The following is a 52,451-nucleotide window of genomic DNA, read 5'->3' as shown; positions in this document are numbered from 1 at the left end:
AAGATGCTGGTCATCCTCAATGCGCGCGTGCGCGATGAAAGAGCCGCCATGCAGCCCGCCTGAGCGCATTTGACGGCCATGCGCAAACGCAAAAAAGCGTGCCGGCCAGCGGCCGGCACCTACCGATGAACGCGCCTGAAGGAAACCGCTCAAAGGTCGCGGGTTGAGGTCCTGATCAACACAGTTGCTACACGGACGTACTTGCGGCGTGTCCCGCGACGGTGGGCGGGCAAGGGCCCTTGCAGCCAGGCAGCAGATCAGCCGTCCGCACGCCCCTGGCGACTGCTCGCTAAGTGTTGTTAGCCACTCTAAAAAACGGCTTCAGTCGCGATCAGGCAATCGATAAAGCCCATCGCGGCTGAAGCCGCTCCTACGGTGAATGCAATTTGTTGTGTGGCCCGTTCGATTACGCCTTCGCTGCGGCCAGGTCTTCGACCCAGAAGCGGCCGTCGGGGTAGCTGAACTCTGCGATGGAGGCGGGGTGCATTTCGGCCGAGAAGCCGACGGCCTGCGGGGCCAGATAGCGGCCGTGCTGGATGCGCACCGGGTCGAGGAAATGCTGGTGCAGATGGTCGACAAATTCGATGGCGCGGTCTTCCATCTTGCCGGTGATGGCGACGAAGTCGGCCATGGCCAGGTGTTGCACCAGTTCGCACAGGCCGACGCCGCCGGCGTGCGGGAACACGCGGATGTTGAACTTGGCGGCCAGCAGCAGGATGGCGAGGTTTTCGTTGACGCCGCCGACGCGCGCGGCGTCGATCTGGATCAGGTCCACCGCACCGGCCTGCAGCAGTTGCTTGAACACCACCCGGTTCTGGGTGTGTTCGCCGGTGGAAACCGGCACCGGGGTGATGCCCTGGCGGATCGCGGCGTGGCCGAGCACATCGTCCGGGCTGGTGGGTTCCTCGATCCAGGCGATGTCGAATTCGGCCAGCTGGCGCATCCAGTCGATCGCCGGGCCCACATCCCAACGCTGATTGGCGTCCACCGCCATGGCGATGTCCGGGCCGATTGCCTCACGCGCCAGGCGGCAACGGCGGATGTCGTCCTGCACGTTGGCGCCGACCTTGAGCTTGATGGTGCGGAAGCCGTCGGCCACCGCTTCCTTGGCTAGGCGCACCAGCTTTTCGTCCGAGTAGCCGAGCCAGCCGGGCGAGGTGGTGTAGGCGGGATAGCCCTGTTCGATCAGCGTGGCGATGCGTTGCGCGCGCTGCGGTTGTGCCTCGCGCAGGATCGCCAGCGCTTCGTCGCGAGTGAGCGCATCGGTGAGGTAGCGGAAGTCGATGGTGTCGACCAACTGCTCCGGCGTGAGTTCGGCGATGTAACGCCATAGCGGCTTTTTCGCCGCGCGTGCGGCCAGATCCCAGGCGGCATTGATCACCGCGCCGATCGCCATATGCATCACACCCTTTTCCGGGCCCAGCCAGCGCAGCTGCGAATCGTTGGTAAGCAGGCGCGCAAACGCGCCCAGATCGGCGATGACCTCTTCCACGCGCAGGCCGACCACATGTTCGGCCAGTGCAGCTACGGCGGCGGTCTGCACATCGTTGCCGCGGCCGATGGTGAACACCAGACCGTAACCGGCCAGGTCGTCCGGTGCATCGGTGCGCAGCACGACATACGCGGCCGAGTAATCCGGATCCGGATTCATCGCATCCGACCCATCGAGCTCGCGCGAGGTGGGAAAGCGGACGTCGTGGGTATCGAGGGCGATGATGGTGCTCATGGAGGTCCTGGGCGATGGAAGGCGGGAATAAAAACGCGCGAAATAAAACTGAAACGGGGAACGGAAACGGAGAAGGGCGCCAGAGCCCCTCTCCCTCCGGGAGAGGGGTTGGGGTGAGGGTACGGACGCGCAGCGCCTACGTTGTCGAAGCACTACAGTCACTCAAGCGTTTGCAATACAGACCAACGAATCACTGCACAACCAACGAAGCATCGATATCAACGCGCTACAGCGCTTAGACATTCAACACTCCGCCACACCGCAGAAAAATTACGCATGACACATCAAGGCGAGCGCCGACATGTCACTTCTAACAACTGGCGACCTAGCGACGAATTGTTCGGATACGTCGCTACGTACCCTCACCCCAACCCCCGCTCCGCGCCCCGGCCCGCGCTTGCGGCGCGGGCGCACCAACGCACGCGCGCCAGTGGCGCGCAAGCCGTGCCTTGGTGCCCCGAGGGAAGAGGGGCTTTAGGTTGCGTCGTGCGGAGGCATTACCACCTGCGTTGAGCGCAACTTGGCACGCAATGCGACCAAAATCCTGAAAAGGGAGAGGGGCTTTAGGCAGCATCACGCGGATGCGCCACCACCGGCTGGCGCTGACGACCCAGGCCTTCGATCTCCAGCTCCATCAGGTCGCCCGGCTTCAGATACACCGGTGGTTTCTGGCCCAGCCCCACGCCCGGCGGGGTGCCGGTGCTGATCACATCGCCCGGCATCAGCGTCATGTAGCGGCTGATGTGGCTGACCAGTTCGGCCACGCCGAACACCATCGTGCGGGTGCTGCCGTTCTGGTAGCGGTGGCCGTTGACCTCCAGCCACATCGACAGGTTCTGCGGGTCGGCGATTTCATCGCGGGTGACCAGCCACGGGCCGATCGGGCCGAAGGTATCGGCGCTCTTGCCCTTGACCCACTGGCCGCCGTGTTCGAGCTGGAATTCGCGCTCGGACAGATCGTTGATCACCGCGTAGCCCGCGACGTGGTTCAGCGCTTCGTCCACCGAGACATCGCGCGCCACATCGCCGATCACCACGCCCAGTTCCACTTCCCAGTCGCTCTTGACCGAGCCGCGCGGGATGATCACGGTGTCGTTGGGGCCGCTCACCGCGGTGGTGGCCTTCATGAACAGGATCGGCATCTTGGGCACGTCCATGCCCGATTCGGCGGCATGGTCGGCGTAATTCAAACCGATGCAGATGAACTTGCCGATCTGCCCGACTGCAGCGCCGTAGCGCACGTCGCCTTCGACCAGCGGCAGCGTGGACACATCCAGCGCGCGCAGTTTGTCCAGGCCGGCATTGCTGATGTGCTCGCCGGCCACATCATCGATCACGCCGCTCAAATCGCGGATGCGGCCTTCGTTATCGATCAAGCCGGGATGTTCCTGGCCGGGGGCGCCAACGCGTACGAGTTTCATGCAGTCTTCCTTTGCAGGTGAGGAATGGAGCGGCTAGCAAACCTAGCGCGCGTGCATCGGGTGGGTAAGGGCGGCGTGCTCAAATCAAGGCGGACGAGCGATACAGATCGCATCTGGCACTGGCCGCGCCCACATTGCGGTGGGTGGCACCGTGATGCGTTGTCGCGCTCAGTTGGACCAACCACCATCGATGATGTGGGTCTGGCCGGTGGTGAACGAGGACTCGTCCGAGGCCAGATACACCACCAGCTGCGCGATCTCGCGCGGGTCGCCCAGGCGGCCCATCGGCTGGCGGTCGGTGAAGCTCTTCCACACCGCCTGTTCGTCGCCGCCCAGCGCTTGCACGCGCTGGCCCAGCGACGGCGTCTTGATGGTGCCCGGGCAGATCGCGTTGCAACGCACGCCCTGCGCCACGTAATCGGCAGCGATCGCCTTGCTCAGGCCGATCACGGCGGCCTTGGTCACGCCGTAGACGAAGCGGTTCGGCACGCCCTTGATGCTGGAGGCGACCGAGGACATGTTGATGATGCTGCCGCGGCCGCGTTCGAGCATGCCTGGCAGTACCGCCTTGCAGGTGTAGTACATCGCATCGACGTTGATCGAAAACGAGCGGCGCCAGGCCGGCTCGTCGCAATCGAGAATGCTGCCCTGGTGCACGAAGCCGGCGCAGTTGAACAACACATCGAACGGGCCGTGCGCCGCGACCAGTGCGGCAATCGCCGAGGCATCGGTGACATCGAGCAGCTGGGTGGTGATGGCCTCCGATTCGGCGGCCAACGCCTGCAAGGCCGCGGCATCGATATCGGTGGCGATCACCTGCGCACCGGCGCGTGCACAGGCCAGCGCGCTTTCGCGGCCGATGCCGGCGCCGGCGGCGGTGATCAGGCAGCGCTTGCCATGCAGGCGGTCGTTGGGAGTTGTAGAGATCGAGACAGTCATACCGAAGAGATTCCGTGGGTGGGGGCCGCCGGCCGTGGCAGACGATAGAACGTGCGTGCGTTGTCGCCGAACACCGCTTTGGCATGGCCGTCGGCGTGTTTGGCGACCAGGTGCTGTGCGATCTCGAACCACTGCGTGTAATCGGCGCGCTGGGTCAGCACCGGCCAGTCGCTGCCCCATAGCAGGCGTTGCGCGCCGAAGCGTGCGAACAGATGGCCGACATACGGCTCCAGCGCCTCCACGCCGGCGCCGCGCGCTGCTTCGGTGAGCAGCCCGGAGAGCTTGCAGTGCACAGTGGGATGCTGCGCCAACGCGGCCATGCCGGCCGCCCAGGCAACGAATTCGCCCGCAGCGATCTGCGGCTTGCCGCCGTGATCGACGACCACGCGCAGGTCCGGATGGCGCTTCAGGCGCGTTTGCAGCGCCGGCACATGCACGCTGCGGATCAAGGCGTCGAAGGCCAGATCGTGCGCGAGCAGTGCGTCGAAGGCGGCATCCAGTTCGGGCTGGGCCAGCCATTGCACGTCGGCGATGTCCTGCACCATCGGGCGCAGGCCCTTGAGCACACCGCCGCCGTCGCGCACCAGCGCCTCGATGCGCGCGGCGGCATCGGGCGCTGCGAAATCGACCCAACCGACCACGCCGGCAATACGCGCATCGGCGCGCGCCAGCTCGAACAGGTAACGGGTTTCGGCCTCGGTTGCGGCAGCCTGCACCACCACCACGCTCTCAATATCGGCAGCGTCCAGCGCTTGGCCGATATCGGCTGGGCCGAAGTCGCGATACAGCGGCGCCAGCTCGGGCGTGAGCCAGTGGTAATCGCCACGGGCCAGTTGCCAGAAATGCAGGTGCGCGTCGATGCGGCTCATGGCGTGGGCATATCCGCAGCGAGCAGGCCGTCATCGCGCAGGCGTTGCCATAGCGCAGGCGGAATCGGTGTCTGCAGGCGCGTGGCGGCCGATTGCACCTCGGCCACGGTGCGCATGCCGGCCACCACGGTGGTGACTGCCGGATGCGCCAGCGGGAACTGCAGCGCCACCGCACCGATATCCACATCGAACGCCGCGCAGGCCGCGTACAGGCGCTGCGCGTGCTGCAAGGTGGCGGTATCGACCGGGGCGTAGTTGTAGGTCGCGCCGGGGCCGCGCGCGTCGCTGAGCAGGCCAGAGCTGTACGGGCCGGCCGACAGGATCGCCACGTTGCGCTGCTGTGCCTGATCGAGCAGCGCGCGCGCGCCATGCTGTTCCAGCAGCGTATAGCGGCCGGCCAGCATCACGCAGTCGAGCGGGAAGCGTGGCAACACCTCCAGTGCCACCTCCTGCTCGTTGACGCCCAGCCCGATCGCCCCGCAGGCACCCGCCGCCTTCAGCGCCGCCATCGCCGGCAAGGCCTCCTCCAAGGCCTGGCGCAGCACGGTGGCATGGTTGTCGCCGTGGGTCAGCGAGCCGATGTCGTGCAGCAGCAGCACGTCGATGTAATCGGTGCCCAGGCGCTCCAGGCTGGAGGCGAACGCGCGCCGCACGCCGTCGCCGCTGTAGTCGAACGCGGCGCGGCGGCCGGCCACTGCGAAGCCGTCGCGCCCTGCAGCAGCCTGCGCATCGTCGTAAATGCAGCGCCCGACCTTGGTCGACAGCGTGTAGGCATCGCGGGGTACACCGGCAAGGCCCCGGCCCAGGCGCGCTTCGCTCAGCCCGTAGCCGTAGTAAGGCGCTGTGTCGAAATGGCGGATGCCGGCCTCGAACGCGCCTGCCACTGCAGCCAGTGCGTCGCCCTCGTCGACTTCGGTGTACAGATTGCCGATCGGCGCGGCGCCAAAGCCCAGCGCCGAGAGCTGCACGTCGGTGCTGCCTAACCGCTTCCGCACAACGCTCACGCGCAACGCTCCGCAGGGTTTGCGATGGTCAGGCAGGCGCATACGGAATCTGGAAAGCAGCAGCTGGGCATCGCGACGTCCACCAGCCGGCCGGTGCCGGACTGTTCGCATATGAATATCGCAATCATAAGTGAACAGATCACGCTGCAGTGCAGCATAACGGCGGGCGTTGGTTCAGCGCGTCGGTCCTGCCCCAAAGCCCAAGTTAGCCTGGCACAACCGCGGTCTGCAGCACGCAGCAATGCTGGCAAGCAAACGGCGGGGCCCGGGGGACCCCGCCGTGAACCTAGAGTGGCCAACCACACGTAGCGAGCACCGGCCGTGACCGCCGGGCCGCTGCTCAGTGGTTTTGATCGCCGCTCTTAACCGCAGCAGTAGCAGACGTTGCCTTGTCCCAAATCGCCGCCAAACTCCGGACACTCCGCCTTGCAGGCCCATGCACTACACGATTCGGTTTTCGGCTGTGCGTTATCGACTGCCATCACCTGGAATGCACCGAAACCGGTACTGGCCAGAAACGTCGCTGCCATCAACGCACTCCGCAAAGTTACCCAACGCTTCTTCATGCATTACTCCTTCACCGTTGCAAAAGCCGCTGGCGCGTCCGTGCGGCGCAATGCGGCAGCCAGGTCCTGCACCCGCTCCGTGGTATCGAAGACGCCCAGATGGGAATGGCGCACGCGCCCCTGCCCATCGATGGCCATCAGTAGTGGCACGTTGCGTGCACGAAACAACATCAGCGCGCGACGATCGGTCAACGTGACCACCGGAAAATCGAAGCCATGCACATGCGCATAGCGCGCGGCCTGCGCCGCATCGCACTGGCACACGCCAAGCAATTGTGGCCGGCCCGGCAAATTGGCCTGTAATTGCCGCGCCGTACGCAGCACAGTGGGTGCCGAGCGCTGGCAGTACGGACACGTGGTGGTAAAAAAGAACAGCACCTGCGCTTGGCCCTGCGGCGCGCCAAGCAGATGACGTTGGCCCTGCGTATCGGTCACTTCGATGCGTGGCACGTACATGCCGTCATACGGTGTGCTGACGCGGGTCTGCAACCACTGTTGTTGCGCACGCAGTTGTTTGTTCTGCCACGCCAGTGCTGCGATCAATGCACACGCCACCAGCAAGCCGATCCAGAGCCAGGGAACACGTCGTGTCATGCCATCTCCGCAAAGCGTCCTTGGAGTCCGAGACTTGCCCGGGTATCAGCTGATGGTCAATGGTGATATCGACAACTGAGATGGCGCGCGGTGCACGGGTGTGGATGAGATCACGCCAGGACGCTTGGGCTTGCTAGAAATGCAGCTGGGTGTGTGCCGCGTTTGCGCAGCGTGGGTATAGCGTGTCGATCGTTATTGCGCTCTGCGGATGGATGTATGCGTTGTCGATGTGCGAGTCGGCGCGCACGTGCGTTACTCGGGACGACGCACGAACAGCAGGTTGAGATCGCGCATCGGCACGAAGTTGGTTTGCTTGAACTGGAAGGTCAGCGAGTCGATCTTTTTCAGCGCGCCGTCGAAGCACAGGCTGAGCATGTCGCTCGCCGCCTGCTTGCGGATGGTCAGCTGAAAATCCTTGATCGGGCCGTTCCAGTTCTTGCCGGTGGTCAGCACATAGCGCAGGTTGGCCCAGCCCAGGCCGTGCTCACCTTCGCGGCGTTGCATGCTGGTCCTGGTCGCGGGCTCAATACAGGTGTCTTTCGCATACGACTCCAGCAGGAACGCGCTGCTCTGCGGCACGCCGGTGGACACGCTGGGCGCGTAGGCATGCCGGATCTGCACGCTGCGCCGCGCGGGAAACAGTTGCTGCCAGACGAAATACTCGCTGAGCGTGAAGCGTGGCTGCTGGTCGGAGTCGATCCAGCGTGCTGGCAATGGCGTGCGTCCTTTTGGCGCGGCGCCCGATTCGGTGAAGGTCGCAACATCGTCCGCACTCCAGCCGCTCGCCGCGAACGCCTTGGAGATGTCGCTGCCATCGTCCAGCAGTACGACGAGTTTGCGCGTGGTGGCGATCGGTTTGCCGTCCACCCACAGTTTGAAATCGGTCAGCTCGCTGTGGTCGGCCATGCCGAAATACATCGGCGGCATCGGGAAGGCGATCGGCACAGTCAATGCACGCTCGCTGTTGTTGGTGAACACGTAGTCCACCTGCACGCGCTCCTCGCTGAGCAGCAAGGCTTCCTTGTCCATGCTGATATCCGGCTGATGCAACAGGCGGATGGTGCCGTTGTCGTCGCCGAAGCTGCTGTCGTTGGCCTGCGCACTGCCGCAGCCGAGCACAGCCAGCATGAGTGCCAGCACAAGCGGGCTGCGCGATAAAGAAAATGTCTGCATGGATCCCCTGGAGACCGGCGCGCACCGACGCGCCGCAGGCGTACAGCATGCCATGCGCTTGAAAGTGCTGGCAGAGTGAGCGTATGCGCAGCATCCGGTGCTGGCGTCTACCAGGGCGAGGCCTGGCACCGGACCAGTCGCGGTGTGCCGCACGCATCGCACGCTGCGATGCAGCGCACTGCGTTGCAGACGCAATGCAGTGCACGCATCAGCCGGAACGGGCGCCGTGGTCATAAGGTAGATTGCTCCTCCCCATGCCGAACCCGCACGCGCAATGCCTTCCCATATTTTCCTGCTGGCTGCGGCTGCATGCCTGTTGCTGTCATGTCCAACCGCGTTCGCTGCTGCGCCGGGTCACCCTGAAGGTGCAGGCCTCGTCCCTAGTTGCACAGCCGATGCCTACAGCTGCCCGCCCTGGATGCCGTCGCAGCGTGAGATGCGCACGGTCATCGCCGATTATTTCTGCGATGCCGCAGACCGCGGCCTGATCAGGCCAAAAGTGAGCCGCGTCGTGCGTGCGGAGACCTTGCAGGTGACCTGCGCTGCACTTGGTCAGCAACCGGGGTCCAATTTCGTGTGCGGAGGCGAGATGCAGTTCATCGGCCCGGACGGCCGTGTCGATTTCATCACCTTCAGCCCGACCATGCATCGCCAGGACGATGGGCGCTACGCCCTCTACGAAGGCAGCGACGAACACGACAACGAGGTGTGGCACGTGCCCGCGCCGCAACGCACGTCAAAGGTCTGCACCGGCCGATCTTTGCGCTGATTGCGGTGTGAGGATGCACCGAAACGTGGTGACTGATTGCCGCAGCAGTGTGTCGGCCGCGCTCAGTCTTCCTCGGGCGGCGGCAGCACGATGCCGTCGGCATCTATGGCAAGCTTGCCGGCCATCAGCACCGCCTGGGTGCGGTTGGTGACGCCGAGCTTGCGCAGGATCGCGGTGACATGCGCTTTGATGGTGGCTTCGGACACGCCGAAGTCGTAGGCGATCTGCTTGTTGAGGCGCCCGGCGCCGAGCATCTGCAGCACGCGGAATTGTTGCGGGGTGAGATCGCGCAGGCGCTGGCCCACTTCACGTTCTTCGCTGCAGGTGGGCGGCAGGTTCTGCGCTTCGGCCGGGATCCAGCGCTCGCCGTCCAGCACCGTGGCCAACGCGCGCCCGATGGTGTCCGAGTCGGCGGATTTGGGAATGAAACCGAACGCGCCATGGTCGATGGCGCGACGCATCACGGTGGGCTCCTCGCGTGCGGACACCACCACCACCGGCAACTGCGGATGCAGCGAACGCATGTGCACCAAGGCACTGAACCCCTGCGCGCCCGGCATGTTGAGATCCATCAACAACAGATCGGCATCCGGTTGCGCATCGGCCAGGGTGTACAACGCATCCACCGTGTCGGCCTCGAACAACAGCACCCCCGGCATCACACGTTGCACCGCCCCGCGCAAGGCCTCACGGAACAGGGGATGGTCGTCAGCGATCAGCAGGGTGGTCATGGAAGTGCCGGGAATCGGGAGTGGGGAATCGGGAATCGGGAATCGCAAAGGCAACAGCGAAGAACAGCAAGGCAAGCAACAGCAACAAAGCGACGACAGGGTGGCAACGGCGAAGTCAGTCTGACGGGTTGGAAGGATCAAAAATCCGGAGTGGAGAGGGATGGACCGGGGACCGCTTTTTTTTTACGAATCCCCAGTCTGCCTACTTACTTCTCACTCCTCAGGGAACCGCCCTAACGATTCCCCACTCCCGATTCTCTATTCCCGACGCGCGTCAGCGCGTCAACCGTTCGCTCACCAACGAATCCACCACCGAGGGATCGGCCAGGGTCGAGGTGTCGCCGAGTTGGTCCGGTGCGTTCTCGGCGATCTTGCGCAGGATGCGGCGCATGATCTTGCCCGAGCGGGTCTTCGGCAGGCCCGGTGCCCATTGCAGGTGATCCGGCGAGGCGATCGGGCCGATCTCCTTGCGCACCCAGGTGATCAACTCCTTGTGCAGTTCTTCGCTCGGGGTCTCGCCAGCGATCAAGGTGACATAGGCATAAATGCCCTGGCCCTTGACGTCATGCGGGAAGCCGACCACGGCCGCCTCGGCGACCTTGGGGTGCGAGACCAGTGCGCTTTCCACTTCGGCGGTGCCGATGCGGTGGCCGGACACGTTGATCACATCGTCCACGCGGCCGGTGATCCAGTAATAGCCATCGGCATCGCGGCGGCAGCCGTCGCCGGTGAAGTAGCTGCCCGGATAGGTGCGGAAGTAGGTGTCGATGAAACGCTGATGATCGCCATAGACCGAGCGCATCTGGCCCGGCCACGAATCCAGCAGCACCAGATTGCCTTCGGTGGCGCCTTCCAGAATCTTGCCTTCGGCATCGACCAGCGCCGGCTGCACGCCAAAGAACGGCAGGGTCGCCGAGCCCGGCTTGAGATCGACCGCGCCGGCCAGCGGCGAGATCAGGATGCCGCCGGTTTCGGTCTGCCACCAGGTGTCCACGATCGGGCAACGGCTGTCGCCGACCACCTCGTAGTACCAGCGCCAGGCTTCCGGATTGATCGGCTCGCCAACGCTGCCGAGCAGACGCAGGCTCTTGCGCGAGGTCTTCTTCACCGGCGCTTCGCCATCGCGCATCAGTGCGCGGATCGCGGTGGGCGCGGTGTAGAAAATGGTGACCTGATGCTTGTCGATCACATCCCAGAAGCGCGAGACGTTCGGGTAGTTGGGCACGCCTTCGAACATCACCGCAGTGGCGCCGTTGGCGAGCGGGCCGTAGACGATGTAGCTGTGGCCGGTGACCCAGCCCACATCGGCGGTGCACCAGTAGATGTCGTCCTCGCGCAGGTCGAACACCACTTCGTGCGTATAGCTGGCAAACAACAGATAGCCAGCCGTGGTGTGCAGCACGCCCTTGGGCTTGCCGGTGGAACCGGAGGTGTAGAGGATGAACAACGGGTCTTCCGCGTTCATGCGCTCGGGTTCGCACTCGGCCGGCTGGCCGTCGACCACATCATGGAACCAGCGATCGCGCGGTGCCTGCATCTCGACCGCACCACCGGTGTGTCGCACCACCAGCACCGTTTCCACCGTGTTGGTGCCGGGCAGTTTCAATGCGGCATCGACATTGGCCTTGAGCGGAATCTTCTTGCCGCCACGCAAGCCTTCGTCGGCGGTGATGATCAGCTTGCTCTGGCAATCGATCACGCGGTCGGCGATCGAGTTGGCGGCAAACCCGCCGAACACCACCGAGTGCACCGCACCGATGCGCGCGCAGGCGAGCATGGCCACGGCCGCATCGGGAATCATCGGCATGTAGATGGTGACGCGATCGCCCTTGTTGACGCCGAGATTGCGCAGCGCATTGCCGAGCTTGCACACGCGCTCGTACAACTGGCGATAGGTGACCGGATACGACTCGGCGTCCGGGCTGTCGGGTTCGAACAACAGCGCGGTCTTGTCGCCGCGCGTGGCCAGCTGGCGATCCAGGCAGTTGACGCTGGCATTGAGCTCGCCATCGCCGAACCAGCGAATATGGAAGTCGTCCAGCGCGTAGCTGACGTCCTTTACCTGGGTGGGTTGCTTGAACCACTCCAGCCGCTGCGCGGCCTTGCCCCAGAACTGCTCGGGGTGTTCGATCGATTCGCGGTACAGCGTTGCGTACTGCTCGCGCGTAATGCGCGCATCAGCGGCGAACGCGGGATCGACGGGATAAACATCAGCCATGGCACCCTCACTTGCGATGAACTTGTCGGAAGAGAGCGCGACAGCCGCCCTCGGTAGACAATCAGTGTGCCGTATCCATTCTGTCCCGGCGTTCAACCGGGCCTTAGACCTTGGTCTTAACCGCCAGAGCGCTTGATCCCAAATCCGTTGCCGGTTCTAGTGCGACGATCGGTCACCCTGTGGAATGCTGCGTTGCAGCTACGACCAAAGGCGAATAGGCTCGCAAGTGCGGACTGCCTCACGCTCCGCACAGCATCGCCATCAAGCGCGAGGCCTTCATTGGGGAGAGGGGTCTATGAAACACCGTACTGCACCATTGGTGCGCCATCCGTTGGCGGCTGCGTTGTTTGTGGCGAGCATTCTGCCGGGCGTTGCCTTCGCGCAAACGGCCAAGGAAAAGGCACTGGAAACGCGCATTGCCGAGCTCGAGCGTCAGGTACAAATGCTGGTGTCTGCACAGCAGCAACAGCAGGGCCAGATTGCCCAGACCCAGACGCAGGTGACCGAGGTGCGCACCTTGCAGGCGCAGACGCCGGCCGCACCTGTGGTGCCTGCCGGCAAGAAGCCGATCCAGCTGAGCAGCATCACGCCGAACGCGTTGCCGGGGACAACGTTTCGTTTTGGCGGTTTCATCAAGGCCGACTTCATGACCACCCGCACCAGCGACGGCGCATTGCCCGAAGGCGCGGTAGGGCGGTACCTGTATATCCCGACGCAGACACCGGTCGGCGGCCAGGCCTCCAGCACCGACACCGATTTCCATGCCAAGTTCTCGCGCTTCAACCTGGGCGTGGACACCGTCACCGATAACGGCGACAAGCTCACCGGCTTCATCGAACTGGATTTCTTCGGCAACGCGCTGGCCAACCAGGTCAACAATCTGTACGGCGGCACCTTGCGGCACGCCTACATGAGCTGGAACAACTGGCTGGCCGGCCAGACCTGGTCCAACTTCATCGATTCCACGATCCTGCCCGAGGCCGCCGACATCGTCGGGCCGACCGACGGTGCGCTGTTCAGCCGTCAGACCCAGATTCGCTACACCCGCGGTGCCTTCAGCGTGTCTGCAGAAAATCCCGAGACGCTGACTACGCCCTACCAGGGCGGCAACACCATCCTGGCCTCGGACCATGGCGCGATGCCGGACCTGACCGCGCGCTACAACTGGAAGGGCACCTGGGGCACGTTCGGGCTGTCGGCGATCGCGCGTCAGTACCGCACGCGCAGCGCGCTGACCAACGACACCGACTTCGGCGGCGCCATCGCCGGCGGTGGCCGCTGGATCATCAATTCCAATAACGATCTGCGTTACCAGCTCAGCTACGGCGAAGGCCTGGGGCGCTATCTGGGTCTGGGCAACGGCTCGGACGTGGAGATCGACATGGACGGCAATATCCAGACCGTCAGCACCGTGGCTGGTTGGGTGGCGTGGCGCCACGACTACAACGCCAAGCTGCGCAGCACCATCATGTATTCGCGTGTGGACTATGACCACGACATCGCCAATACAGGCGGTCTGGCCAGCAAATCGCAGCAGAGCATCCGCGCCAACGTCTTCTATTCGCCGCTGCCCAAGGTGGATGTGGGTGCAGAGCTGATGTATGGCCGTCGCGAAGCCGAAAACGGCGACAGCGGCGACATCTCGCGTCTGCAGTTCACCACCAAGTACAGCTTCTAAGGTTTTGTCACTGGCCGCTGGCCCCACTGCGGTGGGGCAGGCATCGCCATCGTCGTTTTTACCCGCGCTTTATCAGGAGACAGACCATGACCGTCTCGAATGACGCATTGATCGCCAAGATCGATGCCAATCCGAAGTACCACGCGCTCAAGCGCCAGCGGAATGCGCTGGGCTGGACACTCACCGTGCTGATGTTGCTGGCCTATTACGGCTACATCGGCCTGATCGCCTTCGACAAGGCGTTTTTGGCCAAGCCGATCGGCGATGGGGTGACCTCGATCGGCATTCCGATCGCGATCGGGGTGATGGTGTTCACCATCGCCATCACCGCCATCTACGTGCGTCGCGCCAACAACACCTACGACCAGCTGACTGCGCAGATCCTGGAGGAAGCCCGCAAATGAGCAAGTATTCGCGCCTTCTCCTGATTCTGGCCGGCCTGTTGCCGGCCGGCATCGCGCTGGCCGCCGGCGGTGACGTCGGCCAGGTCGACAAGCAGCCCACCAATTGGGTGGCGATCGGCATGTTCGGCTTCTTTGTGCTGGGCACGCTGTGGATCACCAAGTGGGCATCCAAGAAGACCAAGTCGGCTTCGGACTTCTACACCGCCGGCGGTGGCATCACCGGGTTCCAGAACGGCCTGGCGATTGCCGGCGACTACATGTCGGCGGCCTCGTTTTTGGGTATCACCGCGGCGGTGATGACCAACGGCTACGACGGCCTGATCTATGCGATCGGCTTTCTGGTCGGTTGGCCGATCCTGACCTTCCTGATGGCCGAACGGCTGCGCAACCTCGGCAAGTACACCTTCGCCGACGTGGCTGGCTATCGCTTCGCGCCGACCGCGATCCGCAGCTTCGCCGCATCGGGCACGCTGGTGGTGGTGCTGTTCTATCTGATCGCACAGATGGTCGGCGCCGGTGCGTTGATCAAGCTGCTGTTCGGCCTGGATTACTGGATTGCAGTGACTCTGGTCGGCCTGCTGATGATGGTCTACGTGCTGTTCGGCGGCATGACCGCCACCACCTGGGTGCAGATCATCAAGGCGGTGTTGCTGCTGACCGGCGTGACCTTCATGGCCGTGGCGATCATGTGGCACTTCAACTTCAGCTTCGAGGCGTTGTTTGCCGAGGGCGTGCGGGTCAAGACGGCGATTGCGGCCAACGGTGGTGCATCGCCGGAGGACGCAGCAAAAGCGGGCCTGTCGATCATGGGGCCGGGCGGTTTCGTCAAAGACCCGATTTCGGCGATCTCGTTCGGTATGGCGCTGATGTTCGGCACCGCCGGCCTGCCGCACATCCTGATGCGCTTCTTCACCGTTCCCGATGCCAAGCAGGCACGCAAGTCGGTGCTGTGGGCGACCACCTGGATCGGCTACTTCTACATCCTGATCTTCATCATCGGCTTCGGTGCGATCGCACTGGTGCTGACCAACCCGCAGTACGCCGATGTCGTCACCGGCACCATCCACGGCGGCAAGGGTGCGGCCAACATGGCGGCGGTGCTGGTCGGCAATGCGGTCGGCGGCAACGTGTTCATGGGCTTCATCTCGGCGGTGGCCTTCGCCACCATCCTTGCGGTGGTCGCAGGCCTGACCCTGTCCGGTGCCTCGGCGGTGTCGCATGACCTGTATGCCACGGTGATCAAGAAGGGCAACCCGGCGCCGGGTTCGGAGCTCAAGGTCTCGCGCATCACCACGGTGATCCTGGGCGCGATCGCGGTGCTGCTGGGCATCGTGTTCGAGAAGCAGAACGTGGCCTTCATGGTGTCGCTGGCCTTCGCCATCGCCGCCTCGGCCAACTTCCCGGTGCTGATCCTGTCCTTGTTGTGGAAGAACTGCACCACCCGCGGCGCGGTGATCGGCGGCTTCCTGGGCCTGATCTCCTCGCTGGTGCTGACGGTGCTGTCGCCGTCGGTGTGGGTGGACACGCTGGGTAACGCGGCCGGGTCGGCGCCGTTCCCGTACGCCTCGCCGGCACTGTTCTCGGTGACGATCGGCTTTGTCAGCATCTGGCTGTTCTCGATCCTGGATCGCAGCCCGCAGGCGGCCAACGAACGTTCCGCGTTCAAGGCGCAGCAGATCCGTGCTGAAACCGGTTTGGGTGCCACCGGTCCGTCGGGTCACTGACGTATCGGCCCATCGCTGGATGTATCGCAGAACGCCGGCCTTGTGCCGGCGTTCTGCGTTTTGGGTGGCGCGCGCTGCGAGGTCCCACCAACGCTGTTGCCTGGGCATGCGGGTTTACATCAGTCATTGGATCCGACAGGTGCCGATCACGTTGGTGGGGCTTGTCGCCTCACGCATCGTGATGCGCGCCTGCCAGTTCAAGCATCGCTTCGCATAGCCGCCCCTCACTGCGCATGCGCGACAGATCGCCATGCCGCAGAAATAATTAATTCATGGTAAGTGACTAAATTGGCGGGCAAGCCGAACACTGATCACGCACGGCTTGGCCTCACTCCCGGTATCGACCGGCTGGCGAGTGCGCTGCAAGCGAGTTCGCCGATTGCGTCGACCCGTCGGCTCTCGTCCATCCCTTGCCCTTCCTGCACCTACGAACCGGGACACAGAGACCATGCCTACCACCCTCGTTCCACATCCCCTGGCCCGTGCCTGCCGCCTGCTCGGCGCGCTGGCCGTGCTGGTGGCCATGCCGCAACTTGCTGCTGCATCCTGCGGCAATACCGCCAACAAGATGGCGGAGATCCTCAACGACAAGTTCACCGCCGATACCCTGGTGCTGGCCCACCGCGGCCTGTGGGGCAAATACTCGGGCGATCCATCGATTCCGGAAAACTCCAGCCGCGCCGTGCTCAATGCCGACGTGCAGTGCATGGATGGCGTGGAGCTGGACGTCAAGGTGACCCAGGACGGCATGCCGGTGCTGAGCCACGACTTCAATCTTGGACGCACCACCGACGTGTACACCTTCGTAGGGGGCGCCAAGTACAACCCGAGCACCAACCTGGGCGCCAATCCGCTCGTCAGCAGCCTGTCGTTGGCCAACATCAAGCGACTGCACCTGCTCACGCCGGACCGTGGCACCGTCACCGGGTGGGAGATGTACAGCCTGGACGAGCTGTTTGCGTATTGGAAGCGCAACAACATGCAGCTGCCGCTGATCTTCGACGTCAAGACCGCCGATGGCGTGCGCGCGGTACACACCGCCGCCTTGAAGGCATTTCCCAATCATCCCGAGCAGGTCGTGGCGATGAAGGTCAACGCCACGTTGTTCCCGCACCCGGCCGCGTTTGCCGGTAACGCGAAGTATGTGCATGCCATTCCGGTCTACACCACCAACATGTTGTCGAAGATCGACGTGCCGGCCAGTCGTGTCGAATGGCAACGCTATGCCCACACGCTGGAAATCAACGTCAAGCAGGACGATGGCCTGTTGCAAGGCCAGAAGAACGCCGCACGCGCCGAGGGCAAGCGCATTGCCATCTTCCAGGCCATTCCCGATGGCCCGGGTGCCGGCGAGTTCATCAGCAACAACGGTTCGTGCTGCTACCGATTGTCGCAACTGTATTCCTCGTATCAGGGGAAATCCGATACCGCAGACCATCGCGGCGATATCGGTTTTCTGATGTCACAGCGGTTCGGGCTGATTACCACCGACGATCCGAAGTCGACCATGCGCACGCTGAAGATCAACGGGCGGCGCATTTCGCATTACGCACCGTAACGTCTTGACGGCATCCGGTGCGGTCGAGGTTGTCGCACCGGATGACCGGAAATAGTCAATCGCCGCTGTTTCTGAGGGAGATCTCATGTCCAAGTTATTCAACGTTTGTGTGGGTCCTGCACGCGCGACGCGCTACGTGTTGCTGCTGCTCGGTGCCTGCATGACCACGCAGGCTGCCATTGCGTCGCCGACAGACGCAGATAGGAGGGAGGACGCTGTGCCAGCGGAACAGGCACGAAGCGAAAATGCGAACAGCGCCGCTGCTTCGATCGAACGCGCGATCCTGGCCGAACGCGCAAGGAGCCAAGGCCTTGCCGATGATCCGCAAACGGCGGCCCTTCTGCGCGAGGCTGCCGACACTGTGCTCGCGCAGGCCGAGCGCGATCACCTGCTGCAGAGCGTGACGGTGTCGCAGGCCGATATCGCAAAGCGCATTGCCGAGCGGCCGGGCGACTTCGACGAATTTCGACTCAGCCATGTCTTCATCGCCGAACAACCCGAGTCGGCGCCGCGGCGCAGTCATCCGTTGAGCCAGGCGCAGGCCCTGGAGCGTGCGCAGATGTTGCGCCGTCGCATCGAGCGTGGAGGCGATTTCGCCCGACTGGCCGCCGAGGAGTCCGACGATGGCGCCACTGCCGCCGACGGGGGACAGCTGTCGTCGATGTTCGGCCTTTACCTGGACACGCCGTTCGAGGTGCCGGTGCGTGCGCTGGCGGTGGGCGACGTGTCCGGCCCCGTGCGCGGCCCTGGCGGGTATCACCTGATCCGTCTAGAGGAAAAGCACACCGCCACGCTCGACACCGTGGGCGGGATGATCGAAGCGCAGCTGCGCGAAGAACTGCGCGATCGCGCCGTCGCCCAGCTGGTGCAGGAACGCGCTGCGGAAGCAGCGGCGTTGGCGTCCTCGGACCAGAGCCAGCGCAGCGCCGATGCTGACGCGCAGCGGATCCGGCAATGAGAGGGAACGGCACGCTGTCCCGATGGCTGATCCTCGTGCCGCACGCGCTCGCCTTGTCAGCCTGTGGCACCGGATCGCCGCAGGCCTTCCAGACCGAAGCGAAGACGCAAGCCGGTGGTGTAGAGACGACGCGCAGTGCCGCCGCTGCCGCGTCGGGCGAGCTTGCTGCGGCGTCTTATGCGCGCGCGCAGACCTATAGCCGCTGCGCCATGCTTGCCGAGGCGCCGCCGTTCGCAACGTCCGTCGGCGATGCGGATCAGGCAGAGCCTGGTGCGCGCGCCGTGGTGTCGCAACGCGCACGCGACCATGCTGCCCAGCTGAAGGCTTGCCAGCACATCGGCGAAGGCGAATACGCGCAGGTGGAACAACTTCTGCGTCAGGCCGCCGCCGGCGGCAATGCCGACGCGCAGCTCGAATTACTGCGTCGACGCGCACGTCTGGTACTGGAGCGCCAACCCGCCGTCGCCGCAGACGGCAGACCGCAACCGCTTTCCCCTTCCGATCGTGCCGACGCCGAGCAAGTGCTGGCCGACCTGGAGGCGATGGCGATGCAGGGCAACCGGGCGGCGATGCCGTTGCTGGATCAGTTCGTGTCCTCGCCGCTGCTGGCGACCGCCGAGCCGCTGTACGGCGACGCCTGGCGACTGGTGTCCCAGCAGCCGTTCGGACATCCGTTGCCGGCTGCAGCGCCGTTGCGCGGTGAGGAGATGTTCGAGGAGATGGATGTCGCCACAGAGCAGCAGGTGGTGATGCTTGCACGGGAGCTGCATGCAAGCTGCTGCGCTCGCTGACGCGCCGGGCAGGCTGCCGTCACGCCAGCGGCAAGGCGACTGACGCACGGCGTGCACGGCAGGCGACGTCGCTGCCGGCGGGCACTAACGGAAGTAGCGCGCCTTCAACGGCAGCGTCGCCGCACCGATCGCGCAGGCATCAGCCGGCGCTTCGGCCGGTAGCAGTAGCGGCATCGGGCGGGCCTGGCCGCGGCGCGGCAGGTTGTCGATCTGCACCGCGGCGATCAGGCGCTGGGCCAGGTCGGCCGGCAGGCGGCCGCCGAAGACGATGGCTTCCGGGTCGCACACGGCGGTGATCGCCGAGACGATCAACGACACGCCCGGCGCGCTGCGCGCGATCCAGCGTTCGATCGCCGGCCAGGTCGGGTCGTAGGCGGCCAGTAACGCGCGTACGTCCGGCAGCGCGATGCCGTCTTCGGCGACGAGTTCGCGCAGCAATTCCAGGGTGGCGCGTTCGAGTTTCTGCGCCGGCAGCATGCCGGCGAATTCGCCGGCATTGCCACGCGCGCCGCGCATGACCTGGCCGTCGATGACCAGGCCGCCACCGAATCCGTAGCTGAGATAGAGATAGGCCAAGTCGCGATGGCGCCGGCCTACGCCCAGCATCGCTTCGCCAGCCGCCGCCACGCTGCCGTCGTTGTCCATCCACACCGGCTGCGCGCAGGCGTCGGCCAGCCAGGGCGCCAGCGCGAACTCGCCGAGCGCGCGCAGCGGCTCGGGCGGATTGATGCGCCCGTCCTCACCGGTGAAAAACCCGCTCATCGCCAGCCCGATCCCGAGCCGCGGGCCAGGTGCGTGGTCCAGGCGTGCCAGCAAGGCCGCATCGCCGGCCTGCAGCTGCATCAGCACCGCGTCGGCACTGCTGGCATCCAGGGGCAATTCGCTTACCGCCAGCACCTGGCCGGCGAAGTCCACCAGCGCCAGGGTCAGCGCATCGGTGGCGATGGAGATGCCCAGCGTGTGGCCGTGCGCCGGGTTCAGCGACACCGCCACGCCCGGCTTGCCGCGTCCGGCGCGGGCCACGCCGCTGCCCATGTGAACCATGCCGCGCGACTGCAGGCCTTCGATCAGGCGTACGGCGGTCTGCACGGTCAGCCCGGTGCCGCGGCTGAGGTCGGCGCGGGTGAGCACGCCGGCCAGGCGAAGGCGCTCCAGCATGTCGCGCTCGTTGAGGCTCAGGCCCTGGAAGGGCGGCGAGTGCAGCGGCAAGGCAGAAGTGGCAATGGACGACATGGCGAGCGGTGTCACGGGGGGAAGCTAGCTTAACCGCTCCGGCTGAAATAATTAATTCACAGTAAGTTATTAAATTAGCGGCCTCTGCCATCGTCGGTCATCCCATGTCACGTTTCCGCACCCGTTCGTGTCCCCGTTTTTGCCTGTTGGCGCTGTGCGTGAGCGCCAGCCTGTGTGCGTACGCCGCCGAGACCGTTCCTGCCGCGCCCGCTAGCGACACTGCCAGCGACATCGCCCCGGTGCAGCTGGATGCGGTGCAGGTTTCCGGCCAGCACCTGTCGATCCGCCAAGCCATCGGCGCCAAGCGTGAGGCGGCGGTGGTGTCCGATGGGGTGGCTGCCGACGATATCGGCTCGATCCCGGACTTCGGCCTGGGCGAGGCGCTGCAGCGGGTGCCGGGCGTGTCGATGGTGGTCAACAACGGCCGCGGCGAGGCGCAATTCATGAGCCTGCGCGGCTTCAACCCCGACTACAACAATGTGTTGATCGATGGCGTGGCGCTGCCCTCCACCGAAACCAGCCGGCGCGTGCAATCACTGGATGTGATTCCCGCCTCGCTGGCGCAGCAGGTGGATATCTACAAGACCTTCAACGCGGACCTGGACAGCAATGCCATCGGCGGCATCGCCTCGCTGCGCACGCGCAGCGCCTTCGATCACGACGGCCGCTTTGCCACGGTGCGTGCCAACCTGGCCGATTGGGAAAACCGCCGGCATCTGCAAGGCAGCACGCCGTCGGGCCAGGTGCAGGGCAGCTTCAGCGACACCTTCGGGCCGGACAATCATTTCGGCGTGGTGCTGTCGGCCGACTACTTCCGCCGCGATTCGTCCTCGTTGAACACCGCCATCGACAGCTACAGCTATTACGCCAACGGCGTACGGCAGAACCTCACCTCCGGCCTGGACCCGGACGGGCTGGCGATCGCGCCGGACCGCTTCCGCCCGCTCAGTTACGACAACGTGCGCCAGCGCCGCAGCGTGTTCGGCAAGCTCGAATACGACGACGGCGAAGACGTGAAACTGGCCTTCAGCGCCGGCGCGTTCGAGCACAGCAACGACGAGCAACGGCGTTCGCAATGGATCAATCGTGTCGGCAACGCCACCATCAGCGACACCAACACTGGCCGCTACGCGCAAGGCAGCGCGCAGGTGGATGCCAACCGTTTCGATCAGACCCGCACATTGCGTTACGCGCAGCTCGGCGGCAGCTTCCGGCTCAACCCGGAAGGCCATGTGGATGTACTGCTCAACCGCGCCACCGGCAAATACCAGCAAGACACCCGCGAGGATATATTCAGCGCCGCTGCTTCCTCGCGCTTGGGCTTTGGATATGCGCTCAGCGACGGTGCGCGCCCGAGCATCGCCTTGGTCGACCCAGGCTATTACGGCAACGCGGCCAACTACACCCAGCAGTATTTCCTGACCCGCGTGGAAAAAAGCAGCACCGACACGACAACGTTCAAAGTGGACTACAGCCAGAACGCCGATGCCGACGCGCGCGGTTGGGGCGTTCGTACCGGCCTGCAGTACCGCGATCTGCAGCAGCGCTACAACCTGGATGAAGTCCGCCGCAATCCCTCCGGCCGCGTGACTCTGGCAACGATTGGCACCGACGATGCACGCATCTGCCCGTATGCCGATTTCAGCTGCCTGTTGCTGATCGACCCGGCCAAGGTCGCCGCCTTCGCCGCTGCTTCGCCAGGCGCCTACGTGCTGGCCAACACCAATGCGCGCAACAGCGCGATCAGCGATTTCCGCATCGACGAGCGCAATGGCGCCGCCTATCTCATGGGCACCTGGCATGGCGAGCGCACGCTGGCGACGTTCGGCCTGCGCAACGAATACCTGCAGCGCGAGGTGCTCAGCGCTGTGCCGCAACCGCTGAGCAGCAGCACAAACTACGTGGAGCAATCGGCCGACAGCGATCGCCGCTTCCTGCTGCCCTCGGCCAACTTTGCCTGGGACATCACCCCGGCGTTGAAACTGCGCATGGCCGGCAGCCGCACCATTGGCTTGCCCACATATGCCGACATCGGCCAGAACAGCAGCCCGGTGGTGGATGTCACCGGCTTGACCATCAATCGCAGCATCGCCAATCCGCTGCTGCGTCCGCGTCGCGCGGACAATCTGGATGTGTCGCTGGAATGGTATCCGGACCGCGATTCGCAGCTGTCGGTGGCGCTGTTCCACAAGCGTATCGGCGATGAAATCGTGCGCCTGACCAGCACCGACACCCAGCGCGATCCCGGCGGGTTGGTCGGCAACTATCAGGTCACCACCACCCAGGCGATCAATACCGGCGATGCGCAGGTGCAGGGCATCGAATTCACTGCCATCGATACGCGCTTCGACTTTCTGCCCGGTGCGTGGTCGAACCTGGGCGCGATGTTCAACGCAACCCTGCTCGACCCGCGCACCGCCGATGTACAGATGGTCGATGGCAGCCGCCGCGCGCTGCCCGGCCTGATGGAATCGCCCAAGCGCAGCGCCAACGCCTCGCTGCTATACGACATCGGCCCGTTCAGTGCGCGCGTCAGTGCCAACTACACCGGCCAACAGCTGCTGTCCGCCGCCACCGACAACCGCGTCAACGACCGCTATTACGCTGCGATCACCAGTTACGACGCGCAGCTGGCCTGGAGCTTCAGCAAGCAACTGCGCCTGACCGTGCAAGGCCGCAATCTCAGCAATGCGCGGCTGACGCGGGTGATCGGCGCCGACCAACAATTGATGCGCGAGCAGCTCGACAACGGCCGTGCGTATTACCTGGGAGTGGACTATGCGTTCTGATCGACGCGGCGCAGCGGCGCTGTTGATTGCATTGCTGGCAACGCTGGCCGGCAGCGCCGATGCCGACGATGGTGCAATGCCTAAGGCAGACGCGCAGTTTGTGCCGATGGAAACCATCGTCAGCGGCGACTGCTGGGGACAATGGCCGGACGATGTGCTCGCAGCGGTGAGCCGCTGCAAACCGGCCGAGCGCAATCGCATCGCCTTGCAGGTGCCCGACGATGCGGATGGCCCGGCACGCGTCGGCATCGATGGCAAGGCATGCGGCGGCGCGCGCTGCGCCGGTCTGGTGCAGGTGTTGCAAGTCGCACCCAGCCAGCGCCTGCTGCTGCGCACGCCGCCGGCACGCATCGATGCGGTGCTGGCTGCGTTGGACCAGGCCCACGCCCGCGATCGCATCAGTATCGAACCGCTGGTGCAGCCGGTGCCCGCACCCGGGGTGCCGATCACGCTGGCGCCGGGTGTGCGCTACTGGTGGCAAGCCGTGAGCGCACCGCAACCGGTGATGCTGCACATCGCCGAAATCGATCTCTCCACCCCCGGCCTGCAACTGGTCGGCACGCGCGGCGAGTCCAGCGGCGGTGGCGAATTTCTCGCCAATCCCACTACCGCGTTCGTGCGCGATGGCGAGCTGGCGTTGGCGATCAACGCCGATTACTTCCTGCCGTTCGATGGCGGGCATCTGTTCGACAAGGCATTCGTGCCGACCACGGGGCAGGGCGTCACTGCCGAAGGTCTGTCGATCAATGAAGGCCATCTCGATTCGGCCGCCGCCACCAGCGATACACGCGTCAACGCAGCGCTGTGCGTGAGCGCGCGCAACGCGGTGCGCATCGTGCGCGGCAGTTGCCCCTCCGGCACGCGGATGGGTGTGGGTGCCGGCCCGCTGCTGTTGCTCGACGGCAAGCGCCAGCCACGCGAAGCCAGCCGCGCCGAGTACTACGACGGCCCCGAACCACGCAGCGCACTGGGCCTGGATCGCGCACGCAAGACGCTGTGGATGGTGGTGGCCGACGGCCGCCAGCCCGGCTACAGCGCCGGCATGACCCTGGATGCGCTCACCGCGGTGTTGCAGCAGCTCGGCGCCAGCTCCGCCATCAATCTGGACGGCGGCGGCTCCAGCACCCTGGCTGCGCGCGTGGACGGGCGCGTGCGTACGCTCAACCGCCCCATCCACACCGGCATCCCGGGGCGCGAACGCCCGGTTGCCAACCAGCTCGGGGTGCGCATCGCCCCGCAGCCTTAAGCGACAAGCGAGCGGCGCGGTACCATTGGGGGTTTGAACCACGGTCCGCGCCATGAAGATTGCCTCCTGGAACGTCAACTCGCTCAACGTGCGCCTGCCGCATCTGCAACAGTGGTTGGGCACGTTTGCGCCCGACGTGGTCGGCATCCAGGAAACCAAGCTGGAAGACCACAAGTTTCCGGATGCGGCCTTGGCGGCGGCAGGCTATCGCAGCGTGTTTTGCGGGCAGAAGACCTACAACGGCGTGGCGATCCTGTCGCGCTCGCCGGCGCTGGATGTGCAGATGGGGATCCCCGGTTTCGACGATGTGCAGCAGCGCGTGATCGCGGCCACCGTCGATGGCGTGCGCATCGTCAATCTGTATGTGGTCAACGGCCAGGACGTGGACACCGACAAGTACGCCTACAAGCTGCGCTGGCTCGCCGCAGTGCACGAGTGGCTGGCGCAGGAATTGCAAAAGTACCCGCAGCTGGTGGTGCTGGGCGACTTCAACATCGCTCCGGATGCGCGCGATGTGCACGACCCGTCGGTGTGGAACGAGCACCACATCCTCACCTCCACCGCCGAGCGTGCGGCGCTGGAACAACTGCTGGCGCTGGGCCTGCACGATGCGTTTCGCCTGCATCACGACGATGCCGAGCAGTTCAGCTGGTGGGATTACCGCCAGGCCGGCTTCCGTCGCAATCTCGGTTTGCGCATCGATCTGACCCTGGTGTCGGATGCATTACGCACACGCGCGGTGGAATCGGGTATCGACCGCGAACCACGCACCTGGGAGCGCCCCAGCGATCACGCACCGGCCTGGGTGCGGCTGGCAGACCTCGACGCATGAGCGAGCGCACGCTGCGGCGCAGCACCTACAAGGTGGGCGAGGTCACGCTCGGGCCGGTGCATCGCTTGAGTTGCCATTGCGGCGCGGTGCAGATCGATCTGGAGCTACCGCATGGCCTGCTCGATCCACGCCGCTGCGATTGCTCGATGTGCCGCCGCCGCGGCGCTATCGTCGCCTCGGTCACGCTCGATGGGTTGCATGTGCTGCAGGGCGAAGACGTGCTGCGGCTGTATCAGTTCAACACGCACACGGCTGCGCATTATTTCTGCAGTGTGTGCGGCATCTATACGCACCATCGGCGGCGTTCCAATCCCAACGAATACGGCTACAACGTCGGTTGCCTGGAAGGCGTCAACCCCTATGCGTTGAACATCGCCGTGCCGGTGGAAGATGGGGTTCACCATCCGTCCGATCGCACGCCGGCAAGCGGTTGATGTCACCGGCGGCTGAAACGACAACGCCCGGGCAAGCCCGGGCGTTGTTTCAATCACACTGCGTTTCAATCAACGCACACGACCACGCGTAAACAGATTGACGATCGCCAGCAGAATCACCGCACCCAGCAGCGACCAGACGAAGGTCCACAACGTGATGGCTTGATTGATGCCACCACCGAACAGGAAACCTGCGATCAACGCACCGACGATGCCGACCACAATGTTGAGGATGATGCCCTGCTGTGCGTCGCGACGCATGATGATGCTGGCCAGCCAACCCACGATGCCGCCGACGATCAACCAGATGATGATACCCATGTTGCCGATCTCCTTGTACGCGTGCACCGGAAGTGGTGCATGGCCGCCATTCAACGCAGCCGGGCGTGAAGTACCTGTCGAGCGCGATACATCGCGCTGCCGAGTGTTCGGTTTGGTGGACGCAGCGTGACAGCGCACGCGAGCTGGCGGCATGGCCCGGTGCAGCTGTGGCTGCGCCCACATCGGCACGGCGAACGCGGCGAACCGCAGGCGCGGCAGTTGCTGGGTCAGGCACTGGGCATCGACCCTGAAAACGTGCCTTTGCAGCGCGATGCACGCGGGCGTCCATCGCTGCAGCCGGCCTTGCCCAACCGGGATACCGGCTGGAGCCACAGCGGCGAGTACCTGCTGGTCGGCCTGGGCGAAGGCGTGCGGCTGGGCGTGGATCTGGAGCGCATTCGCGCACGCCCACGCCTGCTGGACATCGCGCAACGCTTCTTCCATCCCGACGAAATCGCACTGTTGACTGCGCAGGAGCCGGACGCACAACACGCGCTGTTTTTCCGCCTGTGGTGCGCCAAGGAAGCGCTACTCAAGGCCTACGGGCATGGCCTGTCGTTCGGTCTGCATCGGCTTGCGTACGCACTGGCGCCGGATGGTGCATTGCAATTGCAGTGGTGCGACCCGGAGCTTGGCCAAGCCGCACAGTGGCAGTTGCACGAATGGTGGGCCGCCCCGGACTGCCGCGCGGCGCTGGCGTTCTATCCGTTGGCGGCCGACTGAAAGCGGCGATCGACCTGGCGGCCGTGTCGCCAGCAGCAGGCATCGGCATAACCTGAGAGATGATGCAGCGTTTCTGCGACCTCGCATGCCGCACCAGCGCGCCCCGCTGGCAAGCGCGGGCAATGCGTTTGCCTACGTCGCACCATGCCCATGCGGCAAGATCGGTTGGCGAAACTGCGCCACGCCGTCCAGATCGCGCAGCGTCACCGTCAGCACGCCGGTGTGTGCGTCGATCTCCACTTCGCCAAAAAACTGAAATCCGGCCAGCGGCGACATGTTCGGTGCAGGTGGTGCTTTTTGAAAGATCACCGTCGGGCCGAAGGTGGCATCCAGCGCATTCGGGCCGAAACTGCCGGCATTGAGCGGGCCGGCGACGAATTCCCAGAACGGCTCGAACTGCTGAAACGCCGCTTTATCGGGATGGTAGTAATGCGCCGCGCAGTAGTGCACATCGGCGGTCAGCCACACCGTGTTGCGGATGCGCGCTGCGCTGATGAAACGCAGCAGTGCGGCGATCTCCTGTTCGCGGCCACGCGGCACGCCCGGGTCGCCATTGGCGATCGCTTCCCAACGTGCGCGCCCTGCTGCGTCCTGCCCATCGGGCACCTGCAGGCCGATCGGCATGTCGGCGGCAATCACCTTCCATTGCGCGCGTGAGCCGGCCAGTTCGCGCTGCAGCCACGCCAGTTGTTGCGTGCCGAGAAATGCAGCGTCTGCGCCGGGTTGCGGCTGCAGGTTGTCGCTGTTGGCGCCGCGGTAGCTGCGCATGTCCAGCACGAACACATCCAGCAGCGGGCCATAACCGATCTTGCGATAGATGCGCCCGTCGCCATCGGCACGCACGCCGCGCATCGGTGCATATTCCAGAAATGCCTGGCGTGCACGGCCGGCCAGTACATCGATATCGCGCACCTGATAGCGCTCGTCCAGCTGCTTGCCAGGCGACCAATTGTTGGTGGTTTCGTGATCGTCCCACTGCCAGATTTGCGCGACCTCGGCATTGAAGCGACGGACGTTTTCATCGAGCAGGTTGTAACGGTAATTGCCGCGAAATTCGTCCAGCGTTTCGGCCACCTTGCTCTTGGCCGTGGTGGTGAGATTGCGCCAGCGCTTGCCCTCTTCGACGATCAGTTCGGCCGGGATCGGGCCGTCGGCATAGATGGTGTCGCCGCTATGCAGGAAAAAGTCCGGATTGCGTTCGCGCATTGCGCTGTAGATGCGCATGCCACCGATGTCTGGATTGATGCCGAAACCCTGGCCCACGGTGTCGCCGCTCCACACAAAGCGCACATCGCCACGCGAATACGGCGCACCGCGCAGATGGCCGTGTACCGGCGCGCTCAACACACCGCTGTCGGCGTCTTCAAAGCGCACCCGGTAGAAGATGTCCTGATCGCGCGGCAATGCACCCAGGTCCACCCGCGCTGTGAAGTCGTGCGCCGGCAACGCCACCGGCCCATCCACGCGGCGCGCCTGCCGCAGGCTTGGGCGCGTATCCCATTCCACCCGCAGCCGCGCGGGCCGATCGCAGCGACTCCACAGCATCGCGCGGCCGTCCAGCACATCGCCGCTCTGCACCCCATCGGTGATCATCGGCCGCCCGGAGGGCGCGGCCAGACTGCGCGTGGACCAAGCAGCAGTGGCCGGCAACAACAGGCCGGCACCCAAACCTTGCAACACGCGGCGGCGGGCGGGATCGGAGGCGGTCATGGCATCCTCGACTATCTGGCAGCGGCGTCCAGATATAGCGCCGCCGTCTTACCGGTACGTGTCCATTGCGCTGCATGGCGCAGCAGGTCGCGTGGTGATGGATGCAGTCACTGTATTGCGCAGCACCCGGGTGAGGGTTTGCCTGGCGACGTCGCGGAATAGCGCTTCACGCCTGCTGCGACTGTCGTGGAAGGTCGGCGCAAGTGCGCTGTGGCGGATGGGTGTCGCATGAAGTTTCCACTGCCCGCCGCAGCACACCGCATGGATTTACGCCTCCACTGCCCCCGCTTTGCCGTCTTCGACCACAAAGCGTTTCAACGTCGAGACCGTGGCCTGGCGGTCGCGGCGGTCGGAGATGCCTTGCAGGCGCGTTTCCATCCGGCCCGGGGTCAAAGTTACCGAGACGTAGCCGCGCGTCTCGCCTTCGGCGTAGTGCACATGCGGATTGAGCGCCATGGTGGCTTGCAGCTCGGTGTTGCTCTGGCCGTCGGAGGTGATCGAGGTGCCGACGAATTCGGTGGCCAGCGTGGGCGAATCCGGGTCGGCCGGATCGGCCTTCAAGTCGGTGACCCAGTACGAGTGGATGTCGCCGCCCCAGAACACCGGGTTGCGTAGCCGGGTCTTGGCGATTGCGTCGAGCATGCGGGTGCGCGTGGCCGGGTAGCCGTCCCAGCCGTCGGTCCACTGCCCGAATACGCCGTCTCGACCGTGTTGGTTCATCGGTGCCACCAGCAGATCCTGCGCGATCACGTTCCAGCGCGCGGGCGATTGTGCGAAGGCGCCATGCAGCCAGCGCTCCTGTTCCCAGCCGAGCATGGTGCGGCGTGGGTCGGTGCGTTCGCGGCAGCTGTCATCCACCACATGGCCGCCGCGCCAGCCGTTGGCCTGCGGGCAGGGTTGTTCGCTGCGGTACTGGCGGCCATCGAGCACGTAGAAGCGTGCCAGCTGGCCGTAGTCCAGCGATCGGTAGATGCGCATGTCGGCGCCATGTGGGCGATTGCGCGCGCGCAGCGGGAAGTGTTCGTAAAAGGCGCGATACGCGGCCGCGCGTCGGGCCAGGAAGGTGTCGACTGCAATCGACGGATCCTGCGACCAGCGATTGGCATAATCGTTCTGCACCTCGTGGTCGTCCCAGGTCGCCACGCAGGCGCTGCCGGCGTGCAGCGCCTGCAGGTCGGGATCGGTGCGGTACAGCGCATAGCGGTTGCGGTAGCCGGCCAGATCCAGGCATTCGCCGCTGCCGTGCGGGCGCACGATCTTGTTCGCCGCCTCGCCGTGGTTGCTGTATTCGTAGATGTAATCGCCGAGGAAGAACACCAGGTCCGGCTGCTCGGCAGCCAGATGGCGGTAGGCGCTGAAATAGCCCAGCTCCCAGTGCGAGCAGGACACAAAGCCCAGCCGCGCGGCATCCGGCAACTGATGCGGCGCCGGCAAGGTGCGTGCGCTGCCGATTGCGCTACGCGCGCCCAGCGCCTGGAAGCAGTACCAGTACGGGCGATCGGCGGCCAGGCCGGCGACCTCCACATGCACCGCATGGCCCCAGGCCGGGCTGGCGACGGTCTCGCCCTGGCGCACGATGCTGCGCATGCCCGGGTCGCTGGCCACTTGCCAGCGCACACGCACCGGTGCGGTCAGCCCGCCGCGTCCATCCGGGTCCAGCGGGCGCGGTGCCAGCCGGGTCCAGATGACAAAGCCGTCGGCCAACGGGTCGCCAGCGGCCACGCCCAGGGTGAACGGGTCCGGGCTGCCGCTTGCGCGCGCGAACGGGCTGAGCAGCCCGGCAGTTGCCAGCCCCGCGCCGGCGATGAGAATGCGCCGGCGGCTGTGATCCACCGTGGGTGTCGTGTTGTCGGAGCCGGGCAGGGGCGATACGGAAGACGGGTCGATCAAGGACATGGGCACACAGGCAATCTAGCGGACGCGACCATAGTGCGACGGGCGGATGTCCGTTCAATGGCAGCGGCATTGGTGTCGCCGCCGACGCAGATGGCTCTATCCTCGAAATCCGCTGTGGCGGTGAGGCGGCAGGTGTCGCACCGGTCGGTGATGCTTGCCAGCCGGCCAGCCGGCCAGCCAACCCAGCAACCCAGCAACCCAGCAATCCAGCAATCCAGCAATCCAGCAACCCAGCAACCCAGCAATCCAGCAATCCAGCAATCCAGCAATCCAGCAATCCAACGATCAGGCAACGCCACTAAAGGTGGGTGTGGTCGGTCTGGAACGCCGCATGCGCCGTCCACCGCACCCACGCGCCTGCACGCCACCCAGCTGCGATAATCGCGCCATGAACGATGCCGCACTTCCCCCCGATGTAGCCGCCGCGCTGGCCAACGGCCTGCAGGCCCAATCCCTGGATGCGGCGTTTGCCGCGCCGCTGTTGCGTTACCTGACGCTGCTGGTGCGCTGGAACAAGACCTACAACCTCACCGCCGTGCGCGACCCGCGCGAGATGGTCACCCGCCATCTGCTCGATTCGCTGGCCATGCAGCCGTACATCGCCAGCGGCACCCTGGCCGACCTGGGCACCGGCCCCGGCCTGCCCGGCATCCCGCTGGCGATCACCCGCCCGCAGCTGCAGGTGACGCTGGTGGAAAGCAACGGCAAGAAGGCGCGCTTCATGCGCGAGGCCTTGCGTCACCTGGCGCTGGGCAATGCGCGCGTGGCCGAGTCGCGCGCCGAGGCGCTGGACGAGCCGGCCGCTTACGACCACCTGACCGCACGGGCGCTGGATACGCTGGCCGGCATCATCGCCGTCGGCGGTCACCTGCTGCGCCCGGGCGGCAGCTTGCTGGCGATGAAGGGCATCTACCCGCATGAGGAGATCGCCGCACTGCCCGCCGGCTGGAGCGTAGCTGACGTGCATCCGCTGCAGGTGCCCGGCCTGGATGGCGAGCGGCATCTGGTCGTGGTGCGCAAGACGGGCTGAAGCGGCGGCCTGCCCGCCCCGGCCGCGTGCATCGGGAGAGCTAAAAAGCCACGGCGCCTGGTCGCTTCTCCCGCCTGCAAGAGAAGGGGCTCGACGTGGCGGTGCGCGCGATCGGCCACAGCCCTCACCTAATCCCCAATCCCCACGCTGGGACTTCCGGCCCATGGCAACGAGCGCCTGCGCTGCCATCATTGCGCGTTCGATCCAGACGCAGGCCGCCCGCACGTGACATCTCCTCTCGCCGCCGCACTCTCGCTCGCCCTGCTGGGCGCAAGCTTCGCCGCCACCTCGGCGCAGGCCGCCGTACCGGCACCGGTGGCCACGCTGACCGCCGAAGCACCCGCCGACGCGCGCTTCCGCGCCATCTACGAAAAAGAGTGGGCATGGCGGCAGGCCGAGACCGGCCAGGCCGACGAAGACAGCGACACCACCGGCGACAACACGCATTTGCCCGATGTCGGCCCGGCGGCGCAGCAGGCGCGCCTGGCGGTGTGGGACGGCGTGCTCAAGCAGCTCGACGGCGTCGACCCGAAACAACTGTCGCCCACCAACCAGGTCAACTACGCCATCTACCGCCCGCAGGTGGAAAACCTCGCCGCCGAGGTGCGCCTTCGCCTGTACGAGATGCCGTTCAATTCGGACAGCTCGTTCTGGTCCAACCTGGGCTTCATGGCGCAGCGGCCGATGAAAACTGCGGCCGAGTACCGCGCCTATATCGCGCGCCTCAACGATGTGCCGCGCTACTTCGACCAACAGACCGCCAACATGCGCGCCGGCCTGGCACGCGGTTTCAGCGTGCCGCGCGCGGTGCTGGATGGCCGCGATGTCTCCATCGCCACCGTCGCCGAGGTCAAGGACCCCACCGAGTCGACGTTCTACGCACCGTTCAAGCAGCTGCCGGCGCAGATCCCGGCCGCCGAACAGGCGCAACTGCGCGAACAGGCCAAGACCGCGCTGAGCACCGCGGTGCTGCCGGCCTACGCCAAGCTGCTGAGCTTCTTCCGCAACGACTACATGCCCAAGGCGCGCACCACGCTGGCGGCCGAAGCGCTGCCCGACGGCAAGGCGTTCTACCGCCAGCAGATCCGCGAATACACCACGCTGGAGCTGACCCCGGAGCAGATCCACAAGATTGGCCTGGACGAGGTGGCACGCATCCAGGCGCAGATGGACGCGATCATCAAGCAGGTCGGCTTCAAGGGCAGCTTCGCGCAGTTCCTGGCCTTCCTGCGTACCGATCCGCAGTTCTACGCCAAGACCCCGCAGGAGTTGCTCGATCGCGCCGCGTGGATCTCCAAGCGGGTGGACGGGCAGGTCGGCAAGTTCATCGGCACGCTGCCGCGCGGGCGCTTCACCATCAAGCCGGTGCCGGACGATATCGCGCCGTTCTGGACCGCCGGGCGCGGTGGCGCCACCACGTACTGGGTCAACACCTACAACCTGCCATCGCGGCCGTTGTACAACCTGCCGGCGCTGACCTTGCACGAGTCTTCGCCCGGGCATTCGCTGCAGGGCTCGCTGGCGCTGGAGCAGGGCGACCAACCGGCGTTCCGCCGCGAAAACTACATCTCCGCCTATGGCGAAGGCTGGGCGCTGTACACCGAAAAGCTCGGCCAGGAGATGGGCATCTACGAGACCCCGTACGAAGAGTTCGGCCGGCTGACCTATGAAATGTGGCGTGCCTGCCGGCTGGTGATCGACACCGGCGTGCACCACGACGGCTGGAGCCGCGAGCAGGCGCTGGCCTACCTACGCGACCGCACCGCGCTGAGCGAGCACGAGGTCACCACCGAGGTGGACCGCTACATCTCCTGGCCGGGCCAGGCGCTTAGCTACAAGCTGGGCGAGATCAGCATCGTCAAGCTGCGTGCCGAGGCCGAAAAGGAGTTAGGCGAGCGTTTCGACATCAAGGCCTTCCACGACGCGGTGCTGAAGCAGGGCTCGGTGACCTTGCCGGTGTTGGAGCAGCAGGTGCGTGCGTTTATCGCCGACAGCAAGGCGCGCCCGGCTGACGCCAAGTCGACCCGCAACGCGGCGCTGTGATGCCCTGGGGGAGTGGCTGACAGGACCACTGTAGAGCGGCTGGTCTGTGGTTTTGCTGCAGGGCCCTTGCCCGCCCACCATCGCGGGACACGCTGCAAGTACGTCCATGTAGGCTCTTACGCGGCATCCATGCCGCGTAAGGTCCCGCGACGGTGGGCGAGCAAGGACCAGTCGCGATGGTCGGTGTTCATGGCTTTCAACAAAGCAACCAGCAGACTTTCTGGTGCGGTGTCCTCGCCGATTGCGGGACCGTGTGGCGGCATGGATGCCGCCACCGAGCCTCCAGGGATGGATTCACGGCGTGTCCCGCAAGCGGCGAGGGCACCGCGCCCTCGACTCACTAAGCTTTTGGCCTGAGCTTCCTATTAAGCCGTGCATGCGATTGTGTAACTGCCCCGGCCCCGATACGCTGCGCCCATGTTGCTTCGCCGCGCCCGCCTGTTGCACCCGTTGCTGCGCCTGATGGCGTTGGCAGTGTTGGTCATGGGCGTGTTGGTCGCACCGGTGGCCTGCGCGCTGGGCGATGTGCATGCGCTGGCACACGACCAGATGCATCTGGAAGACACTGCACCGCACGGCCATGACGGTGCCGACGAAGGCGATGCCGGCGAGCGCGATGGTGCCGGCCTGATGCACGCCCTGATGCACAGCGGCTACTGCCACGGCCAGAATCCGGCGGTGTTGCCGGCGCTGGCCTGGCTGCCGCTGTCCACGCATACGCAGGCCCAGCCTGTGGCCGTCTTCGCGCACTACCGCTCGCAACTGAGCGAGACCGGATTGCGTCCTCCGATCGCGGCCTGATGCATCGCCGGCAGCTGCCGGCCTGTCCATCGATCCCGATTCCGGAGACACCCTCATGTGGTTGCGACTGACGGCACTTGCCGTCTTCGCGGTCGTGCCGTGCGCCATGGCGCAGGACGTACCGCCCAAACCCGTGCTGACCCTGGACGACGCCATTGCGCGCGTCGCCCGGCAGCACCCCGATCTGCGCCTGGCCGATGGTCAGCGCGCGGTCCTCACCGCCGACGCCGAGCGCGACGCATTGCGCCCGCCATTGCGTATCGGCGCCGAACTGGAAAACGTGTTCGGCACCGGCCCGACCCGCGCGCTGGACCAGGCCGAACTTACCGTCACCCTGGCCGGGGTACTGGAACGCGGCGGCAAGCTCGACGCACGCCGCACCCTGGCCCAGGCACGTATCGACGCACTGGCCCCGCAACGTGCGCTGGCGCGCCTGGATGTGCTGGCCGAAGTGGCGCGGCGCTATCTGGCCATCGGCATGGCCGCGCAACGGCATACGGTCGCACTGGAAACCCTGGCCCAGCGCCAGCGCACCGTCAGTGCCGCGCGCCAGCGGCTGCAGGCCGGCGCCTCGCCCGAATCGGTCGTGCTGACCGCGCAGGCCTTGCAGGCGCGCGCGGAACTGGAGCGCGACCGCGCGCAGCAGGAACTGCTGGCGGCACGTCGCCAGCTGGCGGTGTTGTGGGGGCAGCGCACGCCGGACTTCGGCGATGTCACCGGCGACCCGCTGCAGTTGCCGGCCATTCCCGAGTTCGAGGTGTTGGCGCAGCTGCTCGATGCCACGCCCGAGCTGGCGCGCTTGAACGGCGAGCAGCGCGTGCGCGAGGCGCGGGTGCGCATGGCACGCAGCCAGGCGCGCCCGGATCTGGATTGGCAGGTGGGCGTGCGCCGGCTCGAGGGAAACGACGCCACTGCGCTGCTCGGCAGCGTCTCGCTGGCCCTGGGCAGCGCCGCGCGCGCGCAACCGGAGATCCGCGCCGCCGAGGCGGAGCTGTCGCTGCTGGACATTGAGCGGCAATCGCAGGCCTTGGTGCTGTACACCACGCTGGCCGATGCGCATGGCCGCTATCGCGCTGCGCAGCTGGAAGTGACGCGGATGCGCAGCGATGTGTTGCCCGCACTTGCGCGCGCCGATGCCGCTGCCGAGCGCGCGTATCGCGCCGGTGCGACCAGCTATCTGGACTGGGCGCAGCTGCAGGCGCAGCGCAGCGATGCACGCCAGCAGCAACTGGCTGCGGCACTGGAAGCGCAGACCGCGTTGATCGAGATTCAGCGCCTCACCGGGCAACCGTTTGTGCTTGAAAGCGCTGCGCAGGTGGGGCGATGAGCGCTACTTCTGCGGCGCGTTTTCGCGCGGCCTGCATGCGTCCGCCTGGATCTGCTGCGCCGGTATCGGTATCTGAATCGGCGTTCGCAACCGCAACCGCAACCGCGTCCGCATCCAGCAGTCGCCAGGCGACGCTCGCGCCTACCGCGCCTACCGCGCCTACCGCGCCTACCGCGCCTACCGCGGATCCAGCGCATACCTTCTTCGTTCGTTCGCCCGACGCACTGCGCCGGCGCCCACCAGGATGTAATTCGATGACACGTTTTCTGATCGCGCCGCTGTTGCTGGCGCTGCTGCTGAGTGGCTGCGGCCGCAGCAGCGAAGAAGCACACGAGCATGCAACACCCGGTGCCGAGGGTGAAGCCGACGCACACGGCGAAGAAGCCGAAAAAGGCGCACACGGCGGGCGCCTGCTCGAACAGGACGGCGACAGCGTGGAGCTGGCCATTGCCGAAGACGGCACGCCACCCACGTATCAAGCCTGGCTATATCGCGACGGCAAACCATTGCCGCCCAGCGCCGGCAGCGTGGAGGTGCGTTTGACCCGGCTCGGTGGTGTCAACGAAGTGCATCGATTGCGCGCACGCGACGATGGCAGCCTGTTGGCCGACAGCACGGTTGGCGAGCCGCATTCGTTCGATGTGGAGGTGCGTGCCACCGTGCAGGGCAAGTCGCATCGCTGGGCCTATCCCAGCTACGAAGGCCGCACCACCATCGCGGCGAAGATCGCGCAGGACGCCGGCATTCGTGTTGCGCCAGTTGGCCCTGGCAGCATTGCCGACCAGCACGAAGTGCAAGGTCTGCTCACGCCGGCAGAAGGTGCGCAGGCGCAGGCCACCGCGCGCTTTCCCGGGCCGGTACGCAGCTTGCGCGTCAATGTCGGCGACCAGGTGCGCGCCGGTCAGGTATTGGCCACGGTGGAGAGCAATCTGAGCTTGACTACGTACTCGGTCAGCGCGCCGATCAGCGGTACCGTGTTGGCCCGCAACGCCAGCCTGGGCAGCAACGCGGGCGAAGGTCAGGCGCTGTTCGAGATTGCCGACCTGTCCAGCTTGTCGGTGGATCTGCACATCTTCGGTGCCGATGCGGGGCACATCACCGCGGGCGTGCCGGTGACGGTGACGCGTATCAGCGATGGCGTGGTGGCACAGACCACATTGGAGCGCGTGTTGCCGGGTACGGCCACGGCGAGTCAGAGCACGGTGGCGCGCGCGGTGTTGCGCAACAGCGATGGCCTGTGGCGGCCAGGCTCGGCGGTCAAGGCGCGGGTGACGGTGGCGCAGCAGCCGGCGGCGATGGTGGTGCCGGTGGGCGCGTTGCAGCAGTTTCGTGATTGGGAGGTGGTGTTCGTGCGGGTGGGCGATGTGTACGAGGTGCGGCCGGTGACGCTGGGCGCGCGCGATGCGCAGCAGGTGGAGGTGGTGTCGGGGTTGGCGGCGGGTGATGCGGTGGTGGTGGAGCAGAGTTATCTGGTGAAGGCGGATATCGAGAAGTCGGGGGCGTCGCATGATCATTGATCGCTGTGTTTCCGGTTTGCTTCTTCCTCGACCGCACGCACGTGCGTGCGAACAGCTCTTCCATGCTTCAGTGACACGTTTTTTCAGTCATCGACGCGGTCGCAACGCAGGCACGCACGCACTGATCGGTGTGGCTGCGCACGCAGTTGCGCCGAGTGTGCGCGGAGGTGCGCGTCATGCTCACTAACATCATTCGGTTCGCGATTGCGCAGCGGTGGTTGATGCTGGCGCTGACGGGGGTGTTGATTGCGATCGGGGCGTGGAGTTTTTCGCGCTTGCCGATCGATGCGACGCCGGATATCACCAATGTGCAGGTGCAGGTCAATACGGCCGCGCCTGGGTATTCGCCGTTGGAATCGGAGCAGCGGGTGACGTTTCCGCTGGAGACGGTATTGGCGGGGTTGCCGGGCCTGGAATCCACGCGCTCGTTGTCGCGTTATGGGTTGTCGCAGGTGACAGCCGTGTTCGCCGATGGCACGGATCTGTATTTTGCGCGGCAGCAGGTGGCCGAGCGGTTGCAGCAGGTCAAGTCGCAATTGCCTGCCGATCTGGAGCCGCAGCTGGGGCCGATCGCGACCGGGCTGGGCGAGATCTTCATGTACACGGTGGAAGCCAAGCCGAATGCGCGCAAGCCCGATGGCAGCGCGTGGACGGCCACCGATCTGCGCACCCTGCAGGATTGGGTGGTGCGCCCGCAGTTGCGCAATGTGCCCGGCGTCACCGAGGTCAACACCATCGGCGGCTATGCGCGGCAGATCCATATCACGCCGGATCCGGCGCGCCTGGTGGCGTTGGGATTTACGCTGGACGATGTAGCGCAGGCAGTGGAAGCCAACAATCGCAATATCGGCGCCGGCTATATCGAACGCAACGGCCAGCAGTTTCTGGTGCGGGTGCCGGGACAGGTGGACGATATCGCGCAGATTGGCGCAATCGTGCTGGATCGACGCGAGGGTGTGCCGATCCGGGTGCGCGATGTGGCGCAGGTCGGCGAGGGGCGCGAGTTGCGCACCGGTGCAGCCACGCAGGACGGCACCGAAGTGGTGCTCGGCACGGTGTTCATGCTGGTCGGCGCCAATAGCCGCACCGTGGCGCAAGCGGCCGCGCAGCGCCTGGAACTGGCCAACGCCAGCTTGCCGGCCGGCGTGCAGGCAGTACCGGTCTACGACCGCACCGCGTTGGTGGACCGCACCATTGTCACCGTCGCCAAGAACCTGATCGAAGGCGCCTTGCTGGTGATCGTGGTGTTGTTCCTGCTGCTGGGCAATGTGCGTGCGGCCTTGATCACCGCGGCGGTGATTCCGTTGGCGATGTTGTTCACGCTCACCGGCATGGTGCGCGGTGGCGTGTCCGGCAATCTGATGAGCCTGGGCGCGCTGGATTTCGGCTTGATCGTCGATGGCGCAGTGATCATCGTGGAGAATTGTTTGCGCCGTTTCGGCGAAGCGCAGTTGCGCTTAGGACGTGTGCTTGAGCGCGAGGAGCGTTTCGAACTCACTGCCGAAGCCACCGCAGAGGTGATCCGCCCCAGTCTGTTCGGCCTGGGCATCATCACCGCGGTGTATCTGCCGGTGTTTGCGCTCACCGGTATCGAAGGCAAGATGTTCCATCCGATGGCGATCACCGTGGTGCTGGCGCTCAGCGGTGCGATGCTGTTGTCGCTGACCTTCGTACCGGCGGCGATTGCGTTGTTGCTCGGTGGCAAGGTGGCCGAGCACGAAAACCGTGCGATGCGCTGGGCGCGTCGCGTCTATGCGCCCATGCTGGATCGCGCGCTGCGGCATGGCCGTTTGGTCGGTATCGGTGCGGTGGTGGCGGTGGCGCTGTGCGCGGTGTTGGCCACGCGCCTGGGCAGCGAGTTCATTCCGAACCTGGACGAAGGCGATATCGCGCTGCATGCCTTGCGCATTCCCGGCACCAGCCTGGAACAGGCCATCACCATGCAATCCACGCTGGAAAAACGCATCAAGCAGTTTCCGGAAGTGGCGCGTGTGTTCGGCAAGCTCGGCACCGCCGAAGTGGCGACCGACCCGATGCCGCCATCGGTGGCCGATACGTTCCTGATCATGCATCCGCGCGATCAGTGGCCGGATCCGCGCAAGCCCAAGGCGCAACTGGTGGCCGAGATCGAGGAGGCGGTGAAGCAGCTGCCGGGCAACAACTACGAGTTCACCCAGCCGATCCAGATGCGCATGAACGAGCTGATTTCCGGCGTGCGTGCGGACGTGGCGATCAAGGTGTACGGCGATGACCTGGACACGCTGGTCAAGCTGGGCCAACGCGTGCAGGAGGTCGCCAGCACGGTGCCGGGCGCGGCCGACGTGAGCCTGGAGCAGGCCACCGGCTTGCCGATGCTGGCGGTGGTGCCCGATCGCGCCGCGCTGGCCGGTTATGGCCTCAATCCCGGCGTGGTGCAGGACACGGTGTCGGCCGCGGTGGGTGGGCAGGCGGCCGGGCAATTGTTCGAAGGCGACCGCCGTTTCGACATCGTGGTGCGGCTGCCGGAAGGCTTGCGTCAGGATCCCACCGCATTGGCCGATCTGCCGATCCCGCTGCGTGGCGATGGCGAGCGCGCCGATGCGGACGAGTCCAGTCGCGCGGCCGGTTGGCGTAGCGGCGAACCGACCACCGTGCCGCTGCGTGAGGTCGCGAAGATCGAAACCGTGCTGGGGCCCAACCAGATCAATCGCGAAGACGGCAAGCGCCGCATCGTGATCACCGCCAATGTGCGCGACCGCGACTTGGGCGGATTCGTCGCCGAGGTGCAGCAACGCGTGCAGGCCGAGGTGGTACTGCCGACCGGCTACTGGATCGGCTACGGCGGTACCTTCGAGCAATTGATCTCTGCCGGCCAGCGCCTGGCCTGGGTGGTGCCGGGCACCTTGTTGCTGATCTTCGCGCTGCTGTACTGGTCGTTCGGTTCGCTGCGCGATGCGCTGGTGGTGTTCAGCGGCGTGCCGCTGGCATTGACCGGCGGCGTGGTGGCGTTGGCACTGCGCGATCTGGCGTTGTCGATCTCCGCAGGCGTCGGTTTTATCGCGCTGTCGGGGGTGGCGGTGCTCAATGGCCTGGTGATGATCGCCTTCGTACGCAGCCTGCGGGCCGAGGGCATGTCGCTGGAGCAGGCGCTGCGCGAAGGCGCACTGAGCCGTCTGCGCCCGGTGCTGATGACCGCGTTGGTGGCCGCATTGGGCTTCGTGCCGATGGCCTTCAACGTCGGCGCCGGTGCCGAAGTGCAGCGCCCGCTGGCCACGGTGGTGATCGGCGGCATCGTCTCGTCCACCTTGCTCACCTTGCTGGTATTGCCGGTGCTGTATCGCTGGCTGCACCGTGAGCGCTCGGGGCGAACCGGACCGGTCTTCGCGGCAACGCCGCAGGCAGGCACGCCATGAGCGAGTCCTGTTGCGGGTGCGGCAAGACCCTGGATGTGGCCGCAATGCAGGCCCGTCAGCGGCGCGTGCTGTGGTGGGTGTTGGCGATCAATGCCGGCAGCTTTGCGCTGATGCTGGCCGGCGCGCTGCATAGTGGCGCCGCTTCGCTGCTGTCCGGCAGCCTGGATAACCTGGGCGATGCGCTGACCTATGCATTGAGCCTGGCGGTGGTGGGCGCCAGCATGGCGGCCAAGGCGCGGGTCGCCTTGCTCAAGGCCGGATTGATCCTGCTGGCGGCGCTGGCGGTGGCCGCCGAGATCGGCTGGAAGCTGGCCCACCCGCAGCTGCCGCTGTTTCAGAGCATGGGGCTGGTGGCCGCGCTGAACTTTGCCGCCAATCTGGTGTGTTTGCGCCTGCTGTGGCCGTACCGTAACAGCGACATCAACCTGGCCTCGGCCTGGGCCTGCTCGCGCAATGATGTCTACGAAGGCCTTGCGGTGCTGGCTGCCAGTGCGGCGGTGTGGGCGTTCGGCAGCGGCTGGCCCGACCTGGTGATCGCGGTGGCATTGCTGCTGCTGTTCCTGCGCTCGGCCTGGCAGGTGGCGCGCGGCGCATGGGCAGAACTGCATCGGGTCGCTGCGCTGACGTAGGGAGTGGGAGGTTGATCGACCACCGCCGTCGGGCCAGGTGCCGACAGCGGTGGGTTAGCGGGCGAGTGCTGTAAGTGCTTGCGGCACAAGGAAATGCCGTGCATAATGCGCGGCTCGCTGTGCCCGGATCGCTCCGGATGGCGGCACCCAGCGCGATGGGGTTGCCGGCTCGTTCCCAGCGTAAGTTCTTGATTCCCAACGTTGCGTGGCAGCCTAGCGCTGTCGGGGCCGCCGCTCCCCAGGCTATGGGTGGCAATTCATTTATCGAGGTGCGTAATGTCCCGCGTATGCCAAGTGTCCGGCAAGCGTGTGCAGACGGGTAACAACGTCTCCCACGCAAACAACAGAACCCGTCGTCGCTTCCTGCCCAACTTGCACGAGCGCCGCTTCTGGGTCGCCAGCGAGAACCGCTGGGTGAAGCTTCGTGTCTCCGCGCATGCATTGCGCACCATCGACAAGAACGGGATTGATGCCGTTCTGAAAGAGCTGCGTGCGCGCGGCGAAAAGGTCTGAGGAGTAAGCAGTCATGGCAAAAGGCAAGCGTGACAAGATTCGTATGATTTCCTCGGCCGCTACCGGCCACTTCTACACCACGGATAAGAACAAGAAAAACACTCCGGGGAAGATGGAAATGATGAAATACGACCCGGTCGTGCGTAAGCACGTGATGTACAAGGAAGGCAAGATCAAGTAATCCACCGATTACACGATCTGCATCCAAGCAAACACCCGCCGAAAGGCGGGTGTTTGCGTTTGTGGGGTGTGTTGCGGGTTTTATCGCAACCAAGGTTTTAATCCGCACACTTCCTGGGCCAATACAACTCAGCGGACTGCATCCCCTCTCCCTGCGGGAGAGGGGTAGGGGTGAGGGTACGGGGCGAAGCCACTCGCAGTAGTTTGAGTACCAGAGGCTTCGCCCGTACCCTCATCCGGCGCTGCGCGCCACCTTCTCCCGATGGGAGAAGGGAGCACCGCTACATCCCACGCGCACGCAACTGCGCATCCAGGCGCGGATACACCCGCCTGGCATTGCCTTCGAATACCTTGCGCTTGTCTGCATCGGAGATCGCCAATGCATCGATGTAGCGTTTGGTGTCGTCGAAATACTGGCCGGTCTGCGGGTCGATGCCGCGCACCGCGCCGACCATCTCCGAGCCGAACAGGATGTTGTCGATGTCGATCACCTCGAACAACAGGTCGATGCCAGGCTGGTGATACACGCAGGTATCGAAGAACACATTGCGCATCACGTGCGTGGACAGCGGCGGCTTGCCGAGCATGTCAGCCAGGCCACGGAAGCGGCCCCAGTGGTACGGCACCGCGCCACCACCGTGCGGGATGATGAAGCGCAAGTCGGGAAAGTCGCTGAAAAGATCGCCTTCGAGAAACTGCATGAAGGCCGTCGTGTCGGCGTTGAGATAATGCGCGCCGGTAGCGTGGAAGTTGGCGTTGCAACTGCCGGACACATGCACCATGGCCGGCACGTCGAGCTCGACCATTTTTTCGAAGAACGGATACCAGGCGCGGTTGGTCAGCGGCACGCCGCTCCAGTGGCCGCCGGACGGGTCGGGATTGAGATTGCAGCCGACGAAGCCGAGCTCGCTGACGCAACGCTCCAGCTCGGCGATCGAGTGCGCGATGGAGACGCCCGGCGACTGCGGCAACTGGCACACGCCGATAAAGGTGTGCGGATACAGCTGCACTACGCGCGCGATCAGGTCGTTGCAATGCCGCGTCCAGATCTGGCTCACCGCCTCGTTGCCGATGTGGTGTGCCATGGTGCTGGCGCGTGGCGAAAAAATCGTCATGTCCGCGCCGCGCTCGCGCAGCAGCCGCAGTTGATGCTGCTCGATGCTTTCGCGCAATGCGTCGTCGGAGATCTGCGGATAGATCGGTGCCGGCAACTGCGGGTCGTCGTAGTGTGCGATCTGCGCCTTGCGGAAGGCGTCATGTGCAGCGGGCGCGGTGGTGTAGTGGCCGTGGCAGTCGATGATCATGAGAATGCTCGTTGAGGTGCGCAGAACGCGCTACGCATCCGACCGATAGATGTGCAGTGCGCATGTGGACGGACGTCTGGATTCGGATGCATGGATCTGTGAGCGATGCAGCTAAGCGTATGCACTGCCATTGGTCTGCAGTTGTCGGCGAAGCAATGCATCGCACCCGAGCGAGGCGGAATGCCGCGCTGATATCCTGCCGTTAGCCCGAAAAGCGACTCGCGTTGCTGGAGTGTGCAGAGAACGCGCGACGCCCGAGCGGTCGTAGCAGGCACGCAGGCTGCAGGACGCGGCACACCACGCATCAACGCCCACGGTTCAAGCCAGCGCGATGCCGGCTGCCGCATCGCATGCTGGCAGCCGCGCTCAAGCAAACAACTCACCATCGAACAGTTTGCGTGCGGTGCGCAGCACGGCGGTACGTACCACCTCACCGTGCGCGTCGAGGGTGATGACACAGCTGCTCGCGCCGCTCGGATGTTCGACATCCAGCTGCTGTGTAGTGCCGCCAGGCAATTGCGCCAGCGCATGCGCGGGAGCGCCGGGCAGCAGGCAGGCAGTGGCGACGGTGACCGCGCCCAGCACGCCGATTGAGGCATGGCAGCGGTGCGGAATGAATGAGCGCACGCTGATCGCGCCGCCGTTGCGCGGTGCGGCGACCAGCATCATTTTCGGCACGGTGGCAGCGGTGACATCGCCCAACCGCATCAACGGGCCGGCCTGCAGGCGAATCGATTCCAGACGGGCTTTCAGTGTCTGGTCTGCATCGAGCGTGGCGCGGTCTTCGTAGCCGCTGATGCCAAGATCGCTGGCGCGCAGCACCACGCAGGGCATGCCGTTGTCGATCAGGGTGACCTCTACGTCGTCGAGCGTCTGCACCGCATGGCCGGTCGGCAGCAACGCACCACACGAAGAGCCGGCGATCTCGGCAAACGCCAGCGCAATCGGCGCAGCGGTGCCGGGCACGCCGTCGATGCGGGCATCGCCGTCGTAACGCACCTTGCCACCGGGCGTCTGCACGGTGGCGGTGGCCAGCGTGTCTGTATTGCGCATGAAGATGCGTACGTCGGTTTCGCCATCGTGTGCGGGCAATAAGCCGCGTTCCAAGGCGAAGGGGGCGACGCCAGCGAGCATGTTGCCGCAGTTCTGCGCATCGCTGACCTGCGCCTGTTCCACCGACACTTGCAGGAACAGATAGTCCACGTCGGCATCGGCACGCGTGGAGCGCGACACCACCGCCACCTTGGAGGTGAGCGGGTCGGCGCCGCCCATGCCGTCGATCTGGCGCAGATCCGGCGAACCGTAGGCGCGCAGCAGAAACGCATCGCGTGTGGCGCGATCGCCGGGCAAATCGTCGGCCAGAAAAAAACCGCCCTTGGAGGTGCCGCCGCGCATCCACATCGCGCGTACGTGCTCAGACATAGCGCAGGCCTTTGGCCGCCAGGCGTTCGCGCATGGCGTAGATATCCAGGCCCAGTTCGCCGCTGGCAAGACGGTCGCGTTTGATCAGCTCGCGCGCTTCGCGTGCCTGCGCTTCAGCCAGTACCTGCGCGGCAGTGGCGCGCGGCACCACGCAGACACCGTCGTCGTCGGCCACCACCACATCGCCCGGCTGCACCAGCGCACCGGCGCAGACCACTGGCACGTTGACCGAGCCCAGTGTCTCCTTGATGGTGCCCTGCGCGCAGATGGAACGGCTCCATGCGGGGAACTGCATGGCAGTGAGATCGCGCACGTCGCGCACGCCCGCATCGATGATCAGCCCGCGGCAGCCGCGCGCCTGCGCCGAGGTGGCCAGCAGGTCGCCGAAGTAGCCGTCGCAGCAGTCGCTGGTCGGCGCCACCACCAGCACGTCGCCGGGCTGCAGTTGCTCGATGGCCACATGCATCATCCAGTTGTCGCCGGGCGGAATCGACACCGTGACCGCAGTGCCGGCAATACGGCAGCCGGCATAGATCGGCCGCAGGCGGTGATGCAGCAGGCCGCTGCGCCCCTGCGCCTCGTGCACGGTGGCCACGCCGGCTTGCGCGAGCCCATCCACGATGGCCAGTGGGGTGCGCTCGATCCGGGTGACGACCTGGCTCATCCATCCATCCTCGTTAGGGGTGTGGCGAGTCTGTGCGCCGATCGCCTGATGGCTCAAGATTCATTTGAGGTATGCATATTGGTTTTGCTTATAGTTAGAGCATGCCGACGATTCTGGAACCGAACCTTCGCCATCTGTACGCCCTGGTCGTGGTGCACCAGCTGGGCAGCGTCAGCGCGGCCGCGCCGCAGGTGAATCTGTCGCAGCCGGCTTTGACGCAGGCAATCGCGCGGCTGGAACAGCAGCTCGGGGTGCGCCTGTTCGATCGGCATCCGGGCGGCATGGTCGCCACCGAGGCCACGCAGCTGCTGGTGCCGCGCATCGAGCGTGCGTTGGAGCAACTGGGCCGTGGCATCCGGGTGGCGCGGCGTGCGCTGCGGCTGCCGGCACGCCCGGGCCTGGAGCGTCGGGTCTCGTTGGGGCAGTTGCAGGCGTTGATCGCGGTGGATGTGGCAGGCAGTTATTCGCTGGCGGCGGCGCGCGCCGGGGTCTCGCAGCCGGCGATCTACCGCGCGGTGCAGGCGCTGGCCGAGGTGATCGAGGTGCCGCTGACGGTGCGTCGCGGCAAGACCATGCAGCCCACGCCGGTGGCAGTGCGGCTGTTGCGGCAGGTGCGGCTGGCGCTGGCCGAGCTGCGCGCCGGGCTGGACGAAGTGGCTGCGCTGCGCTCGCAGCACGCCGGCCGGCTCACGCTGGGGGTGATGCCGTTGGCACGGGCGATCCTGCTGCCGCAGGTGCTGGCGCGCTTTGTGCGCGCGCATCCCGGTGCCAGCGTCAACGTGGTCGAAGGGCCGTATGCCGAATTGCTGGCGCATCTGCGCGATGGCGAGCTGGATCTGCTGATCGGTGCGCTGCGCGAGCCCTTGCCAGTGCGCGATGTGCTGCAGGAGCCGTTGTTCGACGACGAGCCGGTGATCGTGGCGCGCAGCGGGCATCCGCTGGCCGGGCAGGCCTATGCGTTCGCGCAATTGCTGGAGTACCCCTGGGTGATCGCCACCACCGGCACGCCGGTGCGCGCGCGCTGGGAGCAGATGTTTCGCGATCAGGGCATCGAACCGCCTGCGCTGCGCATCGAATGCGGCGCGGAGCTGACCATCCGTGGGCTGCTGCTGGAAGACGATTGGCTCACGCTGATGTCGCGCGACCAGTTTCTGTTCGAGCGCCGCGCCGGGTTGCTGTGCGAGATCGGTGCCACCGGGCCGCAGTTGCGTCGCCAGATCGGCATGACGCTGCGCAGCGACTGGCATCCCACCCGCGCGCAGTCGGCGTTCGTGCAGACGCTGCGGCAGGTCTGCGCCGAGCGCGTGCAGCCGGCCGATGCGCACGGCGGGCCGTTTCGTTATTGCGCGCCGATGGACACGCCCGCCCCGTTGCGTTCACGCACCGGGCCGTCAGAATCGGAGCCTTCTTGAGAACGGATCGCTGATGCTGCCCGACTGGTTGCAAGGGACCTGGCTGTTGGCGCTGGACTGGGCGATTCGCCTGGCCGCGCTGCTGTGGATTCCGGCCCGCACCACGCCCGGCGCAGCGCGCAGCTGGCTGTTGCTGATCGGCTTCGTACCGGTGGTCGGCCTGCCGCTGTATCTGCTGTTCGGCCACCCGTGGTTGTCGCGCTTGCGGGTGGAGCGCCAGGCCACCGCCTCGCAGGTGATCCGCGAGCAGCAGCTGCCCTTGCACGCCTTGCGCTGGATGCCGCAGGCAGATTCCAGCAGCGCCGAGGTGGTGCCGCTGATCGAACGCCAGGGCGATTTCATGCCCACCCTGGGCAATGCGGTGGAGTTGCTGGACGACTACGTGCAGTCGTTGCAGGCCTTGACCGACGCGATCGATATGGCGGAAAAACGCGTGCATCTGCTGTATTACCTGATGTTCGACGATGCGGTAGGCGATGCGGTGGTGGCCGCACTGGAGCGCGCCAGTGCGCGCGGCGTGCGTTGCCGCGTACTGCTGGATGCGGTGGGCGCCAAGCGTGGCTTGCGCCACTACCGCAAGCGTCTGCAGGCCGGCGGTGTGGAGGTGCTGGCGGTGTTGCCCGGTGGGCTGCGCTGGCGTCGCAGCGGGCGCATGGATCTGCGCAATCACCGCAAGATTGCGGTGATCGACAACCAGGTGGGCTTTGTCGGCTCGCAGAATCTGGCCGAGGCCGGCTTTATCGAAGGCGTGCCCAATCGCGAACTGGTGGCGCGCGTGCGCGGGCCGGTGGTCAATCATCTCGAAGCGGTGTTCGCCAGCGACTGGTTCACCGAAACCGGGCAGCGCCTGGACGTGTGGCCGGACGCGCCGGTGTGCGAGGCCAACATCGCCACGCAACTGCTGCCGAGCGGGCCGGCATATCCGTTCGAAAACGCGCGCGATGCGATCAATGCGGTGATCCACCTGGCGCGCCGCAAGGTGGTGCTGGTGACGCCGTACTTCGTCCCCGACGAAGCCTTGCTCAGTGCGTTGCGCATTGCCGGGGTCTCGGGTGTGGATGTGCAGCTGATCCTGTCGGAGAGCAACAACCAGGTCCTGGCGGCGTGGGCGCAGGAGGCGTATTTCGAAGAGCTGCTGCGCTGCGGGGTGAAGATTGCGCTGTACCGTCCGCACTTTCTGCATGCCAAGCACCTGAGCGTGGACGAGGACATCGCCCTGGTAGGGTCGATCAACCTGGACATCCGCTCGTTCGCGCTCAACGCCGAGATCGGCATGCTGTGCTACGACCATGGCGTGGTGCAGCGGCTGCGTGCGATCGAGCAGGATTACCTGGCCAACGCACGCCAGCTGCAGCTGGAGCAGTGGCGTAGTCGCCCGGCCTGGCGCCGCAGCCGTGAGGGAATTGCGCGGTTGGCGGATGCATTGATGTAGGGCTTGCATATGCGTGTTGTATGACGGCGTATTGCCAGCTGGAACGCGCGTCGATGCCTGCGGTTGCAGGCGTATTGCTGGGCGCAAGCGCAGGTTGGCAAGGCCTTGCTGCGTTTGAGAGTGCCCGCCTTCCGGCGTAGCCTCAGGCAAGCCGGCGCTTTCCAACGTGACGACGAGCACCTCGATCGTCGTCACCCAAGTCGGATTGGACGGACGGTGCTCATCGTCTTCCCGGATGTCGGACAACGCGCATCGCACGACAGCGTCTGCGCAGCGGTACGTGATCCTGGCCATGACAGCGGCCATGGCGGCTGTCATCGGTGCGACGTGACGTATCGCCTACAATTGCCGGATGAATGAACTGCGTGATCCCGGCGATGCAGTGATCGCCATCGTCGGCGGCGGCGCATCCGGTGTGCTGGTGGCGCTGCAATTGCTGCGTCTGGCGACCGCGCCGGTGCGGATTGTGTTGATCGAGCCGCACGCCCTGCTGGGCGAGGGCGTGGCGTATTCCACCACGCGTGCCGAACACCTGCTCAATGTACCGGCAGCGCGGATGAGTGCGCTGGTGGAGGCGCCGCAGGACTTCGTCGATTACCTGCGCGCGCACGCCTGCTGCCCGGAGCTGGAGGATGCGCAGCTGCCGCAGCAGTTCGTCGGGCGCCGGCATTACGCGCCTTATCTGCGCGATCGCTTGCAGGCCGCACGTGCGCAGAGCCCGGCGACGCTGACCGTGCATGCGGCACGCGTGCAGACCTTGCAGCCCACTACCTCCGGTGCGCTGTTGCAGCTGGACGATGGGCAAACGGTGCAGGCCACCAGCGTGGTACTGGCGGTGGGCAATGCGCTACGGCCGTTGCCGCTGCGTGGTGCCACCGGCTTGTCGAGTGCGCAGCGGGTGGAAGCCTGGGACACAGCGGCGGTCGCCGCGTTGCCGCAGGACACGGCGGTGTGCATCGTCGGCTCGGGGTTGAGCATGGTCGACACGGTGGTGACGCTGGCCGCGCAGGCGCATCGCGGGGCGGTGCATGTGGTGTCGCGGCATGGGTTGTTGCCGTTGCCGCAGACGCATTGCGTCGCGGCGGATTTCGATCCGCAGCCGTTGTTGGCGTTGTCGCTGCGTGCGCGCATGCACGCGCTGCGTCAGCATGCGCGCAAGGCGATGGCGCAGGGGTTGCCCTGGCAGAGCGTGATGGAGCGGATTCGGCCGCTGAGTCAGGCTTTGTGGCAGACGCTGTCGGTCGCCGACCAACGCCGCTTCCTGCGCCATGTGGTGCGCTACTGGGATGTGCATCGTCATCGCATCGCCGCGCCGGTGCATGCGCAGCTGCAGGCGATGCGCGCGCGCGGACAACTGCAGTTGCATCGCGCGCGGCTGGATGTCGCATTCCAGGTTGGCGCCTGCGTGCGGGTGAGTGCCGGCGCCAGTGCCGGGCATGCCTTGCAGCTGGATGTGCAGACGCTGGTCAACGCCACCGGTGTGGAAATGCGCGTGCAGGCGATGCGCAACCCGCTGCTGCAACAGCTGCTGGGGCAGGGCATTGCGGTGGCCGGGCCGCATGGCATCGGGGTGGATACCGATGCCGATGGCAGCTTGATCGATGCCGATGGACGCTCCAATCCGCGGTTGCGGGTGATCGGCAGTCTGCGGATCGGCGCGTTGTGGGAAAGCCTGGCGGTGCCGGAGTTGCGTGAGCAGGCAACGGCGATTGCGCGGGATGTGTTGGTATTGCTTGGGCGGTGATGGGCGTTGTTCCCTTCTCCCACCGGGAGAAGGTGGCGCATAGCGCCGGATGAGGGTCCGAGCGAAGCCTCGCATTCCAAACCGCTTCATCGCAATCTCAGCCGCAGCGACGCCACAACCGGTAAAATGATCCGGTGGATGTCTCTCATTTGCTCGATCATTTAAACCCCGCCCAGCGCGAGGCCGTTTCCGCGCCGCCGGGGCATTACCTCGTGCTGGCCGGTGCCGGCTCCGGCAAGACGCGCGTGCTGATCCATCGCATCGCCTGGCTCAACGAAGTCCAGGGCGTGCCCAACCACGGCATCTTTGCGGTGACCTTCACCAACAAGGCCGCCGGCGAAATGCGCCACCGTACCGACCTGCAGCTGCGTAACGGCAGCCGCGGGATGTGGATCGGCACCTTCCATGGGCTGGCGCATCGGCTGCTGCGGCTGCATTGGCAGGACGCGCGGCTGCCGGAAGGCTTCCAGGTCATGGACAGCGACGACCAGCTGCGGCTGGTCAAGCGCGTGGTGCAGGCGCTGGAGCTGGACGAGGGCAAGTATCCACCCAAGCAGATGAGCTGGTGGATCAACGAGCAGAAGGACGAAGGCCGCCGCCCGCAGCATATCCAGCCCGAGCCCAACGATGACTGGACCGAGGTGCGCCGGCAGGTGTACGCGGCCTACCAGGAACGCTGCGACCGCTCCGGGCTGCTGGATTTCGCCGAGTTGCTGCTGCGCGCGCATGAACTGCTGCGCGACACCCCCGCCTTGCTGGCGCATTACCGCGCGCGCTTTCGCGAGATCCTGGTCGACGAGTTCCAGGATACCAACGCCATCCAGTACGCCTTCGTGCGCGTGCTGGCCGGCGAGAGCGGGCATGTGTTCGTGGTGGGCGACGACGACCAGGCCATCTACGGCTGGCGCGGTGCCAAGGTCGAGAACGTGCAGCGCTTTTTGAAGGACTTCCCCGGCGCGCAGACGGTGCGGCTGGAGCAGAACTACCGTTCCAGCGCCAATATCCTGGGCGCGGCCAATGCGGTGATCGCGCACAACCCGGACCGCATCGGCAAGCAGCTGTGGACCGATTCCGGCGATGGCGACCCGATCGATCTGTATGCGGCCTACAACGAAGTCGACGAGGCGCGCTATGTGGTCGAGCGCGCGCGGCAGTGGGTGCGCGACGGCGGCAGTTACGGCGAAGTGGCGGTGCTCTATCGCAGCAACGCACAATCGCGTGCGCTGGAAGAAGCGCTGATTTCCGAGCAGCTGCCGTACCGCGTGTATGGCGGCATGCGCTTCTTCGAACGCGCCGAAATCAAGGATGCGTTGGCCTACCTGCGGCTGCTCAGCAACCGCAGCGACGATGCCGCCTTCGAGCGCGCGGTCAACACGCCCACGCGCGGCATCGGCGATCGCACGTTGGACGAAGTGCGCCGGCTGGCACGCGCCAATGCATTGTCGCTGTGGGAAGCGGCGATGCTGTGCACCCAGGAAAACACCCTGGCCGCACGCGCCCGCAATGCGCTGGCCACGTTCCTGAGCCTGGTCGGCCAGCTGCATGCCGAAATTGGCGACATGGAACTGGCCGAACGCATCGACCACGTGCTGATGCGTTCGGGCCTGCGCGAGCATTGGGCCAAGGAAAGCCGCAGCGGGCTGGATTCAGAATCGCGTACCGAGAACCTGGACGAACTGGTGTCGGTGGCCTCGCGCTTCACCCGCCCGGACGACGAAGACAGCCAGGGCATGACCGAGCTGGTCGCCTTCCTCGCCTACGCCTCACTGGAGGCCGGAGAAGGCCAGGCGCAGGCGGGCGAAGAAGGCGTGCAGTTGATGACGCTGCACTCGGCCAAAGGCCTGGAATTCCCCATCGTGTTTCTGGTCGGCCTGGAAGATGGCTTGTTTCCGAGTGCGCGCTCGCTGGAAGAAAGCGGGCGGCTGGAAGAAGAGCGTCGCCTGGCGTACGTAGGCATCACCCGCGCGCGCCAGAAGCTGGTGCTGTGTTACGCCGAATCGCGGCGCATCCACGGCCAGGACAACTACAACGTGCCCTCGCGCTTCCTGCGCGAGATCCCGCGCGACCTGCTGCACGAAGTGCGCCCGAAAGTGCAGGTCTCGCGCACCACCTCGCTGGGCGCGGCACGTGGCGGACCGGTGCACGGCGTGGTCGAAGCCGCACCGATCAAGCTCGGCGCCAATGTCGAACATCCCAAGTTCGGCGGCGGCGTGGTCGTGGATTACGAGGGCGCCGGTGCACACGCGCGCGTGCAGGTGCAGTTCGACGAAGTCGGCGCCAAGTGGCTGGTGATGGCGTATGCGAATTTGACGGTGATGTAGCGGCGGTTGGTGGTTGATGCAGATGCCGTAGGCATACAACCGATCGGCTCCATTCCGGCCCGCACGCGCGTGCAGTCTTGCTTGCGCATATGTAGCCGATTACGTCACGGTACAGCGATGACCAAGGCGCACAGACAGATGAAGAAAAAGATCGTCATTCTTGTGAGCACCTCGTCATGCCGGATCACATCATGAACGCTTTCGAGGCACTCGGTCTTTTTTCAAATACTGATAAAAAACTAGCGCAGCACTTGGAGAAATTGCCAGCCAAGCAAAAGAGAACAGCCAAAGGCGTCCTGGAGTCATCAGTGAAACTGGCGTATGTGCTGTTTGCCATGGGTGACACGCGCGCTGCCTCTGAACTGGTAGAGCCTATTTCCAAGATCCCTTTTGCCAATAGCTATGATTGTTGG

At 65.4% G+C, this 52,451-nt stretch carries 43 protein-coding genes and 1 pseudogene (1 of these 44 only partly in view); 27 read left to right on the top strand and 17 right to left on the bottom strand.

What is annotated here, in order from left to right:
* Positions 1–406: 406 nt before the first annotated feature.
* The 8 genes from FFY45_RS18525 to FFY45_RS18485 form a co-directional block, all read right to left on the bottom strand.
* Positions 407–1,726, bottom strand: coding sequence for an L-fuconate dehydratase (locus FFY45_RS18525; protein WP_176341546.1), 1,320 nt, complete (start codon positions 1,724–1,726; stop codon positions 407–409).
* A gap of 563 nt (positions 1,727–2,289) precedes the next feature.
* The gene (locus FFY45_RS18520; protein ID WP_176341545.1) at positions 2,290–3,147 is read right to left on the bottom strand and encodes a fumarylacetoacetate hydrolase family protein; all 858 of its coding nucleotides are present in this window, start codon (positions 3,145–3,147) and stop codon (positions 2,290–2,292) included.
* Between the two features lie 168 nt (positions 3,148–3,315).
* The gene (locus FFY45_RS18515) at positions 3,316–4,086 is read right to left on the bottom strand and encodes an SDR family oxidoreductase (protein WP_162498286.1); all 771 of its coding nucleotides are present in this window, start codon (positions 4,084–4,086) and stop codon (positions 3,316–3,318) included.
* Entirely contained in the window at positions 4,083–4,955 is an 873-nt protein-coding gene (locus tag FFY45_RS18510; RefSeq protein ID WP_176341544.1) for an amidohydrolase family protein, read from the bottom strand. The genes FFY45_RS18515 and FFY45_RS18510 overlap by 4 nt, the downstream gene beginning before the upstream one ends.
* Positions 4,952–6,001 (bottom strand): aldo/keto reductase, encoded by a 1,050-nt coding sequence (locus FFY45_RS18505; RefSeq protein WP_176341543.1) that lies wholly within the window; start codon positions 5,999–6,001, stop codon positions 4,952–4,954. Before FFY45_RS18505 ends, FFY45_RS18510 begins: the two co-directional genes overlap by 4 nt.
* A 320-nt stretch (positions 6,002–6,321) precedes the next feature.
* Complete coding sequence (locus tag FFY45_RS18495; RefSeq protein ID WP_023905662.1) at positions 6,322–6,525, bottom strand: hypothetical protein; 204 nt, start codon at positions 6,523–6,525, stop codon at positions 6,322–6,324.
* 3 nt (positions 6,526–6,528) lie between these two features.
* Entirely contained in the window at positions 6,529–7,092 is a 564-nt protein-coding gene (locus FFY45_RS18490) for a redoxin family protein (protein ID WP_176341556.1), read from the bottom strand.
* Between the two features lie 279 nt (positions 7,093–7,371).
* A complete protein-coding gene (locus FFY45_RS18485; protein WP_439333551.1) occupies positions 7,372–8,247 on the bottom strand; it encodes a DUF4424 domain-containing protein in 876 nt (291 codons plus the stop codon).
* 481 nt (positions 8,248–8,728) lie between these two features.
* Between FFY45_RS18485 and FFY45_RS18480 the strand changes: the two genes are divergently transcribed.
* Complete coding sequence (locus FFY45_RS18480) at positions 8,729–9,061, top strand: hypothetical protein (RefSeq protein WP_255172062.1); 333 nt, start codon at positions 8,729–8,731, stop codon at positions 9,059–9,061.
* Between the two features lie 62 nt (positions 9,062–9,123).
* Here the strand turns inward: FFY45_RS18480 and FFY45_RS18475 are convergent, their stop codons facing one another.
* Complete coding sequence (locus FFY45_RS18475) at positions 9,124–9,792, bottom strand: response regulator transcription factor (protein WP_006451671.1); 669 nt, start codon at positions 9,790–9,792, stop codon at positions 9,124–9,126.
* A gap of 274 nt (positions 9,793–10,066) precedes the next feature.
* A complete protein-coding gene (gene acs / locus FFY45_RS18470; protein ID WP_176341540.1) occupies positions 10,067–12,010 on the bottom strand; it encodes an acetate--CoA ligase in 1,944 nt (647 codons plus the stop codon).
* A gap of 295 nt (positions 12,011–12,305) precedes the next feature.
* Here acs and FFY45_RS18465 point away from each other — a divergent pair, with 295 nt between their 5' ends.
* The 6 genes from FFY45_RS18465 to FFY45_RS18440 all read left to right on the top strand — a co-directional run bounded on the left by FFY45_RS18465 (position 12,306) and on the right by FFY45_RS18440 (position 19,123).
* Entirely contained in the window at positions 12,306–13,688 is a 1,383-nt protein-coding gene (locus FFY45_RS18465) for a DcaP family trimeric outer membrane transporter (RefSeq protein ID WP_162498289.1), read from the top strand.
* Between the two features lie 86 nt (positions 13,689–13,774).
* Positions 13,775–14,092 (top strand): DUF485 domain-containing protein, encoded by a 318-nt coding sequence (locus FFY45_RS18460; RefSeq protein ID WP_176341539.1) that lies wholly within the window; start codon positions 13,775–13,777, stop codon positions 14,090–14,092.
* Positions 14,089–15,816, top strand: a complete 1,728-nt coding sequence (locus FFY45_RS18455; protein WP_176341538.1) for a cation acetate symporter — start codon at positions 14,089–14,091, stop codon at positions 15,814–15,816. Before FFY45_RS18460 ends, FFY45_RS18455 begins: the two co-directional genes overlap by 4 nt.
* A gap of 523 nt (positions 15,817–16,339) precedes the next feature.
* Positions 16,340–17,374, top strand: coding sequence for a glycerophosphodiester phosphodiesterase family protein (locus FFY45_RS18450; RefSeq protein WP_255172066.1), 1,035 nt, complete (start codon positions 16,340–16,342; stop codon positions 17,372–17,374).
* Positions 17,375–17,459: 85 nt separating this feature from the next.
* Positions 17,460–18,332, top strand: coding sequence for a peptidylprolyl isomerase (locus FFY45_RS18445; protein WP_176341536.1), 873 nt, complete (start codon positions 17,460–17,462; stop codon positions 18,330–18,332).
* Entirely contained in the window at positions 18,329–19,123 is a 795-nt protein-coding gene (locus FFY45_RS18440) for a hypothetical protein (RefSeq protein ID WP_176341535.1), read from the top strand. Before FFY45_RS18445 ends, FFY45_RS18440 begins: the two co-directional genes overlap by 4 nt.
* Before the next feature lie 84 nt (positions 19,124–19,207).
* On the opposite strand, the gene FFY45_RS18435 is transcribed toward FFY45_RS18440, so the two are convergent.
* Entirely contained in the window at positions 19,208–20,356 is a 1,149-nt protein-coding gene (locus FFY45_RS18435; protein ID WP_176341555.1) for an ROK family protein, read from the bottom strand.
* Positions 20,357–20,460: 104 nt separating this feature from the next.
* On the opposite strand from FFY45_RS18435, the gene FFY45_RS18430 reads away from it, so the two are divergent.
* The 4 genes from FFY45_RS18430 to FFY45_RS18415 are packed head-to-tail and all read left to right on the top strand — an operon-like array spanning position 20,461 to position 25,657.
* Entirely contained in the window at positions 20,461–23,145 is a 2,685-nt protein-coding gene (locus tag FFY45_RS18430; RefSeq protein ID WP_176341534.1) for a TonB-dependent receptor, read from the top strand.
* A complete protein-coding gene (locus FFY45_RS18425; RefSeq protein ID WP_176341533.1) occupies positions 23,135–24,391 on the top strand; it encodes a phosphodiester glycosidase family protein in 1,257 nt (418 codons plus the stop codon). The genes FFY45_RS18430 and FFY45_RS18425 overlap by 11 nt, the downstream gene beginning before the upstream one ends.
* 52 nt (positions 24,392–24,443) lie before the next feature.
* On the top strand, positions 24,444–25,223 hold the full coding sequence (gene xth / locus FFY45_RS18420; RefSeq protein ID WP_176341532.1) for an exodeoxyribonuclease III: 780 nt from the start codon (positions 24,444–24,446) through the stop codon (positions 25,221–25,223).
* Positions 25,220–25,657 (top strand): GFA family protein, encoded by a 438-nt coding sequence (locus tag FFY45_RS18415; RefSeq protein WP_176341531.1) that lies wholly within the window; start codon positions 25,220–25,222, stop codon positions 25,655–25,657. Before xth ends, FFY45_RS18415 begins: the two co-directional genes overlap by 4 nt.
* 69 nt (positions 25,658–25,726) lie before the next feature.
* Here the strand turns inward: FFY45_RS18415 and FFY45_RS18410 are convergent, their stop codons facing one another.
* A complete protein-coding gene (locus tag FFY45_RS18410) occupies positions 25,727–25,978 on the bottom strand; it encodes a GlsB/YeaQ/YmgE family stress response membrane protein (RefSeq protein ID WP_043889923.1) in 252 nt (83 codons plus the stop codon).
* Positions 25,979–26,104: 126 nt separating this feature from the next.
* On the opposite strand from FFY45_RS18410, the gene FFY45_RS18405 reads away from it, so the two are divergent.
* Complete coding sequence (locus FFY45_RS18405; protein WP_176341530.1) at positions 26,105–26,701, top strand: 4'-phosphopantetheinyl transferase superfamily protein; 597 nt, start codon at positions 26,105–26,107, stop codon at positions 26,699–26,701.
* A 132-nt stretch (positions 26,702–26,833) separates the two neighbouring features.
* Here FFY45_RS18405 and FFY45_RS18400 read toward each other — a convergent pair whose 3' ends face one another.
* Entirely contained in the window at positions 26,834–28,411 is a 1,578-nt protein-coding gene (locus FFY45_RS18400) for an alkaline phosphatase D family protein (RefSeq protein WP_176341529.1), read from the bottom strand.
* A 267-nt stretch (positions 28,412–28,678) separates the two neighbouring features.
* Positions 28,679–30,307: an alkaline phosphatase D family protein gene (locus tag FFY45_RS18395; protein WP_176341528.1), complete on the bottom strand. Its 1,629-nt coding sequence runs from the start codon at positions 30,305–30,307 to the stop codon at positions 28,679–28,681.
* A 388-nt stretch (positions 30,308–30,695) separates the two neighbouring features.
* On the opposite strand from FFY45_RS18395, the gene rsmG reads away from it, so the two are divergent.
* The 10 genes and pseudogenes from rsmG to rpmG all read left to right on the top strand — a co-directional run bounded on the left by rsmG (position 30,696) and on the right by rpmG (position 41,740).
* On the top strand, positions 30,696–31,337 hold the full coding sequence (gene rsmG / locus FFY45_RS18390; protein WP_176341554.1) for a 16S rRNA (guanine(527)-N(7))-methyltransferase RsmG: 642 nt from the start codon (positions 30,696–30,698) through the stop codon (positions 31,335–31,337).
* 225 nt (positions 31,338–31,562) lie between these two features.
* Positions 31,563–33,380, top strand: coding sequence for a DUF885 family protein (locus FFY45_RS18385; protein ID WP_176341527.1), 1,818 nt, complete (start codon positions 31,563–31,565; stop codon positions 33,378–33,380).
* A gap of 140 nt (positions 33,381–33,520) precedes the next feature.
* Positions 33,521–33,717: pseudogene (locus FFY45_RS22340) on the top strand (hypothetical protein); the annotation flags it as partial.
* A gap of 80 nt (positions 33,718–33,797) precedes the next feature.
* On the top strand, positions 33,798–34,181 hold the full coding sequence (locus tag FFY45_RS18380; RefSeq protein WP_023905633.1) for a hypothetical protein: 384 nt from the start codon (positions 33,798–33,800) through the stop codon (positions 34,179–34,181).
* A gap of 55 nt (positions 34,182–34,236) precedes the next feature.
* Positions 34,237–35,508: a TolC family protein gene (locus FFY45_RS18375; RefSeq protein ID WP_176341526.1), complete on the top strand. Its 1,272-nt coding sequence runs from the start codon at positions 34,237–34,239 to the stop codon at positions 35,506–35,508.
* Positions 35,509–35,762: 254 nt separating this feature from the next.
* Positions 35,763–37,025 (top strand): efflux RND transporter periplasmic adaptor subunit, encoded by a 1,263-nt coding sequence (locus FFY45_RS18370; protein WP_176341525.1) that lies wholly within the window; start codon positions 35,763–35,765, stop codon positions 37,023–37,025.
* Between the two features lie 176 nt (positions 37,026–37,201).
* Positions 37,202–40,417 carry an efflux RND transporter permease subunit gene (locus tag FFY45_RS18365; protein WP_176341524.1) on the top strand — a complete coding sequence of 1,072 codons (3,216 nt, stop codon included), beginning with the start codon at positions 37,202–37,204 and terminating at the stop codon, positions 40,415–40,417.
* On the top strand, positions 40,414–41,046 hold the full coding sequence (locus FFY45_RS18360; protein ID WP_176341523.1) for a cation diffusion facilitator family transporter: 633 nt from the start codon (positions 40,414–40,416) through the stop codon (positions 41,044–41,046). The genes FFY45_RS18365 and FFY45_RS18360 overlap by 4 nt, the downstream gene beginning before the upstream one ends.
* Positions 41,047–41,322: 276 nt before the next feature.
* On the top strand, positions 41,323–41,559 hold the full coding sequence (gene rpmB / locus FFY45_RS18355; protein WP_002809459.1) for a 50S ribosomal protein L28: 237 nt from the start codon (positions 41,323–41,325) through the stop codon (positions 41,557–41,559).
* A gap of 13 nt (positions 41,560–41,572) precedes the next feature.
* Positions 41,573–41,740, top strand: a complete 168-nt coding sequence (gene rpmG / locus FFY45_RS18350) for a 50S ribosomal protein L33 (protein WP_002809462.1) — start codon at positions 41,573–41,575, stop codon at positions 41,738–41,740.
* 280 nt (positions 41,741–42,020) lie between these two features.
* On the opposite strand, the gene FFY45_RS18345 is transcribed toward rpmG, so the two are convergent.
* The 3 genes from FFY45_RS18345 to FFY45_RS18335 all read right to left on the bottom strand — a co-directional run bounded on the left by FFY45_RS18345 (position 42,021) and on the right by FFY45_RS18335 (position 45,129).
* A complete protein-coding gene (locus tag FFY45_RS18345; RefSeq protein ID WP_176341522.1) occupies positions 42,021–43,043 on the bottom strand; it encodes an amidohydrolase family protein in 1,023 nt (340 codons plus the stop codon).
* Positions 43,044–43,409: 366 nt separating this feature from the next.
* A complete protein-coding gene (locus tag FFY45_RS18340; RefSeq protein ID WP_176341521.1) occupies positions 43,410–44,465 on the bottom strand; it encodes a 4-oxalomesaconate tautomerase in 1,056 nt (351 codons plus the stop codon).
* Positions 44,458–45,129 carry a 4-carboxy-4-hydroxy-2-oxoadipate aldolase/oxaloacetate decarboxylase gene (locus FFY45_RS18335; protein WP_176341520.1) on the bottom strand — a complete coding sequence of 224 codons (672 nt, stop codon included), beginning with the start codon at positions 45,127–45,129 and terminating at the stop codon, positions 44,458–44,460. The genes FFY45_RS18340 and FFY45_RS18335 overlap by 8 nt, the downstream gene beginning before the upstream one ends.
* A 101-nt stretch (positions 45,130–45,230) precedes the next feature.
* Here FFY45_RS18335 and FFY45_RS18330 point away from each other — a divergent pair, with 101 nt between their 5' ends.
* From FFY45_RS18330 to FFY45_RS18310, 5 genes are all read left to right on the top strand, one after another.
* Positions 45,231–46,541, top strand: a complete 1,311-nt coding sequence (locus FFY45_RS18330) for a LysR family transcriptional regulator (protein WP_176341519.1) — start codon at positions 45,231–45,233, stop codon at positions 46,539–46,541.
* A 13-nt stretch (positions 46,542–46,554) separates the two neighbouring features.
* Entirely contained in the window at positions 46,555–47,973 is a 1,419-nt protein-coding gene (cls, locus tag FFY45_RS18325) for a cardiolipin synthase (RefSeq protein ID WP_176341518.1), read from the top strand.
* Positions 47,974–48,325: 352 nt separating this feature from the next.
* Entirely contained in the window at positions 48,326–49,717 is a 1,392-nt protein-coding gene (locus FFY45_RS18320) for an FAD/NAD(P)-binding protein (RefSeq protein WP_176341517.1), read from the top strand.
* Between the two features lie 134 nt (positions 49,718–49,851).
* On the top strand, positions 49,852–52,038 hold the full coding sequence (gene uvrD / locus FFY45_RS18315) for a DNA helicase II (protein ID WP_176341516.1): 2,187 nt from the start codon (positions 49,852–49,854) through the stop codon (positions 52,036–52,038).
* Positions 52,039–52,229: 191 nt separating this feature from the next.
* Positions 52,230–52,451, top strand: the beginning of a protein-coding gene (locus tag FFY45_RS18310) for a DUF6707 family protein (RefSeq protein WP_176341515.1). Its footprint extends 381 nt past the window's final position; only the first 222 of its 603 coding nucleotides appear in the window; the start codon lies at positions 52,230–52,232; the stop codon falls past the right edge of the window.

The sequence above is a fragment of the Xanthomonas hortorum genome, from assembly GCF_011305375.1.
Lineage (GTDB): Bacteria > Pseudomonadota > Gammaproteobacteria > Xanthomonadales > Xanthomonadaceae > Xanthomonas > Xanthomonas hortorum_E.
This window is presented reverse-complemented; position numbering and strand designations above follow the sequence as displayed.

Bases quoted from the DNA above. Each gene is read 5' to 3' on its own strand.
- FFY45_RS18525 (WP_176341546.1), bottom strand. From the start codon at position 1,726: ATGAGCACCATCATCGCCCTCGATACCCACGACGTCCGCTTTCCCACC.
- FFY45_RS18520 (WP_176341545.1), bottom strand. From the start codon at position 3,147: ATGAAACTCGTACGCGTTGGCGCCCCCGGCCAGGAACATCCCGGCTTG.
- FFY45_RS18515 (WP_162498286.1), bottom strand. From the start codon at position 4,086: ATGACTGTCTCGATCTCTACAACTCCCAACGACCGCCTGCATGGCAAG.
- FFY45_RS18510 (WP_176341544.1), bottom strand. From the start codon at position 4,955: ATGAGCCGCATCGACGCGCACCTGCATTTCTGGCAACTGGCCCGTGGC.
- FFY45_RS18505 (WP_176341543.1), bottom strand. From the start codon at position 6,001: ATGCGCCTGCCTGACCATCGCAAACCCTGCGGAGCGTTGCGCGTGAGC.
- FFY45_RS18495 (WP_023905662.1), bottom strand. From the start codon at position 6,525: ATGAAGAAGCGTTGGGTAACTTTGCGGAGTGCGTTGATGGCAGCGACG.
- FFY45_RS18485 (WP_439333551.1), bottom strand. From the start codon at position 8,247: ATGCTGGCTGTGCTCGGCTGCGGCAGTGCGCAGGCCAACGACAGCAGC.
- FFY45_RS18480 (WP_255172062.1), top strand. From the start codon at position 8,729: ATGCGCACGGTCATCGCCGATTATTTCTGCGATGCCGCAGACCGCGGC.
- FFY45_RS18475 (WP_006451671.1), bottom strand. From the start codon at position 9,792: ATGACCACCCTGCTGATCGCTGACGACCATCCCCTGTTCCGTGAGGCC.
- acs (WP_176341540.1), bottom strand. From the start codon at position 12,010: ATGGCTGATGTTTATCCCGTCGATCCCGCGTTCGCCGCTGATGCGCGC.
- FFY45_RS18465 (WP_162498289.1), top strand. From the start codon at position 12,306: ATGAAACACCGTACTGCACCATTGGTGCGCCATCCGTTGGCGGCTGCG.
- FFY45_RS18460 (WP_176341539.1), top strand. From the start codon at position 13,775: ATGACCGTCTCGAATGACGCATTGATCGCCAAGATCGATGCCAATCCG.
- FFY45_RS18455 (WP_176341538.1), top strand. From the start codon at position 14,089: ATGAGCAAGTATTCGCGCCTTCTCCTGATTCTGGCCGGCCTGTTGCCG.
- FFY45_RS18450 (WP_255172066.1), top strand. From the start codon at position 16,340: ATGCCGCAACTTGCTGCTGCATCCTGCGGCAATACCGCCAACAAGATG.
- FFY45_RS18445 (WP_176341536.1), top strand. From the start codon at position 17,460: ATGTCCAAGTTATTCAACGTTTGTGTGGGTCCTGCACGCGCGACGCGC.
- FFY45_RS18440 (WP_176341535.1), top strand. From the start codon at position 18,329: ATGAGAGGGAACGGCACGCTGTCCCGATGGCTGATCCTCGTGCCGCAC.
- FFY45_RS18435 (WP_176341555.1), bottom strand. From the start codon at position 20,356: ATGTCGTCCATTGCCACTTCTGCCTTGCCGCTGCACTCGCCGCCCTTC.
- FFY45_RS18430 (WP_176341534.1), top strand. From the start codon at position 20,461: ATGTCACGTTTCCGCACCCGTTCGTGTCCCCGTTTTTGCCTGTTGGCG.
- FFY45_RS18425 (WP_176341533.1), top strand. From the start codon at position 23,135: ATGCGTTCTGATCGACGCGGCGCAGCGGCGCTGTTGATTGCATTGCTG.
- xth (WP_176341532.1), top strand. From the start codon at position 24,444: ATGAAGATTGCCTCCTGGAACGTCAACTCGCTCAACGTGCGCCTGCCG.
- FFY45_RS18415 (WP_176341531.1), top strand. From the start codon at position 25,220: ATGAGCGAGCGCACGCTGCGGCGCAGCACCTACAAGGTGGGCGAGGTC.
- FFY45_RS18410 (WP_043889923.1), bottom strand. From the start codon at position 25,978: ATGGGTATCATCATCTGGTTGATCGTCGGCGGCATCGTGGGTTGGCTG.
- FFY45_RS18400 (WP_176341529.1), bottom strand. From the start codon at position 28,411: ATGACCGCCTCCGATCCCGCCCGCCGCCGCGTGTTGCAAGGTTTGGGT.
- FFY45_RS18395 (WP_176341528.1), bottom strand. From the start codon at position 30,307: ATGTCCTTGATCGACCCGTCTTCCGTATCGCCCCTGCCCGGCTCCGAC.
- rsmG (WP_176341554.1), top strand. From the start codon at position 30,696: ATGAACGATGCCGCACTTCCCCCCGATGTAGCCGCCGCGCTGGCCAAC.
- FFY45_RS18380 (WP_023905633.1), top strand. From the start codon at position 33,798: ATGTTGCTTCGCCGCGCCCGCCTGTTGCACCCGTTGCTGCGCCTGATG.
- FFY45_RS18375 (WP_176341526.1), top strand. From the start codon at position 34,237: ATGTGGTTGCGACTGACGGCACTTGCCGTCTTCGCGGTCGTGCCGTGC.
- FFY45_RS18370 (WP_176341525.1), top strand. From the start codon at position 35,763: ATGACACGTTTTCTGATCGCGCCGCTGTTGCTGGCGCTGCTGCTGAGT.
- FFY45_RS18365 (WP_176341524.1), top strand. From the start codon at position 37,202: ATGCTCACTAACATCATTCGGTTCGCGATTGCGCAGCGGTGGTTGATG.
- FFY45_RS18360 (WP_176341523.1), top strand. From the start codon at position 40,414: ATGAGCGAGTCCTGTTGCGGGTGCGGCAAGACCCTGGATGTGGCCGCA.
- rpmB (WP_002809459.1), top strand. From the start codon at position 41,323: ATGTCCCGCGTATGCCAAGTGTCCGGCAAGCGTGTGCAGACGGGTAAC.
- rpmG (WP_002809462.1), top strand. From the start codon at position 41,573: ATGGCAAAAGGCAAGCGTGACAAGATTCGTATGATTTCCTCGGCCGCT.
- FFY45_RS18345 (WP_176341522.1), bottom strand. From the start codon at position 43,043: ATGATCATCGACTGCCACGGCCACTACACCACCGCGCCCGCTGCACAT.
- FFY45_RS18340 (WP_176341521.1), bottom strand. From the start codon at position 44,465: ATGTCTGAGCACGTACGCGCGATGTGGATGCGCGGCGGCACCTCCAAG.
- FFY45_RS18335 (WP_176341520.1), bottom strand. From the start codon at position 45,129: ATGAGCCAGGTCGTCACCCGGATCGAGCGCACCCCACTGGCCATCGTG.
- FFY45_RS18330 (WP_176341519.1), top strand. From the start codon at position 45,231: ATGCCGACGATTCTGGAACCGAACCTTCGCCATCTGTACGCCCTGGTC.
- cls (WP_176341518.1), top strand. From the start codon at position 46,555: ATGCTGCCCGACTGGTTGCAAGGGACCTGGCTGTTGGCGCTGGACTGG.
- FFY45_RS18320 (WP_176341517.1), top strand. From the start codon at position 48,326: ATGAATGAACTGCGTGATCCCGGCGATGCAGTGATCGCCATCGTCGGC.